This window comes from Curtobacterium sp. MCBA15_001 (genome assembly GCF_001864835.1).
In the GTDB taxonomy this organism is placed as follows: Bacteria; Actinomycetota; Actinomycetes; order Actinomycetales; family Microbacteriaceae; genus Curtobacterium.
The window spans coordinates 290,476-333,564 of record NZ_MJGI01000021.1; the positions used below are offsets into that span (position 1 = coordinate 290,476).

Sequence of the window (43,089 nt, forward strand, 5' to 3'; positions counted from 1 at the left end):
CGCCGCGTTGTTCACGAGCAGGTCGACGTCGGTCGCCGCCCGCGCCGCTGCGGCGATCGACTCACCGTCCGTCAGGTCGAGGACGAGCGGCACGACGCGCTCGTCGTCCCACGCTCGTGGCGATCGGGCAGTCGCGTAGACCTTCCGCGCGCCGCGCTCGAGGGCCTGACGGACGAACTCCGCGCCGAGCCCTCCGTTCGCTCCGGTCACGAGGACGGTGCGGTCGTCGAGTCGCTCGGTCATGGTCACTCCTGTAGGTTGAGGGAAGAAGCGGGGATAGTCCCCGGATCAGTATGTGGGGAGTTACCCCACTTTGTCGAACCGATGCCCGATCCGGAGGGGACCCGTGAACCAGACCACTACGAAGCCCCTGCGCGCCGACGCGCGCCGCAACCGCGACGCGATCGTCGCCGCCGCCCGTCAGGTCTTCGAGCAGGACGGCATCTTCGCTGCCATCGACGGCATCGCCACCGCGGCCGGGGTGGGGAACGCCACGCTGTACCGGAACTTCCCGACGCGGGACGACCTGCTCGCCGCCGTCATGACCGAGAGCTTCGAGGCTGCACTGCGCGACGCCGAGGACCTCGATGCGCTGAGTCCGGACGACGCCCTGTCGGAGTGGATGTTCCGCGTGACATGGCAGCTCCGCATCTGGCAGAACCTGCCGACCTGCATCGCGAGCGCGATCGGTGACGACGAGTCTCCCGTCAGCATGGTCTGCACGGGCCTGACGGAGCGGACGGCGCAGTTCCTCGACCGGGCACGGACCGACGGCTCTGCGGTCGCGACGGTCACCGCCGAAGCGCTCTTCGAGCTGCTGACGACGCTGTCGTGGGGCGTCGACCGGTTCGGCGACGACCAGGACCGGGCACGCGCCCGGGTCCGGCTCGGCACCGCGGGACTCTTCCGGCCCTGACCGACGGCACGGGGACGACCCGGCCGGGTCGACGGACGCGCTGCATCACCCAACGACGCAGAAGGACTCGGCGGTGACGTGCACTCCGGTGCCGTCGCCGCCGATCTGCATCCGTCGGACCGCAGCGTCCGGCCCGACCGGCCACCGGCTGTCCGTGCCCATCGCCCGGTCGGCCGCGGTGTAGCCCGCGCGCTCCCACCCGGCGAGCACCCGGGGCGCGAGGTCCTGCGGCCGGACCGTCGGCAACAGGAGCACACCTGTCCACCGCGTCCCGCCGTCCGGGCACGTGCTCGTCACGAGCTCGACGACCGGTGCCAGAGCGGGCGCCGGGGTCGGTGACGTCAGGTCGTCGAGCGGCCCCGCCCACCGCACGGTGTCCTCCAGCAGCGCCTGCGTCCCGGCCTGCACCGCGGCAGCATCGAGCGTCGTCGTGTCCGCGGGGTGTGGGCCGTCCGCAGCGGGCCAGTCGGCCCAGGGGTCCGGGGTCGACGAGGTGGTGGGGCGAGGCTGCGCGTCGGCCTCGGGCGCGAGCGTCACGTCGGGACCCCCGCTGCCGCCGGACACCACCGCGACCGCGAGCATCGCCGCGACGATCGCCGAGGCGAGCCGCACGACGGGCACGTCGAGGCCCAGACCCCGTCGTTCGCACCGGACGACCACGACCACGACCGCCGCCAGCCCGAGCCCGGCGAGGGCGACGGGGAGCGGCCAGGGCGGCAACCCCGCGCCGGACGTCCACCAGAGCGCGGGGGTGGCGCAGGCCGCTGCCAGGGTGAGGGACGAGGCGGTGAGGAGCCGCGCCTCCAGGACGGTGACGTGCCGGACGGAACGGCGGCGCCGACGGTGGGTGCGGACTCCGTGCAGCGCGCACACCGCGGCGTTCACGACGACGCCGATGCGGCCGAACCCGATGCCGAAGAACTGGCCGGAGTCGTACCGCCCCCACTCGTCGTCCGCCGGCGTCGGGTACTGCCACCAGTCCGTCAGGTGGAGCTGGACCAGGAGTCCGCCGACCGCGCCGAGGAACACCAGCCACGACCACCACGGCCACCGGGCCACCCGGATCGCCGAGGCGGCGAAGAGCACCGCCGTCGGCAGCAGCACGAGCAGGGACAGACCGGCCAGGGTGTCGAACTGATCGGGCTGCATGCTGCGACGCTAGGGCGACGTCACCCGACCGTCGGTCCGGAGGTCGGGCGCTGTGTCCCGGGGCACACGCTCCTCAGCGCCGACGGAACAGGTCCGCGATCGCCCACGGGCCGGGCGCCAGCCGGACGGCTGCCTCGGCGCGGACGCGGTCCTCGAGCGCTCGGTCCCGGGTCAGCTCGGTGATCTCCGTCGTGCCGGTCCACCACATGACGGCCTGCCCCCACGCGGACCGGCGCGGCGCGGACCGCTGGGGGACGGAAGTCGGGACGGTGCCGGTGTCGTCGAGCATGGCCATCACGCTACGAACGCGCGGCCGGACGAGGGAGGCTCTGCCGGTACACGGCTCGGCACGGCTACCGTCGGGGGCATGCAGCGACGCACCCTGGCCAGCACCGGCCGCGAGTCCTCCGTCATCGGCCTCGGCACCTGGCAGTTCGGCGGTGACTGGGGTCCCGTGTCGGACCAGGACGCCTTCGCCGTGATGGACGCCTCGGCCGAGTCCGGTGTCACCCTGTTCGACACCGCCGACGTGTACGGCGACGGGGTCAGCGAGCAGCTGATCGGCCGCTGGCTCCGGGCGAACCCGGACTCCGGCGTGACCGTCACGACGAAGATGGGCCGTCGCGCCGAACAGGTGCCGTCGAACTACGTTGCCGCCGACTTCCGCGAGTGGGTCGACCGCTCGCGGCGCAACCTGCAGCAGGACACCCTCGACCTGGTCCAGCTGCACTGTCCGCCCACGCCCGTGTTCGAGGACGACGCGGTCTACGACGCCCTCGACGCCCTGGTCGCCGACCGGTCGATCGCGGCGTACGGCGTCAGCGTCGAGACGGCCGACCAGGCGCTCGAGGCGATCCGGCACCCCGGTGTCGCCAGCGTGCAGATCATCCTGAACGCGTTCCGGCTCAAGCCCCTCGACGCCGTGCTGCCCGCCGCGAAGCAGGCCGGTGTGGCCGTCCTCGCACGCGTCCCGCTCGCGTCCGGGCTGCTGTCCGGCAAGTACACGACCGACACCGAGTTCGCCGCAGGGGACCACCGCACCTACAACCGGCACGGCGAGGCCTTCCACCAGGGCGAGACGTTCAGCGGCGTGCCTTTCGAGGACGGCGTCCGCGCAGCGCAGGAGTTCGCCGCCGCACTGCCCGAGGGCGTCTCGGTCCCGCAGGCCGCGCTGGCGTGGATCGTCGCGCAGGACGGCGTCACCGCAGCGATCCCCGGCGCGAGGAACGCCGACCAGGCCCGGTCGAACGCGGCCGCCGGCTCGCTCGACCTGACCACGGTGCCCGGCCTGGACAGCACCGTGCACGAGCTCTACGACCGGTGGTTCCGCGCGACGGTGCACGAGCGCTGGTGAGCGCGCCCTGAGGGCGCTGGGACGTTGCTCACAGCAACGGCTCTCAGGGACCTCAGGGAGCGCGGCCCGTTCCCATCGATCGCACGGCCTGGACGCCCACCCGCGGGCCTACGGTGATCCCGCACCTGCAGGATCGTTCGGGAGGACCGCCATGCGTCCGCGTCACATCGTCACCGTCGCAGCACTGGCGGCCGCCCTGGTCGCGGTCCCGACCGTCGTCGTCCTCGCGACGCACCCGGGCGTCGCCAGCGACGCCGCCGCGACCGCCGCGGAGCAGGCCGCGCGGATCACCGCCGCACAGGTCCGCGAACTCCGACACACCCCGGACCAGGTGCTGACCGGCGTCGTCGGCGCGGACGTCAGCGGCGCGGTGCCGTTCGCCTACGCGGGAGACTCGATCACCGCGCGTCCGGGCTCGTGGCTGCGGCAGCTCGCCGCCGACGGCACCGACACCGGCGTGCGAGCGGTCGGCGGGTACGCGCACAGCGGGTACCGCACCGACCAGGTCATCGCCCGGATGCCCGTCGTGTCCGGAGCGGACGTGCTGGTCGTCGAACTCGGCACGAACGACGTGAACCAGGCCGTGGCGACCGACCGCATCGTGCGGAACATCGACACGCTCGTCGCCGCGCAGGACGCTCCGCACGTGCTGCTCGTCGCCGCGCCGCCGTCGAACCACACCAGCAGCCTGTGGGGTGTCGACCGCCGGACGGGCAACCGGGTGCTGGACGTGGCACTGGCGGCCGATGCGCAGGCGCACGGCTGGTCCTACACGGACCCGTTCGCCGCCGACCGCGAAGCCGACGACTCGTGGGTCCCCGGGACCACCAGCGACGGCATCCACCCGACGACCGCGGCGAACGTCGCCATCGCGAGGGAGTTCGCCTCCGCGATCCGGAGCGCCGCGGGCGTCTCCGACGGCTCCGGCGGCGCGGGCACCGGCACCGGGACCAGCACCGGCGACACGTCAGTCACCGAGGCGTCCGCCACGAACGGCTGACGCGCAGCGCCGGCCGAACGGCTGACGCTCAGCGGCTCGTGAGCACCTTCTGCGTGCCCGCGATGACCGCGGCGTCCTCGGCGAGCGCCACGAGCGGGTCGTGCATCCCGGTCGTCGCACCGACGGCCTTGCGCGCCGCGTACCCGACGTAGCTGCCGATCACCGCGCCGACGGCCCCGAGGACGGCGCCCTCGACCCGGCGGTCCCGCTTGCCCGTCGTGCCGATCGCCAGGCCGACGACGGCACCGGACAGCGCCCGACCGATCAGACCCGTGGCCGCGGTGCGGTTCGGCGTCATCGGCAGCTTGTCGCCGATCAGCTCCCCGACTGCCGCGACGACGAGCAGCCCGCGGCCGAGGTCGGACCGGAACACGGCCCAGTCCTGCCACGACCCGGACAGCTGCGGGCGGTCCCGGTTCAGTGCCAGCATCGCGAGCGGGGTCGCGCTGCGGCCGCCGGTCAGGATCCCGAGCAGCAGTGCCTTCGTCCCGGTGTGCTTGGTGTGCTTCGCCATCGTGTGTCGCTCCTCGTGTGTTCTGTCGCCGACGCTACGCGCCCGCCTCGGCACCAGCTGGAGGGTGTACCACTGTGCGCGTGCATGTGGGCGTGATCGACGAAGCAGGACGGCTCCGGCTGCTCGGTGCGGCGGTGGCCGGCGCCGCGTTCTCGGTCGTGCTCGTGATGCTGCTGCTGTCGTCCTGGACCGCCGCGACGACCGGGGTGCTGGTGTCCGTGGGCATCCCGACCGCGGTCGTCGGCGGAGCCGTCGGCGTGTGGACGACCCTGCGCTCGTGGCGGCTCGAGGGCGGCTACGCGCGGGCGACGCTGGCGCAGCGGTGGGTCTCCGACGGCGAGGTCCCGGCCGAGGTACCCGCCACCGAGTGGATCCCGCTCGTGCAGGCCCAGGCGGAACGGCAGCTCGCCGGCTGGGGCAAGATCGTGCTCTGCGTGTTCTGGATCCCCATGACGTGGTCGATGCGGGCCCAGCACGGCATGCTCATCACCCTGCTGCTGATCGGCCTGTGGGTGGGCCTCGGGCTGTGGAGCGCCGTCGTCGTCATCCCACGAGCCCGGGCAGCTGCGGCGATGCTCAGGCGCCCGTTCACCGCCTGAGCCGGATCGCGGGGCCCCGGCCGTGTAGGCAGGGCACATGACACCCCCGAAGCACCCCTTCCGTTCGCGTCGCGCCCTGGTCACCGGAGCGAGCGGCGGGATCGGCGAGGCCCTCGCGCTGGGCCTGGCGCGCGCCGGCAGCGACGTCGTGCTCGTCGCGCGGTCGGCCGACCGCCTGCAGGCGGTCGCGGAACGGATCCGTCGCGACCACCGGGTCCGCGTCGAGGTGGTCGTGGCCGACCTGGCGACGGACACGGGTGTCGACGAGGTCATCGCGTCCATGGCCGGCAGCCGGGTCGACGTCCTGGTCGCCAACGCCGGGGTCGGTGCGACCGGCCCCTTCACCGACACCACCGACGAGCGGATCCGGACCCAGCTCGCGTTGAACTGCACGGCACTGACCCGGCTGGTGCACGCCTTCCTGCCCGGCATGCTCGAGCGTCGGGTCGGCGGGGTGATGACGGTCGGGTCGACCGCCTCGTTCCAGCCGACGCCCGGCATGGCCGTCTACGGCGCGACCAAGGCGTTCGTGCTGTCCTTCACCGAGGCGCTGTGGCAGGAGACCCGCGGGTCGGGCGTCCGCGTGCTGGCCCTGTGCCCGGGCCCGACCGAGACGGGCTTCTTCGCCGCGGCGGGTGGGGGATCCGTCATGGAGAGCGGCCGACAGTCCGCCGAGCAGGTCGCCGCGGTCGGGCTGCGCGCGTTCGCCAGGGCGGGCGGGCCGACGGTCGTGCCGGGTCTCGGCAACACGGTGATCGCCAACGCGCACCGGTTCGTGCCGCGGGGGCTGATGGCGCGCATGTCCGCGATGGTGACCGCCGAGCACTGAGCCCGGCCACGCGCCGGACGGGAGGCCCGGTGCCGGCCCGGCACCGAGCCTCCCGTCCGGTGGTCAGGCCGTGAACTGCTGGTAGAGCGCCGCCGGGTCGGCGGCGAGCGACGCCTTCACCATGGCGCTCCAGTCGTCGACGACGACCTCGAGCGCGTCGCGCTCGACCCCGTCGAGCGACGCCTTCGCAACGTCCAGCGGGTCGACCATCGAACCCTCGTACCCGGCCATGATGTCGGTGTCGGCCGCTCCGAGGTGCAGCCCCTGCACCGTGACACCCCGCCCAGCGAGTTCGAGCCGAACCGCGTTCGTCAGGTTCCACTCGGCTGACTTGGCGGCCGCGTAACCCCCTGAACCCGGGTAGACGAACCACGACAGGGCCGACAGTACGTTCACGATGCCACCGCCGCCGTTGCGCTCGATCACCGGGACGAACGCGCGCAGGACCTCGAGCGTGCCCCAGTAGTGCGTGTCCATCTCGCGACGCGCGTCGGTCAGGTCGTCCGTCAGCAGCGACCCCTGCGTGGCGATGCCCGCGTTGTTGACCAGCAACGTGACGTCGCCCGCGCGCGCGGCAGCAGCGGCGACCGAGGTCGAGTCGGTGATGTCGAGCGGCAGCACCTCGACCCCGGGGACGTCGACGAGCTCGGGGCGGCGGGCCGTCGCGTAGACCTTCGCTGCGCCCCGGTCGAGCAGTTCGGTGACGAAGCGGCGTCCGATGCCGCGGTTCGATCCGGTGACGAGTGCGACCGATCCGGTGATGTCCATGGTGTCCTCCTGCCGCCCGGGACCGTCCCTGAGCGACGGAGGTACGCTAAGACCTCACATGGACGTCAGGGGCAAGTGGTGATCGACGAACGGATGCGGATCGGGGACCTCGCGGCGCGCGCAGGGGTGAGCGTGCGGTCGCTCCGCTACTACGAGGAGCAGGGACTCCTGGTCGCGGAACGCACCACGTCGGGTCAGCGGACGTACGACGAGCCGGCGGTCGACCGCGTCCGGCTCGTGCAGCAGCTCTACGCCGCCGGGCTGTCGAGCCGGACCGTCGCACAGCTGCTGCCGTGCGTGGACGCCGGCCGGGCGACCGAGGAGTCCTTCGCCCTGCTGACCGCGGAGCGCGACCGGATCACCGCGCAGCTGGCGGAGCTCACGGCGGCACGGGACCGGCTCGACGAGGTCATCGCGATCAGCGAGCACCCGACGCCGGAGCACTGCCCGGCCCTCCGCTGACGCACCCCGGTCGACGGCATCAGCCGGGTGTCACGACCCGACGGTCCGCCGCACTCGACCGGACCAGGAACCCGGCGGCCACCGCGCCGGCGGTGTCGGCGGCCAGGTCCCCGATCGTGTCGTCGTACCCGACGAAGATCGACGAGTCCAGGTACGTGTGCCCGACCCACTCGCACATCTCCCACACGCCGCCGATCGCCAGGCCCGCGGTGCCCGCCAGCACCACGACGGTAGCGAGCGGCATCCGGCGGACGTCGGGGAGCGCTCGGACGTCCGATCCGATCACCACGACCAGGATGCTCAGTGCCCCGATGAGCAGGAAGTGCACGAGCTTGTCCCAGAGGAACACCGTCGTGTACCACTCGAGCACGCTGCTCCACCCGGCGACCAGGGCGAGCAGGCACAGCGCGGTGTCGAACGCCGGCCGGAGCCCCAGGATGCGCGGGACCACGACCCCGAGCAGGGTCAGCGCCATCACCGCGAACGCGATCGGACCCCACCCGACGGCCACGACCGGGATGCTCACGAGCGTCAGCACCCGCAGCGCGTCGGCGACGAGTTCGGCACCGCGGGGACGGCGGAGGAACGTCGGCCCGGCCGTGGCGACGAGGCCGCTCATGCGCGCTCCCACCGGAAGACGGCCGACACGGGGAGGTGGTCCGACGGCCAGACGCCCGATGGTCGCTCGGTCGAGATCCCCACGCGGTCGACCACCGGACGCTCCGTGTCGGTGCCGCGGACCAGGATCCGGTCGAGCCGAGGTCCGTCCGGCTTCGGCTGTCGGTAGGCGGCGTAGGTCCCCACGGGCTTCGGTCTGGCGTCGACCGGCGCGAGGTCCCACGTGTCGCGGAGTCCGGCCGCCGTCAGCACCCGCGCCGATGCCGAGCGCTCCCCGGCGTTCCAGTCGGCCATCACCACCGCGGGCAGCCCGACGGCGTCCACGTGGTCGGTGAGCAGCCGCGCGGACCGGACCTGGGCCAGCCTGGAGAACGGGTCGACGTGGGTGGCGACGGCGAGGAACGCGACGTCCGTCACCAGGTCGTGCAGGCCGACGAACACCGCGATCCGCGGGAAGGGCGCTCCCCAGGCACGGGAGCCGATGCGACTCGGGTCGGGCGCCAGCGCGATCGTCCGGGTGCGGTCGACGTGCAACCGCTCGGTGTCGACGAAGAACCCCACGTGCTCACCACCGGAACCCGGACTGCGGTCCGCGACCACCGGCTGCCACCGCGAGCCGAGCGTCGACGCGAGGTGCTGCACCTGGGTCGGGACGGCCTCCTGGACGGCCAGCAGGTGCGGCGCTGCGGACCGGACGAGCGCGGCGACCGCCGGAGCACGCCGGGTCCAGGCGTCCGGGTGACCACGGCGCAGGTGCGGCATCGGGCGCCGCACGTTGAAGGTCGTGCAGTGCAGCCCAGCGGTCCGGTCGGTCATCACGACACCGGCGTCCGAGGCCGTTCCGCGTGCCGGCGGGTCTGGCGCAGCACCGGGACCGGACGGGTGCCGACGAGCGCCCGGCGCATGATCCGAGCCGGGGAGAACGCCCGCAGCCCGGACCGCCAGAGCGTGCGGACCGCCTTGCGCGTCCGGACGACCAGGCCCCACGGGTCCTGCACCGGCGTGCCGGACACCGACACCACGAGCGAAGGGTCGAGCACCGTGCGCCAGGTCGGGTCGAACTGGATCGACAGGTCGACGTCGTCGTGCACCTGCGCGTCCTGCCGCTGGACGCGGTGCCGGACGGCGGTCCACGCGACGCGGCGCATGAGCATGTTCGAGCCGAAGAGCGGCGGGCGGCCCAGTGCACCCGTCATCAGCGTGAAGTACGCGCGCATGTAGGCGACGTCCCAGAAGGCGCTCGCGACGGGGCCGAGACCCCGGAAGTGGCCCGGGCCGGTGACGGCGGTGACGAGCGGGTCCTGGAACCACGCAACGGCGCGGACCAGCCAGTCGGCGGGCAGCACCGTGTCGGAGTCGACCCGGGCGATCAGGTCGGTGTCCGCGGCGTCGTAGCCACGGCTGGCCGCCGGCCAGATCCCACGCTGCAGCTCGTGCAACACGGTCGCCCCCGACGCGGCTGCGACCGCGGCGCTGTCGTCCGTGCTGCCGTTGTCCACCACCACGATCCGGTCGGGCCGCCGGACCTGCGCCGCGAGGGACGCCAGGCACGCCGCGAGCTGCTCCGCGTCGTCGAAGACCGGGATCACGACGGTCACGGTCAGCGGGGAGGGCATGCCTCCAGCCAACCAACCCGGTGCTGAGCGACCGTCGACCCGGCCGCTCCGGGTCCGCGCTCGCACCAGCCCCGGGCCTCCGCGAGAGTGGATGCGTTTTGCGGACATGTCGTCTCGTGGTCCCCGGGCAGCCTCGATCGCCACGTTCCCGCGCCCTGCGGTCATCGAGAGCAGCCCGTCGCAGTGCGCCGCCTGCGTGCACCACCAGGAATTCGTCCACGATCGAGAGGAAACCCATAGAGTCGAGAGGTCGTCGATTTCCCCGGCGGCATCGCATCCGCGGTCGCGGTCCAACCAACCGTGCCCGCCCGGACGAACGGACAACCGTGACGAAGTCGTCATGGCGGAAGCTGCTGGTCGTACCAGCCGTGCTCTCGCTCGCGCTCGGAGGAGCGCTCCTCACCGCAACATCCGCAAGTGCCGCACCGGGCAACCTGGTGGTCACGTCGCCGACCGAAGGCCAGACCACGACGAGCCGCGAGGTCGCCTTCACCGGGTCCGCGATCTCCGGCTCGAAGATCGTGATCCACCAGGACACGCAGACCGGCCCGATCCTCGAGACCATCAACAGTGTCCCGTCGAACGGTCAGTGGGCAGTCACCCACACCTACGCAGCCGATGCTCCGGTCGCGCAGACGATCTTCGTCGACGGTGTCGTCGGTGGCAGCGGGTTCAGCGACGCCAAGACGGTGTCGTTCAACCTCCTCGCCGCACCGGCGCAGCTCACGGTGACCAGCCCGACCGAGGGCCAGTACCTCGCGTCGCGCACCGTCACGGTGACCGGCACCGGCATCCCGACCGCCAACATCGCGCTCGTGCCCTCGGCCGGCGAAACCACGACCGGCATCCTCGTCGGCGCCGACGGCTCGTGGACCGGTCAGGTCACCTTCCCGGCTGACGTCGACCGCGCGCAGTCGATCGTGGTCAACCAGATCCAGGGCGGCGCCGGGCGCGGCAGCGTGACGGTGAACGTCAACCTGCCCGCCACGCAGACGCTCGTCGTGGCCACGCCCACCAACGGGCAGACGACGGCCTCGCGGACGGTCACCTTCTCCGGCACCGGCACCTCGGGGTCGGTCGTCACGCTCACGGGCGACTTCCCCCGCGTGCAGGCGAACGTCGGACCCGACAACGCCTGGACCGTCGACGTCACGTTCGCCGACGACGCTGCCGTCGCGCAGTCCGTCCGCCTGACCCAGGTCACCGGCGGCGTCGGCACCGGCGACGTCACGGTGGCGTTCTCGCTGCCCGCCGTCACCACGCAGCCGACCACCCCGGCGCTCGACACCCCGGTCATCACCTCGCCGAAGGACGGCGCCGCGCTCGTCGGCTCCACCGTCACCTTCGAGGGCACCGGCACCCCGGGCAGCAACATCCTCGTCGTCGCCGCACCGACCGACCAGGTCATGGCCCAGGCACAGTCCCGCGCCGCCGCGGAGCCCGCCGACCCGACCGACCCGATCGTGGTCGGTGCGGACGGCACCTGGTCCGTCACGCTCGCAGCCGAGCCCGGGGACTACACCGCCGTCGCGCAGTCGTTCCTGCTCGACGCGAACGGTGACCCGGTCCTCGACGAGAACGGCGACCCGGTGATCTCGGACCCGTCCGACCCCGTGCAGTTCACCCTGGCGGCAGCCGCCGCCACGAACCCGGTCGTCAGCGCCCCGGGCGCGGGCACCGGCACGGGAGCCGTCACGCCGAACGGCCAGCTCGCGTTCACCGGTGCGGACCTGGCTCCGGCCGGGATCGCAGCGGGTCTGCTCGCGCTGGCCGGCACGGTGCTCATGGTCGTCGCGCGTCGCCGCGCGCGCATGGCCTGAGGCACCGACCGCACACAGGAAGCCCCTCCGACCACCCGGTCGGAGGGGCTTCCCCCGTTGCTGCCGCTCCGTTCCTGCGCCAGGATCGGAGCATGGGTGGGGACGAAGGACACGGACCGCGCGTCGTCGCGGTGAGCCGGGATGACGAACACCGGTTCAGCAAGCCGCTGGTCGACGCGGTGGTGCTCGTCGCCGGGTGGGGCATCGAGGGTGACGCCCACGCCGGCACGACCGTCCAACACCGCTCCCGCGTCGCCCGCGACCCCTCGCAGCCGAACCTACGGCAGGTCCACCTGCTGCACGCCGAGGTGTTCGATGAGGTCCGGTCGGCCGGCTTCACCGTCGAGCCCGGGCAGATGGGCGAGAACATCACCACGCGGGACGTCGACCTGCTGGGGCTGCCGACCGGCACCGTCCTGCACCTCGGCGACACCGCCCGGGTCCAGGTCACCGGGCTCCGGAACCCGTGCCAGCAGATCAACGACTTCGAGCCCGGGCTGTTGCGCGCCGTGCTGGGCCGCGCCGAGGACGGCACCGTCGAGCGCAAGGGCGGCGTCATGAGCATCGTGCTCGCCGGCGGCACCGTCCGTCCCGGCGACCCGATCCGCGTCGAGCTGCCCGTCGGCGAGCAGCAGCCCCTGCAGCCGGTGTGACGATGGCGCTCGCGGAGCTCGACGACGAGCGGCTCGACTGGTCGGGCACGCTCCTGGTGGCCCGCGGCGACGAGCACGTGGGCCGTGGAGCGCAGGCGATGCGGTACCAGGCCGGCTCGATCAGCAAGCACGTGATGAGCGTCGTGGTGCTCGCCCTCGTCGCACGGGGCACGCTCGACCTCGACGCCCCCGTCGGCCGGTGGCTGCCCGACCTGCCGGAACGGCACCGGCCGATCACCCTGCGGCAGCTGCTCAGCCAGACCTCCGGCATCGGTCACTGGGGCCAGGTCCCCGGCCTGCCACCCGTCCTGGAGGCCCCACCCGAGCCCGCCACCCTGCTCACGATGGTGCGCGCCGCACCGCTCACCGCCCCACCCGGCGAGCGCTGGCGGTACAGCTCGCCGGCGTTCCTGGTGGTCGCGCAGGTCATCGAGGCCGCGACCGGGGACCGGTACGCCGACCTGGTCGCCGCGATCGTGACCGGTCCGGCCGGCATGACTGCGACCACCTCCGGCCGGTTCCCCGTCGGTGCGCCGGACGTCGCCGTCGGGCGCCGTGACGGCCGCGTGCTCGAGGTGCACCCCGGGTTCACCGCCCTGCCCGGCACCGGCGACCTGTGGACGACGACGACCGACCTGCTCCGCTACAGCCGTGCGCTCCGGAGCGGCCTGCTGCTCGACGCGGGTGCTGCGGCGCAGCTCTGGCACCGGTCGGCGACGCTGGACCCACCCGACCCCACCGACCGACCGGCCGCTGCGTCGGCCTACGGCTTCGGGACCTTCCTGGGACAGGTGCTCGGGCAGGACGCCTGGTTCGTCCCCGGCGACAACCTTGGGTACCAGTCGCTGCTCGCGTACGTGCCCGCGACGGACACCGACCTCGTGGTCCTCAGCAACCAGGAGTCCGGCGTCGACACACTGCTGCAGCACCTGACCCTGTGACAACCCCAGAAGTGGGTCCTGCGCACGAGCGGCGTTGCCGCTTCCATTGGTGGCGTGCGTGAAGCCCTTCCCCAGCCGACCCCGATCTCGGGGACCCAGCAACGTGTCCGTGTCATCGAGACCGCCATCGCCACCTACCGCGAGCTGGCGTTCCACCAGGTCGGGTACGAGCAGCTGGCCGAGCGGAGCACGCTGAGCACCGAGGAGATCCGAGCCCACTTCCCGAACTGGGACGGCATCGTCGTCGCCACGCTCGACCGGTGGAACACCCAGCGCACCCAGCCGCTGCTGCCCATCGCCGCGACGCACGGCACCGTCCGGCTCCTGCGCGCCATCGTGCAGGCCAACATCGAGGACCCGGCGCTGATGCGGTTCCTGACCGCGATGCTCAACATCTCCGCGACGCCCGGGCACCCGATGGCGGAGCAGCTGCAGGCCCGATGGCACGGCTTCCACTCGATGGTGCAGCAGAGCCTGGCGCGTGACGTCGCCGTGGGTCGCGAGCCGGCGACGATGGACCCGGCTCGCGGTGCGGAGCAGCTCATCGCGCTGTACGAGGGACTGCAGCTGCAGTCGATGGTCCGGCCGCGCATGGACCTGCTCGAGGCGTACGACCGGGCGATCACCCGGCTGCGGGACGGCTGGACCCGGGTCTACGTCCGTCCGGTGTGGGACCTCGACGACTCCATCGCGTAGTCGCCCCGCGCCGCGCCGTCGGTGGTCGCGACGTATCCTGACCCGTGGCCGCCGTGGCCCTCGGAAGGAACCGCAATGAGCATGGAAGGCGCGGCCTGGAGCTCGCTGTACAAGATCTCCACCGCCCAGGACGGCAAGCACGGGATCTCCCGCGCGTCGGTGAAGCGGATCATGACGTTCGCGGTGCCCTACCGGACCAAGCTGCTGGTCTTCATCGTGCTCTCCGTCATCGGGGCGTTCCTCGCCGTCGCGACCCCGGTGCTGGCCGGCCACGTGGTGGACGTCATCGTCGCCCGCGGCGCCCTCAGCACGATCGTGTGGCTCGCCGTCGTCATCGCCCTGGTGGCCGTGGCCGACGCCGGCACCTCGCTCGCCACACGCTGGTACTCGGCGCGGATCGGTGAGGGCGTGATCCTCGACCTGCGCACCGCGGTGTTCAACCACGTGCAGAAGATGCCGATCGCGTTCTTCACCCGGACCCGCACGGGCGCACTCGTCAGCCGGCTCAACAACGACGTGATCGGCGCGCAGCAGGCGTTCAGCGGCACGCTGTCCGGCGTCGTCACGAACGTCGTGGCGCTGGTCCTCACCCTGAGCGTGATGCTCACCACGTCGTGGCTCGTGACCGTGCTCGCGATCGTGATGCTCCCGGTCTTCCTGGTGCCCGCTCGACGCATGGGCAGCCGTCTCGCCGCGCTCCGCCGCGAGGCCGCCGACCACAACGCCGCGATGAGCACGCAGATGACCGAGCGCTTCTCGGCGCCAGGGGCCACCCTCGTCAAGCTCTTCGGCCGCCCCGACGAAGAAGCGGAGGAGTTCCGCGTCCGGGCTGCCCGCGTCCGCGACATCGGTGTCCGGATGGCGCTGCTGCAGTTCGTCTTCGTCACGGCGCTGACGCTCGTGTCGGCCCTCGCCCTGGCGCTCGTCTACGGGCTCGGTGGCGCGCTCGCCCTCGGCGGGCAGCTGAACACCGGCGACGTGGTCACCCTGGCGCTCCTGCTCACCCGCCTGTACGCGCCGCTGACCAGCCTGGCGAACGCGCGGGTCGAGATCATGAGCGCGGTCGTCAGCTTCGAGCGGGTGTTCGAGGTGCTCGACCTCGAGCCGCTCATCCAGGAGAAGCCCGACGCCGCGCGTGTGCCCGAGGGGCCGGTCTCCGTCGAGTTCGACGACGTCCGGTTCGCTTACCCGTCCGCGGACAAGGTGTCCCTCGCCTCACTCGAGGAGGTCTCCACGCTCGACACCCGTGGCGGGGACGAGGTCCTGCACGGGGTGTCCTTCCGGATCGAGCCCGGGCAGACCGTCGCCCTCGTCGGGACCTCGGGCGCCGGCAAGTCCACGGTCGCGCAGCTGCTCTCGCGCCTGTACGACGTCGACAGCGGCGCCGTCCGCCTGGCTGGCACCGACGTCCGCGACGTCACCTTCGCCTCCATGCGGAACACGCTCGGCATGGTGACCCAGGACGGCCACCTGTTCCACGAGACCATCCTGGCGAACCTGCGGTTGGCACGACCGGATGCCTCCGAGGACGAGGTCTGGGACGCCGTCCGTCGTGCGCGGCTCGAACCGCTCGTCCGCTCGTTGCCGGACCAGCTCGACACCATGGTGGGGGAGCGCGGCTACCGGCTGTCCGGCGGTGAACGCCAGCGGATGACCATCGCCCGACTCCTGCTCGCCCAGCCGCGCGTCGTCATCCTCGACGAGGCGACGGCAGCGCTCGACTCCACGTCCGAGGCCGCTGTGCAGGCTGCGCTGAGCGAGGCGCTCGAGGGCCGGACCGCGATGGTGATCGCGCACCGCCTCTCCACGATCCGCAGCGCCGACATGATCCTGGTGGTCGAGGACGGCTCGATCGTGCAGCGCGGGACGCACGAGGAGCTGCTGGCCGCGGGCGGTCGGTACGAGGAGCTGCACCGGACGCAGTTCGCAGTGCAGAAGGACGACGTGGTCGACGAGGGCGCGCTGAGCGAGGCGTAGGCGCGTCGGCAAGATCGGCGGCGGGTACGGTGCGCACATGGACGTCGTGAGTCAACGCGTGCTCGGCACGCTCGCTCTGGTCGGCGGTGTCGTGTTCGTCTCGACCTCCGTGCTCCGTGTCTTCCGACCGGAGGTCGACTGGCTGCTCGTCGTGCTCAACACCTTGTACGGCATCCTCCTCGTCGCTGCCGGTGTCCTCCTCTGGCGGTCCGCGCTCCGGCGCAGCCGGCGGGACGAACAGGCGCCGCACGACCGCTGACCGCGATCCCCGCGCGCGGCCTGGTCCGGGACCGGTCAGCGCTCCGCGTCCTCGCCGGCACGCAGCAGCGTCGGTACGAAGAGGCCGACCGCCAGCGCGAGCAGCGCGACCGCACCGGCGACGGCGAGCGCCACGCCACCCACCCGGCCAGCACCGCCGAGCACCCCGACCACCACGAACGCCACGGCCTGCACCCCGATCTGCACCACGGCGAACCGCACGGCAGCCGGCACCAGGGCACGGAGCTGCACGCGGGCGCGCCACGGGGTCCACGCCCAGACCAGACTCGTGGCCAGGACCAGGTGGGTCGCCAGGACCAGCACGGCGAGGTCCGCCCCCGACAGTCCTGCGACGGCGAGCTGCACGACGAGGAGCGCGGCGAACGGACCGCGGGGCACGAGCGCGGCGGCGACCGCGAGGCCCACCGCGACGACGAGCCACCCGTTCGCCCCGATCACGACGACCGATCCGACGACTCCTGCGACCAGGCCGAGCGCCCCGATCGTCCATGCCGGCACCGCGGGACCGATCGTTGGGGCGCCGGCCCGCTCGGCTCGCGACCAGACGCTCATCCGGCCCGCCGTGGACGACTGAGCAGCCGCAACTGCACCGCGGGCGAGTCACCCTCACCCGTCTGCCAGTGGATCAGCTCGACACCGGTCGCCGTCATATCGGTCAGCCGGTCGTCGCGCTCGAGGGTGAGGAGCCGGAACGCCGTGCGCTCGTACTTGTCCGCCGTGCTGACGTCGGGCATCGGGAGCACGTCCACCGCGACGACCCGGTGCCCGGTGGCCGCCCACGTCATCGCCATCGACGCGGCGCGGTCGTCGAGGAAGGTCGACACCACGACCACGAGCGACGCCGCGGGCACCAGTGGCATCCGCGCCGAGGACTCCGCGTCGCCGGCCGGGGTCACCGAAGCGATCGTCGAGCGCAACCGTTCCAGGTGCCGCGTCCCGCCGCCGGGTTCGACGGAGCGCGCCGAGCCGCCCAGGTCACGGAGACCCACCCGGTCCCCGGCACCGACGTACGCGGTCGCCAGGGAGACGGCGGCCTCGCGCGCGAGGTCGAGCGACGTCGCCCCCGAAGCTCCGTGCCGGGTGCCACCCCACCCGGTGACGTCGGTCCCGAGGTCGTCGCGTCCGTCGATGACCAGGACGACGAGCGCGTCGGCGGTGGCGAAGGACCGCCGCACGTAGAGGTCGCCCGGGCGCTCGGCTCGCCGTGCAGTGCGTCGCCAGTCGATGCGTCGGAGCCGGTCCCCGGGCGCGAACAGGGCGACGTCGCGGAACGCGCCTCCGTCGCCGGGGCGGGCGGAGTCGTGCGCGCCCGTGATGCCGGTCACGCGGTGGGGCATCGGCAGGTGCTGCATGCGCAGGTGCGGCGGCGGGACGACCGCGGCGGCGATCGGTCCGGGTTCCGGCACGGTGACCGCGGTGCCACCCCGCCCGAGCAGGGAGACGTGCGTGCGCAGGACCTCCTGTGGTCCGGAGTGCGTGACCGGGACCGTCCCGGCGAGCCGTTCCGCGCGCCGACGGTCGACCACGACGACGTGACGCCGGTCGCCCGCGACCCGGAACTCGACGGCGACGGCTTCGGCGGACGGCGGCACGGTCACCTCGGTCCGGTAGCCGACACCACGACCCGAGTCAGCGGGCGCCAGGGTCGTCGCGACGTGGACGCGGTCTGCGCCGGGACTCCTGCGGAACCCGAGTCCGGCGGTCACCAGGACGGGCAGCGCCACCACGGCGAGCTCGGGACGCCCCGTGAGCAGACCCAGGCCGGCCAGCAGGACCCCGGCGGCGAGCCCCGCGACCAGCGCGGGACTGCGCACCCAGGTCGGCGCGATGACGGGGCCGGGCACGGGGCGGGCCGGAGCCTCGTCCGGAACGCTCACCGCGCCTCCAGACCGGAGGCGCCGGACGCACGGGACGCACCGGACGCACCGGACGGACCAGACCCACCAGCGCCCGCGCCCACCACCGGCGGCCCCGGCACCTGCGCGACGATCTCGCGGACGATCGCCGCCGGGTCCACACCGTTCGCCCACGCCTGCGGCGTCAACGAGATGCGGTGCGCGAGCACCGCGACCGCGGTGGTCTTGACGTCCTCCGGCGTCACGAAGTCGCGCCCGTCCATGACCGCTCGCGCCCGCCCGACGAGCATGAGCGCCTGCGCGCCGCGCGGCGACGCACCGACCTGCACGTCGCGGTGGGTCCGCGTCGCGCTCGCGAGGTCGACGCAGTACAGCGCGATGTCCTCGTCGACGTGCACGCCCTCGACGCTCGCCTGCATCCGCAGCATCTCGGCCGCGCTGACCACGGCCGGCACCTCAGCGACCTCGTGCCGCCGGCCGACCCGGTTCAGCAGCACCCGCTGCTCGCCCTCGCGCGTCGGGTACCCGACGGACAGCCGCACCATGAAGCGGTCGAGCTGCGCCTCCGGCAGCGCGTACGTGCCCTCGTACTCGATCGGGTTCGACGTCGCGATGACGTGGAACGGCTGGGGGAGCGGGAAGCCCTCGCCCTCGACCGTCACCTGTCCCTCGGCCATCGCCTCGAGCAGCGCCGACTGCGTCTTCGGCGACGTCCGGTTGATCTCGTCTGCCAGGAACATCCCGGTGAAGACCGGCCCCGGCCGGAACACGAACTCGGCCGTCGCCGGGGCGTAGACGAACGACCCCGTGATGTCGGCCGGCAGCAGGTCCGGCGTGCACTGCAGCCGCCGGAAGTCAAGTCCGCACGCCGCGGCCAGGCTCCGGGCCGCCAGCGTCTTGCCCAGTCCGGGCACGTCCTCGAAGAGCACGTGGCCGCCCGCCAGGATGCTCGCGAACGCGAGTGCCAGCGGTTCCCGCATCCCGACGACGACGGCGCCGACCGTGTCCAGGACGTCCCGTGCGCGCGCGGCGACGTCGGTGACGGGCATCGGGGGATCGGAGTGGGTCACGGGTGCCTCTCGGTCGTGGGGGTCATGGCTTCGATGGCGCTGAGGACGGCTTGGAACCCGGCGAGGTCGAGCCCGGGCCGCCCCTCGTGCTGCAGCACCGCGACCACGGCCGGGGGCAGGACGGCCTCGATCGCACCGCGCTGCTCCGGGTCGTCCAGGTCGAGACGGTGCAGCGTCCAGAGACGGCGCCGGGCGACCGCGCGGACGCGGCCGAGCGCGCGCTCCGGCACGCCACCACGGGACCGCAATGCCCAGGCCGCCTCGGACAGCTCACGTCGGGCGCCGGGTGCGGACCGGACGGGAGGCACGGGCCAGGTCACCGGGGCACCCTCACGGATCGCGGTCCACGTCACCCCCACCGCGGTGACGACACCACCGACCGCGAGCGACTGCACGACGCCCACGCCGAAGAACCAACTCACCCCGGCCGCGACCACGGCGAGCACGAGGACACCGATCACGGCACCCCGGTTCACGGTCGACCCGTCGGGCTCGCGGCCCACTGCCGCTCCAGCGTCTGCAGCGCGCCACGGACGGCCTCGACGTCCGCCGTCGTCGCGGGCACGCCGCCGAACCGCACCGCCAGGTAGCAGCGACGGAGCGTCGCGAGCGCGGTCTCGTCCACGTCGAGCTGCCGGAGGATCCGCGTGGTGAACTCCGTCGGCGTCTCCGCTGCGCCTCGGCGGAAGCCGGCGTCCTCGGCCGACTCCTGCAGCCCGAGCCACGCTGCCGTGACCGCATCGGACGGGTCGCGCTCGGTGCCCAGCATGTCGAGCGCCCGGCCGAGCCCGCGGCGGAGGTGCCGCAGACCGACCTCGACCGAGGGGTCCGTCGTCACCTCGACCGCCAGCCCCGGGACGTCGATGTCCCCCCGGCGCGCTGGTCGTCGGTTGCGGAGGAACCACACGATCGCGAGCACCATGACCGCGACGACGACCACGATCGCCACGACGAGCAGCCACGTGGTGTCGACGTGTCGGGCATCGCCTGCCGCGGGCGGCTGTGGTGCGACCGTGGTGGGTGCGGTGGCGCGTTGCTCCTGCGGGGGCCGGGTGGCCTGGGCGATCGGCGCGGACCAGCGGGCACCGGTCAGGACCGGGCGTGCTCCGAGTCCGGCAGCGACGACGACGAGGGTGCCGAGGGCGAAGGTGGCGATCGCGACGACGGGGAGGCCGCTGCGGTGCGGACCGTCGTCGTTCGCCATGTCGTCACGCTACCCCGGTCTGCCAAGTGATCGAGGTGATCCGATTCGACAACGGCGGAGAACCACCAGCCCTGATCGCTCCTTCTCGTCACTCTGGGCGCTTTGACCGAGTTTGATGAGTTTCTACATCTGATCGAGCGTCCCACTACAAGGGTGTAATTCAGTCAAACGCGGAGTACCGCGCGCCTCGTCTCACGCCCGTCCGCAGCAGCTGTCCTGTCGTGACCAACTGATTCAGGAGCTTCGTGGCCTCCAGGCCAGTGAGGCCTGTGATCTGTCGGACGTCCGCGTTGACGATGTCTCGTTCTCGCGCAGCCTCCAGGACCATTTGAGCGAGCTCTTGTTGCGAGAGTCGGTATGCGGCTGGGGTGGTGAGACGAGGGTGCAGGCTGTACCGGGCAGCACTTCGCTGGCCTGTCTGGCTGAGCAGCTGCCGGTCCCGCAAGCCTTGAAGCACCGCGCGCGCTTCAGTTGAGTCGGTGGTCCCCAGTAGGTCACGCGCGAGTGCGTTCGTGAGCGCTTCGCCTCGAGCGGCATGGATCATGATGAGTCGTTCATGCGGCTCGACCGCATAGGTGCGCTCGAGCTCGCTGATCCACCCTCGCTCCCGCTCGGTTATCGGTCCGCGAAGTGGAAGCGTCACGGTGACGAAGGTTCCAGAGTCCTCGAAAGCCGGGGCATCCAGGAGAGCGTCTCGCATCGAGTCCTGCATCACGTCGATTCCGCGCCCGGCATCCTCGGCGAGAGAAAGAGATCGCAACACTTCGATGATGATGGGATTGCGGGCAGACTGGGCAGCACGCATCGTCTCGACAGTCACCGGCTCCGGAAGACCGCCGGGGGACCGAACGACCACGCGGTCTTCCCGGAGCTCGACGATCGTCGCCGAACGGTCGTGCTCGTAGCTCCGGTGGGCGACGGCATTGGCCACCGCTTCGCGGACGACGACCTCTGGCAACCGCGGCAGGTCATACCGATACACACCACTGACTATCAGATCGGTGCCAAGTTCATCGCTGATGAAACGCGAGGCGTCGCGAACCTGATCATGCAGTGGCCCGTCGAAGACTTGCCGTCGGTCGTAGTTCACGCCCTCCCCGCGATAGCGCCTCACCTCGATGACGCACTTCCTCAGTTCGAGACTGTCCCCTGGGCGAGTGAGCAACAGCGCTCCCGCGACCGTGAGACGGTCCTCGCGCGCGAGGCCCCTCTCACGGAGACGATCAGACAAGTGGCCGTCGGTCATCGACCACCCCTTTGCCGAACCAACCTCCTCGAGGAGTTCGCGATCCGCCTGCTCGATGAGGACGCGTGAGGGGACGCTCTCAAATCGCTGCAGGGCACGGCTGCTGATGAACGAGAAAAGCTCCGTTCCGAGCAGCGCGTGATTGCGGGGCCCGCGCCGGACGAGAACTCGTCCATTGCTGGTCTGAGCGAAGCCCTCCGCGCGCTTGGCCACCTGAACTGCGACCAGGTGCTGCGACCCTACTTCGATCTGGGAGATCGAATATCGACCAAGTTCGTGACATGCAAGCAGAGCCTGGTTGAGCTGCTCGTTCGTACCTTGATCAAGTCGCCGCCCGGCTATATTCCCGTTGTCATCCAGCCCCACGAAGATGACTCCCCCGTTGGTGTTGGAGAGTGCCACTGCGGCTTCACCGATCGGGTTGACTCCAGTCCCTGATTTGAACTCCACCTCGGTCGTCTCGACGGGGAACGCGTGACGGAACGATCCAGGCGTGTACGAGTCAAGGAGGTCCATGGTGCCATCATACACTTTGACCGTCTTAACACACAAGACGCGTAAAAAACTAAATAAACAAATTACTGCGGCATGTCCACGAACCGCGAGAACATCCCGTGGAACGCCACCGTGATCGTGTCCGTCGGCCCGTTGCGGTGCTTCGCCACGATCAGGTCCGCCTCACCCTGGCGCGGGTTGTCCTTCTCGTACGCGGACTCACGGTGCAGCAGGATCACCATGTCGGCGTCTTGCTCGATCGACCCGGACTCACGCAGGTCGGAGATCATCGGCTTCTTGTCGGCACGCTGCTCGGGGCCACGGTTCAGCTGCGACAGCGCGATGACCGGCACCTGGAGCTCCTTGGCCATGAGCTTGAGCGCACGCGAGAACTCGGACACCTCTTGCTGGCGGCTCTCGACCTTCTTGCCCGAGGTCATCAGCTGCAGGTAGTCGATGACCACGAGCTTGAGGTTGTGCTGCTGCTTGAGACGACGGCACTTCGCACGGATCTCGACCAGCGTCATGTTGGGGGAGTCGTCGATGAAGAACGGGGCGTCGTTGATGCGTCCGCGTGTCTGGGCGATGGTGGTCCAGTCACGGGAGTCGACGGTGCCCTTGCGCATGTTCTGCAGCGGCACGCTGGTCTCGGCGGACAGCAGACGCATCGCGATCTCGGCGCGACCCATCTCGAGCGAGAAGAACGCGGCGGTCTGGTCGTGCTTGACGGCGGCGGCGCGACACAGGTCGAGTGCCAGGGTCGACTTGCCGAGCGCGGGGCGCGCGGCGATGATGATCAGCTGCCCGGGGTGGAAGCCGTTCGTCAGGCCGTCGAGCTGGGCGAAGCCGGTCGGCACGCCGGTCATCTGCCCGTCGCGGCCCTTCGCGGCCTCGATCTCGTCGATGGCGGCGGAGATCGCCTCGGTGAGGGGGACGTAGTCCTCGGTCTGCACACCACCGGCGACGTTGTAGACCTCCGCCTGGGCGCTGTTGACCAGGTCGGTGACCTCACCCTCGGACGCGTAGCCCATCTGCACGATGCGGGTCCCGGCGTCGACCAGGCGGCGCAGCACGGCCTTCTCGGCGACGATCGCCGCGTAGTACCCGGCGTTGGCCGCCGTCGGCACCATGCTCGTGACGCTGTGCAGGTACTCGGCGCCGCCGGCCCGTGACAGCAGCCCGGTCTTGGTCAGCTCGTCGGTGACGGCGATGACGTCGGTGGGCTCACCGTGCGAGTACAGCGACAGGATCGCGTCGAAGATGACCTCGTGCTTCGGGATGTAGAAGTCGACGCCGCGAGCGGTCTCGATCACGTCGGCGACGGCGTCCTTCGACAGGAGCATGCCGCCGATCGTGGACTGCTCGGCCAGCAGGTCGTGCGGGGGCGTGCGCTCCATGCCGCCGCGATCGCCGTAGTTGCCACCGCGCTCCGCGTAGTCCTGCGGTGCCGGGTCAAGATGTGCGATCGACACACGTGCTCCTTCAGTTCCAGCGGCCACCCGATCGAGCCGGGACCAGCCAGTTCTACCCCGAGCGACCGACATCCCCTGGTCGCTGGGCCAAGCTACGGGTACGAAGTTATCCCCACAAAACGCCCCTGTGGAAAACCCTGTGGAGGACTCGGGGAACACGCCGGAGCGGTGTGTGGAGTTCTGTGGACAGCGCTGTGGAAACAGGCGTCGAAGAACATACGTTCGACCGCTTGACCTGGGGTTTTCCTTTCCACACTGTGTGTGGACAACTGGGCTTCAATGTGCGCTTGAAGGTTCCGGATTTGACGTTACAGATGTGTGAAACGACTTGACAAACGCGCCTCCGGCGGGAGGTTTCCCGGCTGGTTCCCAGGCAGTCCGGACGGCGCCGGAGCGGTAACCGGCCGAGCCAGCGCACCGACGTCCATCAGGTGACCGGTCGAGCCAACGCACGCCCCGGGAACGACGGAAGGCGGGCCTCCCGAGATGGGAGACCCGCCTTCCGACGGAAGTGGCAGCCTTACTTGGCGGCGACGACCTTGAGCGAGATCACGGCAGTGATGTCCTCGCGCAGACGGACGGTGGCCTCGTGGTCACCGACGGTCTTGATGGTCGCGGGGACCTCGACCTTGCGCTTGTCGAGCGAGCCGACACCCTGGGCCTGGACGGCCTCGGCGACGTCCGCCGGACGGACGGAACCGAAGAGGCGCCCGTCCTTGCCGGCCTTGACGGTCAGCTGGATGGTCGCGTTCTCGAGCTTCATCTTGAGGTCCTGGGCCTCTTCGATGGTGGCGAGCTCGCGCGCGGCACGGCCGGCACGGATTGCCTCGACCTGCTTCTCGCCGCCCTTGGACCACGCGACAGCGAAGCCCTGGGGGACGAGGTAGTTGCGGGCGTAGCCGTTCTTGACGTCGACGACGTCACCGGCGGAGCCGAGGCCAGAGACCTCGTGCGTGAGGATGAGCTTGGACATGGTGATCCTCCGGATCAGCGGCCGGAGCCGGCGTAGGGGAGGAGCGCCATCTCACGGGCGTTCTTCACGGCACGGGCGATGAGGCGCTGCTCCTGGACGGAAACGCCGGTGATGCGACGGGCGCGGATCTTCCCACGCTCCGAGATGAACTTGCGCAGGGTCGCGACGTCCTTGTAGTCGATGACGCCGACCTTGATCGACTTCGCGGGAGCGGCGTTCTTGCCGCCCTTGCCGCGAGGCTTCCGGCGGTCGCCGGTGCTCTTTCCAGCCATGATTTTTCCTTAGGAGAAGAAGAAGTGTTGTGTCCGCGGACGGATCAGAACGGGGTCTCGTCGTCGTAGGTGCCACCGGGGGTCGACCACACGTCGTTCGACTGTGCTCCACCGCCCTGCTGGCCACCCTGCGGGGACCACGGCTCGTCCGAGCGGCCACCGCCGGCGTTCCCGCCGCCGTTGCCACCGAAGTTGCCGCCGCCCGAACCGCCGCCGACCTGGCCGCGTCCGCCGCCACCGCCGCTGCCACCCGCTGCGCGGGTGATCTGTGCGGTCGCGTACCGGAGCGACGGGCCGATCTCGTCGACCTCGAGTTCGATGCTCGTACGCTGCTGGCCCTCACGGTCCTGGTACGAGCGCTGACGCAGACGGCCCTGCGCGATGACGCGCGAGCCCTTCGTCAGCGACCCCGCGACGTGCTCGGCGAACTCGCGCCACACGCTCGCACGGAGGAACAGCGCGTCGCCGTCCTTCCACTCGTTCGCCTGACGGTCGAACGTGCGCGGGGTGGACGCGATGGTGAAGTTCGCCACAGCGAGCCCGTTCTGCGTGTAGCGCAGCTCGGGGTCAGCAGTGAGGTTGCCCACCACCGTGATGACGGTTTCGCCGGCCATCGGTTACTCGGCGCTCGCGGTCGCAGCTGCCGGGGTGGCAGCGGCCTTGCGGGCGGCACGGGCCTCGTCGCGCTGCTTCTGGGCGGCGACCTGCGCCATGCCCTCTTCGGCGCGGAGGACCTTCGTGCGGAGCACGGCCTCGGAGAGACCGAGCTGGCGGTCGAGCTCCTTGGCGGCGTCGGCGGACGACGTGAAGTTCACGACGGCGTAGAGGCCCTCGTTCTTCTTCGCGATCTCGTAGGCGAGACGACGACGGCCCCAGACGTCGACGTTGTCGACGGTGCCACCGCTGTTGCGGATCACGGCGAGGAACTTGTCCAGGCTGGGAGCGACGGTGCGCTCGTCGAGCTCGGGGTCGAGGATCGCCATCAGTTCGTACTGGTGCATGCGGAACCCACCTCCTTTGGTCTTGGCGGCTCCGGGCGGTTCCCGGAACAGGAGGGTTGATGCATGTGCGCCGACACACTGGTGCGGTCGGCACAACCCTGCAAGCTTAGCGGACAGCCTGGAGGCCCGCCACCGGTCCGGCGGATCCGGTGCAGACCGGCGGACCGCACCGATGCGGCGGGGCCGCGCCGGGCCTCCTGGCCGTCAGGCGGTCGCGCCGCGCGCGCTCCACCAGGTGCGCAGCCGGTCCTCGGCCTGGTCCGGGCCGAGGGGACCGTCCTCCATGCGCGCTTCGAGCAGGAAGCGGTAGGCCTCGCCGACCGCACGCCCCGGCGGGATGTCGAGGATCCGCATGATGTCGTCGCCGGTCAGGTCGGGACGGATCGCGTCCAGTTCCTCTTGGTCGGCGAGGACCCGGATGCGCTCCTCGAGGTCGTCGTAGGCGAACGCCAGTCGGTCGGCCTTCCGCCGGTTCCGCGTCGTGACGTCCGAGCGGGTGAGCTCGTGCAGGCGCTCGAGCTGGGGACCGGCGTCCCGGACGTAGCGGCGCACGGCGGAGTCCGTCCAGGCACCGTCGGTGTAGCCGAAGAACCGCAGGTGCAGCTCGATCAGCCGGGCGACCGCGGCGATGGTGTCGTTGTCGAACCGCAGCGCACGCAGCCGCTTCTTCGCCAGCTTGGAGCCGACCAGGTCGTGGTGGTGGAAGCTGACGGCGCCGCCGGGCTCGAGCTTCCGGGTCGCGGGCTTGCCGATGTCGTGCAGGAGCGCCGCGAGCCGCAGCACGGTGTCGGGGGCCGCACCGGCATGCCGTTCGTGCTCGTACCCGATCGCCTGGGTCAGCACCGTGAGGGAGTGCTCGTACACGTCCTTGTGGTGGTGGTGCTCGTCGATCTCGAGCTGCATCGCGGGCAGCTCCGGCAGGAACCGCTCCGCCAGGCCGGTGTCGACGAGCAGGCGGAGCCCGGGCACCGGGTCGTCGGTGTTCAGCAGCTTGACGAGTTCGTCGCGCACGCGCTCGGCGGAGACGATGTCGATGGAGTCGACCAGTTCGGTCATCGCGTCGCGGACCTCGTCGGACACCGTGAACCCGAGCTGCGACGTGAAGCGCGCCGCACGCATCATGCGCAGCGGGTCGTCACGGAACGAGACGGTCGCGGTCTGCGGCGTCCGGAGGCGCTCGGCGAGCAGGTCCTCCACGCCGCCGTGCACGTCGACCAGCGCGCGGTCGGGCAGCCGGAGCGCCATCGCGTTCACGGTGAAGTCGCGGCGCAGCAGGTCGTCCTCGATGGTCTCGCCGAACGCGACCTCGGGCTTGCGGGTCGCACCGTCGTAGACGTCACTGCGGTAGGTCGTGATCTCGACCTGCTCGCCCTCGACCCGTGCGGCGATGGTGCCGAACTGCCGCCCGACGTCCCAGGTGGCACTCGCGATCGGCTCGACGATCGCCAGGACCTGGTCGGGCCGGGCGTCCGTCGTGAAGTCCAGGTCGGTCACCGGGCGCCCCAGGAAGGCGTCGCGCACGGGACCGCCGACGAGCGCGAGTTCGTGCCCCGCCTGGGCGAACGCGCGGGCGAGGACGGCGACGGGCGCGGTGGCGGCGAGTGCGTCGAGTCGTTCGACGGCCTGGGCAACGGACTGCATGACGTCCTCGATCATCCCAGATCGTCACCGCCGGTTGTCCACGACCTCCGCGCGGACGCCCAGGACCTCATGGTCCGCCCTCGTACACTCGTCGGTGGTCCGCACCGATCACGGACCCCACACGCATGCACATCCTCCGAACACCGCTCGCCGCCGCCGCGTCCGTCCTGGTCGCCCTCGGCATCGTCGTCACGCCCGCCTCGGTCACCGCGGCCCAGGCGACGACGGCGTCGGCGTCGGCGTCGGCGTCGGCGTCGACCACGCACGTCGCTCGGCCGGCGGCGGCGGACACGGGAAAGGCCTCGATCGAGATCGCGCCGGCCGACCGGGGCGTGCTGCGGCCCGACCAGGAACTCTCGCTCGCCGTCACGGTGACGAACGACACCGACGCCGAACTGCCCGCCGGCTCCGCCGAACTCGACATCTTCCGGCAGTACGCGGGCACGCGCGACGTCATCAGCGACTGGCTCGCCGACACCAGCACGAACGGTTACCTCGGCGCCCCGATGCAGTCGGTGGACATCCCGAGCGTGCCCGCGCACCGATCGGTCACGCTGGACGACGTCCGCATCGTCGCCGGCAACGTCGGGCTCGGCGGGTACTCCTCGTTCGGTGCCCGGCGCATCGCCGCCGAGTACTCCGCGGGTTCGACCACCGCCGTGGCCCGCTCCGCGATCACCTGGTACCCGAACTACGAACAGACGCCGGTCGGGGTTTCCGTCGCGATGCCGATCACGATGCCACCGAACGCCGGTGCGACGATCAGCGCGAAGGACCTCGCCGCAGCGACCGCGGTCGACGGCACGCTGACGGCACAGCTCGACGCGGCACAGGACCACAACGTCGCGCTGGGGATCGACCCGCGGATCATCGCATCGATCAGGATCCTCGGCGAGAACGCCCCCTCGAGCGCGATCACGTGGTTGCAACGGCTCGAGGGCATGCGCAACGAGACGTTCGCGCTCTCCTACGCCGACGCGGACGTCACCGGGCTGCGGCAGGCGGGCGCGACCGGCATCCTCGCGCCGATCTCCCTCGACCAGCTCGTCGACAAGGCCGACTTCCCCGGCGCGACGACCCCGTCCCCGACGGCCTCCGCCAGCAGCACGGCGACCGCCACCGCGACGGCGTCACCGGGCACCGACCCCACGAGCGACGCCGACCAGTCCGACCCGGGCCAGTCGGAGCCCGGCCAGTCCGACTCCCAGGAGCAGCAGCCGGCGACCATCCCCACGACGGCGCAGCTGCTCGACTTCCCCTACACGATGTCGTCCGTCGCCTGGCCGTCCGACGGCACCGTGGCGGACGATGACCTCAGCGCCCTGACCGCGGCGGGCACGAAGGCGACGGTCGTCTCCAGCAGCAACACCTCGGCCGGCCGTGACACGACGATCGCGGCGTCCGAGAAGATCGACGACCAGCAGGTCCTGGTGTCCGACCAGGGCATGTCCGACCTGCTGCGGGACGCCGCGACGGCCACGACGCAGCGTGCGTGGTCGAGTGCGATGAGCGAACTGACCGCGACGCTGGCCACGGCGTCGCGTCAGGGTGGGACGACCGGCCCGGTGCTGCTCACCCTCGGGCGGGACTGGCCGACCGACTCCGGGCGGCTGCAGCAGGCGCTCGACGCGCTCGAGAGCACCCCGTGGGTGTCGCCGGCGGACCTGTCCACAGCCACGGCCGTCACCCCCGGCTCGATCTCGCTCGCCGGCTCGTCGGACTCCGACGCCCGCCTCGACCAGCTCCGTCGCCTGGTGCAGGCGTCGAAGGACCTCACCGACTTCGCCTCCGCGATCCAGACCCCCGCCGACCTGACCGCGCCGGCACGGGTGGCCGACCTGGCCGCCGCGTCCAACGCCTGGCGCAGCGACGACGGCGGCTTCGTGCAGGCCGTCGACGCCCGAGTGAAGGCGTCGGCGAAGGACGTCTCCAGCGTCGGCATCCTCGACGGCAGCAGCATCACCCTGCTCGGGGACCGCTCCTCGCTGCCGATCTCGGTCCGCAACCGCTCGTCGTACCCGGTCACGGTGTTCCTGACCGTGCAGCCGTCGAACTCGTTCCTGCGCATCGAGAAGAACGCGGTCGAGGTCACGGTCCAGCCCGACTCGTCCAGCCGCGTCACGTTCCCGGTGCAGTCGGTCGCGAACGGCAAGGTCCAGCTCACGATGTCGCTCACCAGCGCGACCGGGGTCCGCATCGCCGATCCGGCAACGGTCGAGATCAACGTCCAGGCGCAGTGGGAGACCTTCATCACGGCGGCCGCCGCGATCGCCGTCATCGCGATCTTCGGGATCGGCATCTACCGCAACGTCCGACGCCGCATCCGGCGTCGCCGGGGCGAGGAGCCGGACGACGAGGACGAGGACCCGAACCGGCTGTACCAGGACCCGTCGGCTGCGGCCGTCGACGAGCCCCGGTCAGGAGGCCCCACCCAGCCCGCCGGAGCGGCCACCGCGCTCGCCACGGTCGGCTCCACCACCCCGATCGCCGCTGCCGAGGAGCCCGCCATCACCACGACCCAGCCGGTGCCCGTCGCCGCGGCCGAACCCGCGCAGCGCAGCCTGGGGCGGGCGAGTGCGATGCTCGCCGCGGGGACCCTCGTCTCGCGGATCCTCGGGTTCGCCAAGACCTTCGTGCTGGCCTACGCCATCGGGCAGAACAAGAGCGTCTCGGCGAACGCGTTCGCGGTCGCGAACCAGCTGCCCAACAACATCTACGCGCTCATCGCGGGTGGTCTGCTCTCTGCGGTGCTGATCCCGCAGATCGTCCGCTCGATGCAGCAGCACCGCGACGGTGGCACCGCGTACATCAACAAGATCGTGACTCTCGGTGGATCGGCGTTCCTCGTGATCACCATCGCAGCCACGGCCTTGGCGCCACTGCTCGTCGGCCTGTACACGTCGAACCCCGGTGGTGACGCGAACCTCAACGGTGCGGCCACGGACCTGGCGGTCGCCTTCGCCTTCTGGTGCCTGCCGCAGATCCTCTTCTACGCTATGTACTCGCTCCTCGGCGAGGTCCTCAACGCGAAGCAGGTCTTCGGTCCCTTCACCTGGGCGCCCCTGCTCAACAACGTGATCGCGATCGCCGGGCTCATCGTCTTCATCGCCCTGTTCGGCACCGACAACACGTCGGTCGGGGAGTGGACCCCCGTGAAGATCATGGTGCTCGCCGGCAGCGCGTCGGTCGGGGTCTTCGCCCAGGCCGCGTTCCTGCCCTTCTTCTGGCGACGCGCCGGCCTGACGTTCCGACCGGACTTCCGGTGGCGCGGCGTCGGGCTGAAGGCCACCGGCACCGCCGCCGGCTGGTTGTTCGCGATGATCCTCGTCACGCAGCTGGCCGGGATCGTGCAGTCACGGGTGGCATGGCTCGGGCAGGACGGCCCCGGCAACGCGGTCCTCGCGAACGCCTGGCTGCTGTTCATGCTCCCGCACTCGATCATCACTGTGTCGATCGCGACGGCGTACTTCACCCGGATGAGCCACGATGCCGAGCGCGGGGACCTGGCAGCCGTGCGCCGCAACCTGTCGACGTCGTTGCGGATCGTCGGTCTGTTCACCGTGTTCGCGTCGGTCGCCCTGATGGTGGTCGCCGTGCCGTTCGGTCGGGTGTACGAAGGCACCTTCGAGAACTCACTCGCCGTGGGCGCCGTGCTCCTCGCCTACATGCCCGGGCTCGTGCTCTTCAGCATGTTGTTCATCATCCAGCGCGTGTTCTGGGCGATGCACGACCACCGGACGCCGTTCCTGATGCAGTGCGTCCAGTCCGCCCTCTTCATCATCGGCGCCCTCGCGGTCTCGACCTTCCCGAGCTCGATCATCGGCATCGGCGTCGCCGCGTGCACCACCCTGGCCGGTTCTGCGCAGACGATCGTCGCACTCGTGCTCGTGCGACGTCGTCTGGGCGGCGTCGACGGTTCGGTCGTGACCCGGTCCCACGTCCAGTTCGTCATCGCGGCGCTCATCGCTGGCGTCGCCGGGGTGCTGGTCGTGAACTTCTTCGGCGGCTTCAGCGCTGACGGCTTCGCCATGTCCGACCGGACCGGCGCGCTGATCACGATCGTCCTGACCGGCGCCGTGATGGTGCTCGTCTACTTCGGCGCCCTGGTCGTCGCGAAGAACGGCGAGGTCCGCGGTGCCGTCGACATGCTCAAGGCCAGGCTCGGGCGCTGACCCGCGCTCCCGGGTGCCGTGGAATGTGCCGCCGGTAGGATGCGTTGACCCGGTCAGAAGCAACGGAAGGGCACTGAAGGCATGCGCCAGCTCATCATCATCGGTTCCGGCCCGGCCGGGTTCACCGCCGGCATCTACGCCGCGCGCGCTCAGCTGCAGCCGCTCATCGTCGCCTCCAGCGTCGAGACGGGCGGCGAGCTCACCAAGACGACCGAGGTCGAGAACTTCCCCGGGTTCCCCGAGGGGATCCAGGGCCCGGACCTCATGATCAAGATGCAGGAACAGGCCGAGCGCTTCGGCGCCGAGGTCCTGTACGACGACGCGGTCTCCGTCGAGCTCACCGGCGACGTCAAGAAGGTCACCGTCGGCTCCGGCGAGACGTACGAGGCCCTCGCGGTCATCTACGCCACCGGTTCGGCCTACCGCCAGCTCGGCCTGCCGGACGAGGAACGCCTGTCCGGCCACGGCGTCTCGTGGTGCGCGACCTGCGACGGCTTCTTCTTCCGCCAGAAGAACATCGCCGTCGTCGGTGGTGGCGACTCCGCGATGGAGGAAGCGACCTTCCTGACCCGCTTCGCCGACAAGGTGACGGTCATCCACCGCAAGGACACCCTGCGTGCGTCGAAGATCATGCAGGACCGCGCGATGAACGACCCGAAGATCGAGTTCGCCTGGAACAAGGAAGTCGTCGGGATCTCCGGCGCGACCGCGGTCGAGGGCGTCACGCTCAAGGACACCGTCACCGGTGAGACCTCCGAGCTGGCCCTCGACGGCCTGTTCATCGCGATCGGCAACGACCCGCGCGTGCACCTGGTCCACCAGCAGCTGCAGCTCGCTCCCGAGGGCACCATCGCGGTCGAGGGCCGGACGTCCAAGGCCGTCGGCGTCCCCGGTGTGTTCGTCGCCGGCGACGTGCTCGACCACACCTACCGGCAGGCGATCACGGCCGCCGGTTCCGGTGCCGTCGCAGCGCTCGACGCGGAGAAGTTCCTCGCCGACCTCGACGACACCCTGACGGACCAGGCCGAGGGCGACACCCCGGTCGAGCCCGTCACCATCTCCGCCTAGGGAATGGTCCGGCGTCCCGCGCCGTTCAACCCACCGCACGACTTCTCGAAGGAGCACACATGTCCAACGCCAAGGCAGTCACCGACGCCACCTTCTCGGACGAGGTCCTGAAGTCCGACAAGACGATCCTCGTCGACTTCTGGGCAGAGTGGTGCGGCCCGTGTCGCGCCGTCTCTCCGATCCTCGACCAGATCGCCGAAGAGCACGCCGGCAAGATCGAGATCGTCAAGCTCAACGTCGACGACAACCCGCAGTCGGCCATGAACTACCAGATCACGTCGATCCCGGCGATGAAGGTGTTCAAGGGCGGCGAGGTCGTCAAGACGGTCATCGGTGCCAAGCCGAAGCCGGCCCTCGAGGCTGACCTCGCGGAGTTCCTCGCGTAGGCACCCGCCCATCGACGCGAACGCCCCGTCCTCCATTCCATCGGAGGGCGGGGCGTTCGTCTGTGCGCCTGCCTGGGTACCGAGGGTCCAGACGTTCAGGATCGGCCTGCGACTCGGAAGCCGGCTCGCGGAGACACATGTCGTACTGTGGCCGGAAGCCATGTGAAACGGAGAACGCGATGACCAACGGCAACAGCCTCGACCCCTGGTACGACTCCTACGCCCAGCGCACCGCCGGGCTGAGCGCCTCCGAGGTCCGAGCCCTGTTCGCCGTCGCCTCGCGCCCCGAGGTGGTCTCGCTCGCCGGTGGCATGCCGTTCGTCTCCGCCCTGCCCCGTGAGCTCGTGACGGGCTCGCTGGACCGCGTGATGGCCGAGGACGCGGCCATGGCGCTGCAGTACGGCGGGGGCCAGGGGCTCCGACAGCTCCGCGAGCACATCGTCGACGTCATGTCGCTCGAGGGCATCCGTGCCAGCGCGGAAGACGTCGTCGTCACGACCGGGTCGCAGCATGCGCTCGACCTCGTCACGCGCCTGTTCATCGACCCGGGCGACGTCGTGCTCGCCGAGTCCCCGTCCTACGTCGGCGCGATCGGTGTGTTCCGCTCGTACCAGGCGGAGACGGTCCACGTGGCGACGGACGAGCACGGGTTGGTCCCCGAGGCCCTGCGCGAGACGATCGCCCGTCTGCGGGCCGCAGGCAAGCGCATGAAGTTCCTCTACACGATCCCGAACTTCCACAACCCCGCCGGCGTCACGATGAGCCGCGAGCGCCGCATCGAGGTGCTCGACATCTGCCGCTCGAACAACATCCTGGTGCTCGAGGACAACCCGTACGGGCTGCTGTGGTTCGACGAGCCGGCTCCCCAGGCGATCCGCTCCATCGACGACGAGGGTGTGGTCTACCTCGGGTCGTTCTCCAAGACCCTCGCGCCGGGCTTCCGTGTCGGCTGGGCCCTCGCCCCGCACGCGATCCGCGAGAAGCTCGTGCTCGCGAACGAGTCCGCCGTCCTCGCCCCCAACTCGTTCGGGCAGTACGTCGTCAACGCGTACCTGGACGCCGCGGACTGGAAGGGCCAGATCGACACCTTCCGGGGCATCTACGCCGAACGCCGCGACGCGATGTTCCAGGCGCTGGGGGAGTTCCTCCCCGACCTCTCCTGGACCCGACCGAACGGTGGGTTCTTCGTCTGGCTGACCCTGCCCGAGTCCCTCGACTCCAAGGCGATGCTCCCGCGCGCGGTCAAGGAGCTCGTCGCGTACACCCCCGGCACCGCGTTCTACGCCGACGGCCGGGGTGCCGGCCACATCCGCCTGTCGTTCTGCTACCCGACGGCCGAACAGATCCGCGTCGGGGTCAAGCGCCTCGCGAACGTCGTGAACGGCGAACTCGAACTGCTCGAGACGTTCGGGTCCACCACTCGCCCGAACCCCGTGGTCCAGCAGGCCACCTCGGTCAGCGCTCCGCCGCCGAACGTCTCCTGACCAGCACTTTCCGTCGTAGCACCGCTCCTCCCGGAGGTCCTCTCGCATGGCCGAGCTCAGCCGTCGTCACGTCGTCGTCGTCGCGGGAGGCATCTCCCACGAACGCGACGTCTCCCTCCGATCGGGGCGCCGCGTCGCCGACTCGCTGACCGGCTACGGCTGGCAGGTCGACCTCCGCGACGCGGACGCGTCGCTCCTGCCCGTCCTGCGCGAGTCACGTCCGGACGTCGTGTGGCCGGCGCTGCACGGCGCCTCCGGAGAGGACGGCGCGCTCCGCGGCATCCTGGAGGCCGTGGACATCCCGTTCGTCGGCTCACGATCGACGTCGGCCCGGCTGGCGTGGGACAAGCCCACCGCTTCGGCGCTGGTCGCCAGGACCGGCGTGCGCACTCCCCGCTCCGTCACGCTCTCCCACGACGTCTTCCGCGAACTCGGGGCCGTCGGAGTCCTCGACGCGATCGCCGCCGAGCACCCGGTGCCGCTCGCCGTGAAGCCCGCACGAGGCGGCAGCGCCCAGGGTGTGACCCTGGTCGAGGACGTCGGAGACCTCCCGCGCGCCATGGTGACCGCGTACACCTACTGTGACGACGTCGTCGTGGAGCAACTCATCCGTGGGACCGAGGTCGCTGTCGGCATCATCGACACCGGGGACGGACCGGTCGCGCTCGCCCCGGTCGAGATCGTTCCGCGGAACGGTTTCTACGGCTTCGAGGCCCGCTACAACGCGGGGGAGACGACGTTCTACACGCCCGCGCGCCTGTCAGAGGAGAACACCGGTGCAGCCTCGGCCGCTGCGGTTGCGGCACATCAGGCACTGGGGCTCCGACACATCTCTCGCGTCGACCTCATCATCGACGGTGCCGGTACTCCATGGTTCCTCGAGGCGAACGTCCTGCCAGGCCTGACCGAGACATCGCTGGTCCCGCAGGCCCTGTCCGCGTCCGGCTTCGACCTCGGGTGGACCTACGCGGAGCTTGCCGAGCAGGCCATCCGGGATCACGCGGTCTAGGTTCCACGTGGAACATCGTCGCTCACGCGCTGTACGGCGTTCTGAGCGACGATCAGGGCGACGACGAATGCCACGGCGCGCAGGGCCTTTTCCGGGCGCTTTCGAGGCTGCTGAGGGCCACATCGGGGCGACACCCGCCCTCGGTGCCGGGAGGACCCGGGCGACGGATAGCACGTCGCTGTCCAGCGCCGCGTGGGCTACCTCGCGCTGAAACGATGAGCCGGGTTTCTCGCATGGGAACGCTCTGGTCATGTCCCCATGCTGGACGGGAGCAGCGACCGTTGTCGAGGAGCGCGCGAAATACGACCGAGCGGACATTCGTACGCGCTACCAAGTCGCTGTCGATGTTCCACGTGAAACGACGGCACAGCCGACGCTCCCGTGTCGGCGCGTCCCATCTTCTGGGCAGATAGCGCGAGCCACAGTTACTTGCGCTCACCGATGTTCCACGTGGAACATCGACCCAGCCGACCTACTCCGCAGCGCCCAGCTCGCCCAGGATCCGGTTGAGATCGGCCGCATTCGCGAAATCGATGGTCACGCGGCCCTTCCGCGCGCCCATGGCGATCTGCACGCGAGTGTTGAGCCGATCTCCGAGCCGCTCCGCGACATCCACGAAATGCGCGTCGCGCTTGCTCGGCTGCACAGGAGCCTTCTTCGGCGCTCCCTGCGCCAGCTGCTGCGCGGCGGCTTCTGCCTGTCGCACCGACAGGTCCTCATTCACGATCTTCTCGGCCAGGTACTCCATCGCCTGCGCGTCCGGCGCTGCGAGGATCGCACGAGCGTGGCCGGCAGACAGGACGCCCGCCGCGACGCGACGCTGCACGGGGGAGGGGAGACGCAGCAGTCGAATCGTGTTCGTGATCTGCGGCCGCGACCGCCCGATCCGCTGTCCGAGCTGCTCCTGGGTGATCCCGAAGTCCGCGAGGAGTTGCTGGTACGCCGACGCCTCTTCAAGCGGGTTGAGCTGTGCGCGGTGGAGGTTCTCCAGCAGCGCGTCGCGCAGCATCGCATCATCGGGGGTTTCCTTGACGATTGCAGGAATCGTCGCGAGCCCGAGCTCCTTCGTTGCGCGGAGTCGACGCTCGCCCATGATGAGCTCGTACTGCGGCTGCGTCCCCGTGGCGCCCTCGATCGGTCGCACCACGACGGGCTGCAGCACGCCGATCTCACGGATCGAGTGCACGAGCTCCTGCAGCTCCTCCTCGCGGAACTCCTTGCGGGGCTGCTGCGCGTTCGGCACGATGTCGAGCGGGTTGAGGTTCGCCAGGCGTGCCCCGGGGACGGCGACCAGGTCCTCAGCGGTCCCACCGTCAACCACCGGGGCGGATGCCGGCGTGCCTCCGGTCGGGAAGAACACGTCCACCGGGCGCTCCTGCTGATCCGGGGTCGTGGGGATGAGGGCGCCGATGCCCCGGCCGAGTCCGGTCCGCTTGGGTGCCATCAGTGCTTCGCTCCTCGTGCTGCGATCTCTGCGGCCGCCTCGAGGTACGAGAGTGAGCCGCTGGAATTGATGTCGTACGCCACGACACTCTGCCCGTAGCTGGGCGCCTCACTCACCCGCACTGATCGGGGGATCATCGCAGTGAGGACCTGTTCGCCGAAGTGCTCACGGACGTCCGCCGCCACCTGGTTCGCCAGGTTCGTGCGACCGTCGTACATCGTCAGCAGGATCGTCGAGACACGCAAGTTCGGGTTGAGGTGTCGTTCGATCAGCTCGATGTTGCGCAGCAACTGGCTGAGCCCCTCCAGCGCGTAGTACTCGCACTGGATGGGGATGAGGACCTCTTGTGCAGCCACGAACGCGTTGATCGTCAGCAACCCGAGCGACGGCGGGCAGTCGATGAAGACGTAGTGGTACGGCTCGTCGAGCGACGACAGGTACTGGTCCAGCGCTGTCCGGAGCCGCTGCTCACGAGCGACGAGCGACACCAGCTCGATCTCGGCGCCGGCGAGGTGGATCGTCGCCGGGACGCACCAGAGCGTGTCGGACTCGGGGGACTGCTGCACGGTGTCGGCGATCGGCGCCTCGTCGACGATCACGTCGTAGATGCTCGCGACTTCTGCCTGGTGGTTCACGCCGAGTGCGGTCGAGGCGTTCCCCTGCGGGTCGAGATCGATCACCAGCACCCGAGCGCCTCCGTGCGCCAGGGCCGCGGCGAGGTTGACGGTCGTCGTGGTCTTCCCGACGCCGCCCTTCTGGTTTGACACCGTGACGATGCGCGTCTGGTCTGGCAGCGGGAACTGCTGCGTGGCGATGGCTCGCCGTCGCCGATTGAGGTTCGCGATCTCGCGAGCGAGTGGTGTCGACGCGTCGTAGTCGGTCGATGAACTCAACGAGTGCCTCTTCCCCGGGTTCAGTGTTTCACGTGGAACGCGGGGCGCTGCGTCCGATCGGGATGCGATCTCAGCGCCGCGCGGCGTCAGTCAACTGTAGCCCGGAACACACGGGTGGTCTCCTCGACCACACCGACTCCCAGTTCGAGGACCTCGACGTCTTCCAGACGCTTCCGCAGGATGACCTTGCGCGCCGCCGCGACCTCGTCATCGACGCGGGCACCCTTCATCAGGATGAGCTGCCCGCCGGAGCGAACGAGCGGCACAGTCAGCGGGATGAGCTTCGACAGTGCACTGACAGCGCGAGCCGTGACCTGATCGAGCACCAGGTCATCGGCGACGTCTTCGGCCCGTGCGCGGACCACGGTGACGTTGTCGAGCCCGATCCGATCGGCCTCCGACTGCAACCACTCCACGCGGCGCTCCATCGGCTCGATGAGCGTCATCGACACGTCGGGCCGAGCGATCGCGAGGACCAACCCAGGCAACCCAGCACCGGAGCCGACGTCGCCGACGTTGGCACCAGCCTCCAGGAGTGGTGCCACCAGGGCAGAATTGAGGATATGTCGGGTCCACAGCCGGGGCAACTCGAGCGGGCCGATCAGGCCCAGTTCCTCACCCCGTCGCGCGAGCTCGTTCGTGAACGACCGGGCCTCGGCGATACGGTCACCGAAGAGCGTCGTCGCGACGGCGGGCTCAGCCTCGAGGACGGGAGCGTCCGTCATCGCGAGACGACGGTGTGGCGATCGCGCCCCTCGCCCTCGGACTCCGAACGGAAGCCCTTCTCGGCGACCAGGTCGTGCACGAGCTTGCGCTCGTACGACGACATCGGGGGGAGCGCCGCGGTCGGGGAGCCGGCTTCGATCCGCTCGACCGCGGTGTCGACCAGGCGCTGCAGCTCCGACGCACGGGCGTCTCGGGAGCCGCCGACGTCCAGGATCAGCCGGCTGAACTCGCCCGTCTCCGCCTGCACAGCGATCCGCGTGAGCTCCTGCAGTGCCGACACCGTCTCCGGCTTCGCCAGCACGCGCAGGGCATTGCCCTCGTCGGTGACGGACAGGTACACGCGCCCAGCACGCTCCTCGATCTCGATGTCCCCGTCGAGGTCGCAGATGTCGAGGAGCTCCTCGATGTAGTCGGCAGCGATGTCCGCTTCGTCGCGGGCGTCCTCCGAAGCGTCATCGTCGGGCACGCCGTCGGTCGTGGCGTCGTCGACGATCGTGTCGTGGTCAGTCGGGTCCTGGTCGACCGTCACGGCGGCGTCCTGCTCGGTCACTTGCTCTTCCCGTTCTTCTTCGAGCGCTGCTTGCCCACGGGCTGCTGGCGCTGGGTCGTGATGCGCACGGCTTCCATCTCGGCCGCGCCGGCACCGGCACCGGCCTCGGCGAGGACGCCGGCCGGGACGCCCCGACGCTGTGCCTTCTTGGCCAGTCGGGCTTCTCGGGCGAGCGCCGCCTCGGAACCGGGCGTCGGCATGCTGCGGATGACGAAGTACTGCTGCGCCATCGTCCAGAGGTTCGAGGCCAGCCAGTAGAACATGACGCCCAGGGGGAACGACAGACCCGAGATCACGAAGATCAGGGGGAGCACGTACAGCATCATCTTCTGCTGGCGGTACATCGGAGACTCCTTGGTCTCCGGCGACATGTTCTTCGCGACGAGCTGCAGCTGGGTGATGAACTGCGACGCGGTCATCACGACGATCATGAAGCCCGCGATGACCCGGACCTCCCACCCGGAGGCGTTCGTGAAGGTCTCGTGCAGGGGAGCGCCGAACAGGGCCGCGTTGCCGAAGTCCCGTGCCAGGTCGTTCGTGAGCAGGCCGATGCCGGTCTTGTTGATCTGCGCCTCGTGCAGCACCGAGTACAGCGAGAAGAAGATCGGCATCTGCAGCAGCAGCGGCAGGCAGGAGCTGAGGGGGTTGGTCCCGGTCTCCTTGTACAGCGCCATGGTCTCGCGGCTCATGGCCTCACGCGAGAACTGGTCCTTCTTGCCCTTGTACTTGTCCTGGATCTTCTTCAGCTGCGGCGCGACCTCGAGCATGCGGCGCTGCGACTTGATCTGCCGCACGAAGATCGGGATCAGGGCGGCCCGGACCACGAAGGTCAGGAAGATGATCGAGAGCACCCACGTGATGCCCGCCGACGGGTCCATGCCGAGGTTCTCGAAGACCCAGTGGAAGCCGACGAGGATGGCGGACACCACCCACTTGAGGGGCCAGAGGATCGTTCCGATGAGGTCCATGAGGACGGTCACGCCTTTCGAGTGCGCTGGGGGAGCAGGACCGGGCGGAGGGAGCCGACCGAGGACTGCGATTGCTGCGGCACCGGCGCCAGGACGAACCCGAACCGGTTGACGAGGTAGGGCTGACGACGCTCAGGGACGTCGTCGATGCCGCCGGCAGCCCAGGGGTTGCAGCGGCCGATGCGCCAGGCGCCCATCGCGGTCCCGCGCACGACGCCGTACTGCTGGATCGCTTCGAGCGCGTAGCGCGAGCACGAGGGGTGGTAGCGGCAGACGTTGCCGTACAGGGGGGAGATGACGGCACGGTAGGCCCGGAGCACGACGACGCAGGCGTTGCGCGGGAGCAACGCCACGGTCCACAGGACACGCTTCAGGAGCGTCCGGTTCATGCTGCCTTCTCCACACCGCGCGCGAACGATCGCGAGACGTCTTCGAGCAGGGTAGGCCATGTGGCCTGCGGAGCGGCTGGCAGTGCGCGGACCACCACGTCGTACCCGGAGGGGTGCGACTGCAGCAGTTCGTGCGCGATGCCCTTGAGCCGGCGGCGCACCAGGTTCCGCGTGACCGCGTTCCCCACGGTCTTGGCCACGATGAACCCGAACCGCGTGGGTCCCGCCGTGTCCGCAGTCCGTCGGACGACCGACACGACGACCGTGCCAGCCGCCACGCGACGACCACGGCGCACGGTCATCCGGTAGTCGTCACCGCGGACGATCCGGTTCGCGCGGGCGATCACGACGTGGCCTCAGCTGCTGTGACCCCGCCGACCCAGACGTCGCGGCACACCGAAGCGCCGCGCGGCAGGACACGGGGTCCAGCCGGCGCGGCGCTGGGAGCGACGACCGTCGGGTCGAGCAGGATCAGCTCACGCAGAGCAGATCAAGCAGACAGCTCGGTGCGGCCCTTGGCGCGGCGTGCGGCCAGGATGGCGCGACCGGCACGGGTCCGCATGCGGAGACGGAAGCCGTGCTTCTTGGCGCGACGACGGTTGTTCGGCTGGAAGGTGCGCTTGCTCATGATCTTCTCCATACGGCCGCACGAGGCTGGCCGTCACGAATGGGGGTGGTTGACGCAGGTGGGCGCGACCAAGGGGCCGCAGTCAACTGGACAACGGTACGTGACGGAGTGGCCCCAGGTCAAACCCCGCACGTCACCTCGACGACCGCCACCGGCCGCCAGCTGCGGGGAGCGACCGTTCTCCACACTGGGGACAACTTCTGTTCGGTGGGACCCGCTCCGGTCCTTTACAGTGGTGTGATCGAACCGCCCTGCGGCCCGGTACGACAGGGAAGTACCACTCCTGCACCGACTCGGGCGGTCGATGCAGCGACTGTGGACAACCCTGTGGGCAAGTCAGGCGGTCCGGGGCGTCGACGAGGTCGCCCCAGCCTGCGTACGAATCTGCGCACGAACCACGCGCAGACACAGATGCGCAGACACAATGCGCTCACACAACCGCGACCGCCCCTCGGTGCAGCACGACCGCGGCACCCGACAACACGAGACCTGGAGACGAGCGCGACATGACGATGCCGGCCGACCCCGTCGAGGACCTCTGGTCCTCGGTCCTCGGACTCCTCGCGGACGACGACCGCATCACGCCGCAGCTCAAGGGCTTCCTCAGCCTCGTCGAGCCCAAGGGCGTCCTGGCCGGCACCCTGTACCTCGAGGTACCGAACGACCTGACCCGCGGGATGCTCGAGCAGCGGATCCGGGTCCCCATCACCGAAGCGGTCTCGCGCGTCGGTGACGACTCCGTCGCGAACTTCGCGATCACCGTGAACCCGGACATGGCCTCCGAGCCGCGGGTCGAGCCCTCGGTCCCCGCGTACGCCGAACCGACCCAGACCCCGGTGGAGCAGAGCGCCGCTCCCCGCCAGTACATCGAGGCGCCGTTCGTCCCGAGCCAGATCGACGCCCCGGGCACGAGCGGTCGACCGGAGTCGCGGCTCAACCCCAAGTACAACTTCGACAACTTCGTCATCGGGGCCTCGAACCGGTTCGCGCACGCCGCAGCCGTCGCGGTCGCCGAGGCACCAGCCAAGGCCTACAACCCGCTCTTCATCTACGGGGACTCCGGCCTCGGCAAGACGCACCTGCTGCACGCGATCGGCCACTACGCCGAGAGCCTCTACCCGGGGATCCGCGTCCGGTACGTCTCGAGTGAGGAGTTCACGAACGACTTCATCAACTCGATCGCGAACAACCGCTCGAACCAGTTCCAGCAGCGGTACCGCGACATCGACATCCTGCTGATCGACGACATCCAGTTCCTGCAGGGCAAGGACTCGACGCAAGAGGCCTTCTTCCACACCTTCAACACGCTGCACGACCACAACAAGCAGGTCGTCATCACGTCGGACGTCGCACCGAAGCACCTGACCGGCTTCGAGGACCGGATGCGCAGTCGGTTCGAGTGGGGGCTCATCACCGACGTCCAGGCCCCCGACCTCGAGACCCGCATCGCGATCCTCCGCAAGAAGGCGCAGTCGGACCACCTGCAGGTACCGGACGACATCCTCGAGTTCATGGCGTCGAAGGTGTCGAGCAACATCCGCGAGCTCGAGGGCACGCTCATCCGCGTGACCGCGTTCGCGAGCCTGAACCGGACGGCCGTCGACATGGCGCTGGTGCAGACGGTCCTCAAGGACCTGATCACCCTGGACGAGGACAACGTCATCGCGCCGACGGACATCATCAACCACACCGCGGAGTACTTCAAGCTCTCCGTCGACGACCTCTACGGCTCGTCCCGTTCGCAGGCGATCGCCACAGCCCGGCAGATCGCGATGTACCTGTGCCGTGAGCTGACGAGCCTGTCGCTGCCGAAGATCGGGCAGCTGTTCGGCAACCGTGACCACACGACCGTCATGTACGCGAACAAGAAGATCGCCGAGCTCATGAAGGAGCGACGGTCCATCTACAACCAAGTGACCGAGCTCACGAGCCGCATCAAGCAGGACCGCCG

Annotated in this window: 46 protein-coding genes (1 of these 46 only partly in view); 18 read left to right on the plus strand and 28 right to left on the minus strand. The window is 70.4% G+C overall.

Going from position 1 to position 43,089, the window contains the following annotated elements:
* On the minus strand, positions 1-243 hold the 5' end (the start) of the coding sequence (locus BIU90_RS07860; RefSeq protein WP_071299656.1) for an SDR family oxidoreductase. Its footprint begins 489 nt before the window's first position; only the first 243 of its 732 coding nucleotides appear in the window; its start codon is at positions 241-243; its stop codon lies off the left edge, out of view.
* Between the two features lie 103 nt (positions 244-346).
* Between BIU90_RS07860 and BIU90_RS07865 the strand changes: the two genes are divergently transcribed.
* Complete coding sequence (locus tag BIU90_RS07865; RefSeq protein WP_071299657.1) at positions 347-916, plus strand: TetR/AcrR family transcriptional regulator; 570 nt, start codon at positions 347-349, stop codon at positions 914-916.
* 45 nt (positions 917-961) lie between these two features.
* Here BIU90_RS07865 and BIU90_RS07870 read toward each other — a convergent pair whose 3' ends face one another.
* Together BIU90_RS07870 and BIU90_RS07875 are read right to left on the minus strand one after the other, a co-directional pair.
* Positions 962-2,065, minus strand: coding sequence for a hypothetical protein (locus BIU90_RS07870; RefSeq protein ID WP_071299658.1), 1,104 nt, complete (start codon positions 2,063-2,065; stop codon positions 962-964).
* Between the two features lie 73 nt (positions 2,066-2,138).
* Complete coding sequence (locus BIU90_RS07875; RefSeq protein WP_139195170.1) at positions 2,139-2,354, minus strand: hypothetical protein; 216 nt, start codon at positions 2,352-2,354, stop codon at positions 2,139-2,141.
* 78 nt (positions 2,355-2,432) lie between these two features.
* On the opposite strand from BIU90_RS07875, the gene BIU90_RS07880 reads away from it, so the two are divergent.
* Together BIU90_RS07880 and BIU90_RS07885 are read left to right on the plus strand one after the other, a co-directional pair.
* Complete coding sequence (locus BIU90_RS07880; protein WP_071299660.1) at positions 2,433-3,419, plus strand: aldo/keto reductase; 987 nt, start codon at positions 2,433-2,435, stop codon at positions 3,417-3,419.
* Between the two features lie 151 nt (positions 3,420-3,570).
* Positions 3,571-4,419 (plus strand): SGNH/GDSL hydrolase family protein, encoded by an 849-nt coding sequence (locus tag BIU90_RS07885; protein WP_071299661.1) that lies wholly within the window; start codon positions 3,571-3,573, stop codon positions 4,417-4,419.
* 28 nt (positions 4,420-4,447) lie between these two features.
* Here the strand turns inward: BIU90_RS07885 and BIU90_RS07890 are convergent, their stop codons facing one another.
* Complete coding sequence (locus BIU90_RS07890; protein ID WP_071299662.1) at positions 4,448-4,933, minus strand: DUF4126 family protein; 486 nt, start codon at positions 4,931-4,933, stop codon at positions 4,448-4,450.
* Between the two features lie 92 nt (positions 4,934-5,025).
* Here BIU90_RS07890 and BIU90_RS07895 point away from each other — a divergent pair, with 92 nt between their 5' ends.
* The gene (locus BIU90_RS07895; protein WP_139195171.1) at positions 5,026-5,532 is read left to right on the plus strand and encodes a hypothetical protein; all 507 of its coding nucleotides are present in this window, start codon (positions 5,026-5,028) and stop codon (positions 5,530-5,532) included.
* A gap of 37 nt (positions 5,533-5,569) precedes the next feature.
* Positions 5,570-6,361, plus strand: a complete 792-nt coding sequence (locus BIU90_RS07900) for an SDR family oxidoreductase (RefSeq protein ID WP_071299664.1) — start codon at positions 5,570-5,572, stop codon at positions 6,359-6,361.
* A gap of 63 nt (positions 6,362-6,424) precedes the next feature.
* Here the strand turns inward: BIU90_RS07900 and BIU90_RS07905 are convergent, their stop codons facing one another.
* Positions 6,425-7,129 carry an SDR family oxidoreductase gene (locus tag BIU90_RS07905; RefSeq protein WP_071299665.1) on the minus strand — a complete coding sequence of 235 codons (705 nt, stop codon included), beginning with the start codon at positions 7,127-7,129 and terminating at the stop codon, positions 6,425-6,427.
* A gap of 78 nt (positions 7,130-7,207) precedes the next feature.
* On the opposite strand from BIU90_RS07905, the gene BIU90_RS07910 reads away from it, so the two are divergent.
* Positions 7,208-7,591, plus strand: a complete 384-nt coding sequence (locus tag BIU90_RS07910; RefSeq protein ID WP_254786975.1) for a MerR family transcriptional regulator — start codon at positions 7,208-7,210, stop codon at positions 7,589-7,591.
* Positions 7,592-7,610: 19 nt separating this feature from the next.
* Here BIU90_RS07910 and BIU90_RS07915 read toward each other — a convergent pair whose 3' ends face one another.
* The 3 genes from BIU90_RS07915 to BIU90_RS07925 are packed head-to-tail and all read right to left on the minus strand — an operon-like array spanning position 7,611 to position 9,825.
* Positions 7,611-8,210, minus strand: a complete 600-nt coding sequence (locus BIU90_RS07915; RefSeq protein ID WP_071299793.1) for a hypothetical protein — start codon at positions 8,208-8,210, stop codon at positions 7,611-7,613.
* The gene (locus BIU90_RS07920; protein ID WP_071299666.1) at positions 8,207-9,025 is read right to left on the minus strand and encodes an endonuclease/exonuclease/phosphatase family protein; all 819 of its coding nucleotides are present in this window, start codon (positions 9,023-9,025) and stop codon (positions 8,207-8,209) included. The genes BIU90_RS07915 and BIU90_RS07920 overlap by 4 nt, the downstream gene beginning before the upstream one ends.
* Positions 9,025-9,825, minus strand: coding sequence for a glycosyltransferase family 2 protein (locus tag BIU90_RS07925; protein ID WP_071299667.1), 801 nt, complete (start codon positions 9,823-9,825; stop codon positions 9,025-9,027). Before BIU90_RS07925 ends, BIU90_RS07920 begins: the two co-directional genes overlap by 1 nt.
* A 326-nt stretch (positions 9,826-10,151) precedes the next feature.
* Between BIU90_RS07925 and BIU90_RS07930 the strand changes: the two genes are divergently transcribed.
* From BIU90_RS07930 to BIU90_RS07955, 6 genes are all read left to right on the plus strand, one after another.
* Positions 10,152-11,645, plus strand: coding sequence for a hypothetical protein (locus BIU90_RS07930; protein WP_071299668.1), 1,494 nt, complete (start codon positions 10,152-10,154; stop codon positions 11,643-11,645).
* 92 nt (positions 11,646-11,737) lie between these two features.
* Positions 11,738-12,298 carry an MOSC domain-containing protein gene (locus tag BIU90_RS07935; protein ID WP_071299669.1) on the plus strand — a complete coding sequence of 187 codons (561 nt, stop codon included), beginning with the start codon at positions 11,738-11,740 and terminating at the stop codon, positions 12,296-12,298.
* A gap of 2 nt (positions 12,299-12,300) precedes the next feature.
* Positions 12,301-13,239, plus strand: a complete 939-nt coding sequence (locus tag BIU90_RS07940) for a serine hydrolase (RefSeq protein WP_071299670.1) — start codon at positions 12,301-12,303, stop codon at positions 13,237-13,239.
* A gap of 54 nt (positions 13,240-13,293) precedes the next feature.
* Positions 13,294-13,935 (plus strand): TetR/AcrR family transcriptional regulator, encoded by a 642-nt coding sequence (locus BIU90_RS07945; RefSeq protein ID WP_071299671.1) that lies wholly within the window; start codon positions 13,294-13,296, stop codon positions 13,933-13,935.
* A 75-nt stretch (positions 13,936-14,010) separates the two neighbouring features.
* Complete coding sequence (locus BIU90_RS07950) at positions 14,011-15,912, plus strand: ABC transporter ATP-binding protein (RefSeq protein ID WP_071299672.1); 1,902 nt, start codon at positions 14,011-14,013, stop codon at positions 15,910-15,912.
* Between the two features lie 37 nt (positions 15,913-15,949).
* Complete coding sequence (locus tag BIU90_RS07955; protein ID WP_071299673.1) at positions 15,950-16,171, plus strand: hypothetical protein; 222 nt, start codon at positions 15,950-15,952, stop codon at positions 16,169-16,171.
* 35 nt (positions 16,172-16,206) lie between these two features.
* Here BIU90_RS07955 and BIU90_RS07960 read toward each other — a convergent pair whose 3' ends face one another.
* The 12 genes from BIU90_RS07960 to BIU90_RS08015 all read right to left on the minus strand — a co-directional run bounded on the left by BIU90_RS07960 (position 16,207) and on the right by BIU90_RS08015 (position 27,421).
* A complete protein-coding gene (locus tag BIU90_RS07960) occupies positions 16,207-16,743 on the minus strand; it encodes a hypothetical protein (protein ID WP_139195172.1) in 537 nt (178 codons plus the stop codon).
* The gene (locus tag BIU90_RS07965; protein WP_071299675.1) at positions 16,740-18,068 is read right to left on the minus strand and encodes a DUF58 domain-containing protein; all 1,329 of its coding nucleotides are present in this window, start codon (positions 18,066-18,068) and stop codon (positions 16,740-16,742) included. Before BIU90_RS07965 ends, BIU90_RS07960 begins: the two co-directional genes overlap by 4 nt.
* Entirely contained in the window at positions 18,065-19,096 is a 1,032-nt protein-coding gene (locus BIU90_RS07970; RefSeq protein WP_083403790.1) for a MoxR family ATPase, read from the minus strand. Before BIU90_RS07970 ends, BIU90_RS07965 begins: the two co-directional genes overlap by 4 nt.
* A gap of 17 nt (positions 19,097-19,113) precedes the next feature.
* A complete protein-coding gene (locus tag BIU90_RS07975; RefSeq protein WP_139195173.1) occupies positions 19,114-19,593 on the minus strand; it encodes a hypothetical protein in 480 nt (159 codons plus the stop codon).
* Entirely contained in the window at positions 19,590-20,321 is a 732-nt protein-coding gene (locus BIU90_RS07980; protein ID WP_071299677.1) for a DUF4129 domain-containing protein, read from the minus strand. Before BIU90_RS07980 ends, BIU90_RS07975 begins: the two co-directional genes overlap by 4 nt.
* A gap of 160 nt (positions 20,322-20,481) precedes the next feature.
* The gene (locus tag BIU90_RS07985; protein ID WP_083403791.1) at positions 20,482-22,083 is read right to left on the minus strand and encodes an ATP-binding protein; all 1,602 of its coding nucleotides are present in this window, start codon (positions 22,081-22,083) and stop codon (positions 20,482-20,484) included.
* 62 nt (positions 22,084-22,145) lie between these two features.
* The gene (dnaB, locus tag BIU90_RS07990; protein ID WP_111106181.1) at positions 22,146-23,459 is read right to left on the minus strand and encodes a replicative DNA helicase; all 1,314 of its coding nucleotides are present in this window, start codon (positions 23,457-23,459) and stop codon (positions 22,146-22,148) included.
* 595 nt (positions 23,460-24,054) lie between these two features.
* Positions 24,055-24,507, minus strand: coding sequence for a 50S ribosomal protein L9 (rplI, locus tag BIU90_RS07995; RefSeq protein ID WP_071299680.1), 453 nt, complete (start codon positions 24,505-24,507; stop codon positions 24,055-24,057).
* A gap of 14 nt (positions 24,508-24,521) precedes the next feature.
* Positions 24,522-24,779: a 30S ribosomal protein S18 gene (rpsR, locus tag BIU90_RS08000; RefSeq protein ID WP_017887834.1), complete on the minus strand. Its 258-nt coding sequence runs from the start codon at positions 24,777-24,779 to the stop codon at positions 24,522-24,524.
* 44 nt (positions 24,780-24,823) lie between these two features.
* On the minus strand, positions 24,824-25,393 hold the full coding sequence (locus BIU90_RS08005) for a single-stranded DNA-binding protein (protein WP_071299681.1): 570 nt from the start codon (positions 25,391-25,393) through the stop codon (positions 24,824-24,826).
* Positions 25,394-25,396: 3 nt separating this feature from the next.
* Positions 25,397-25,780: a 30S ribosomal protein S6 gene (rpsF, locus tag BIU90_RS08010; protein WP_071299682.1), complete on the minus strand. Its 384-nt coding sequence runs from the start codon at positions 25,778-25,780 to the stop codon at positions 25,397-25,399.
* Positions 25,781-25,984: 204 nt separating this feature from the next.
* Positions 25,985-27,421, minus strand: coding sequence for a CCA tRNA nucleotidyltransferase (locus tag BIU90_RS08015; RefSeq protein WP_071299794.1), 1,437 nt, complete (start codon positions 27,419-27,421; stop codon positions 25,985-25,987).
* Between the two features lie 125 nt (positions 27,422-27,546).
* Here BIU90_RS08015 and BIU90_RS18995 point away from each other — a divergent pair, with 125 nt between their 5' ends.
* The 5 genes from BIU90_RS18995 to BIU90_RS08040 all read left to right on the plus strand — a co-directional run bounded on the left by BIU90_RS18995 (position 27,547) and on the right by BIU90_RS08040 (position 35,540).
* Entirely contained in the window at positions 27,547-31,593 is a 4,047-nt protein-coding gene (locus BIU90_RS18995; RefSeq protein WP_254786976.1) for a DUF6049 family protein, read from the plus strand.
* 81 nt (positions 31,594-31,674) lie between these two features.
* Entirely contained in the window at positions 31,675-32,661 is a 987-nt protein-coding gene (trxB, locus tag BIU90_RS08025; protein ID WP_071299683.1) for a thioredoxin-disulfide reductase, read from the plus strand.
* Between the two features lie 59 nt (positions 32,662-32,720).
* On the plus strand, positions 32,721-33,047 hold the full coding sequence (trxA, locus tag BIU90_RS08030) for a thioredoxin (RefSeq protein WP_017887828.1): 327 nt from the start codon (positions 32,721-32,723) through the stop codon (positions 33,045-33,047).
* Between the two features lie 179 nt (positions 33,048-33,226).
* Positions 33,227-34,531, plus strand: a complete 1,305-nt coding sequence (locus BIU90_RS08035) for a PLP-dependent aminotransferase family protein (protein WP_139195174.1) — start codon at positions 33,227-33,229, stop codon at positions 34,529-34,531.
* Positions 34,532-34,577: 46 nt separating this feature from the next.
* Positions 34,578-35,540: a D-alanine--D-alanine ligase gene (locus tag BIU90_RS08040; RefSeq protein WP_071299685.1), complete on the plus strand. Its 963-nt coding sequence runs from the start codon at positions 34,578-34,580 to the stop codon at positions 35,538-35,540.
* Positions 35,541-36,012: 472 nt separating this feature from the next.
* Here BIU90_RS08040 and BIU90_RS08045 read toward each other — a convergent pair whose 3' ends face one another.
* The 8 genes from BIU90_RS08045 to rpmH all read right to left on the minus strand — a co-directional run bounded on the left by BIU90_RS08045 (position 36,013) and on the right by rpmH (position 41,138).
* Positions 36,013-36,984 (minus strand): ParB/RepB/Spo0J family partition protein, encoded by a 972-nt coding sequence (locus BIU90_RS08045; protein WP_071299686.1) that lies wholly within the window; start codon positions 36,982-36,984, stop codon positions 36,013-36,015.
* Complete coding sequence (locus BIU90_RS08050) at positions 36,984-37,901, minus strand: ParA family protein (protein ID WP_071299687.1); 918 nt, start codon at positions 37,899-37,901, stop codon at positions 36,984-36,986. The genes BIU90_RS08045 and BIU90_RS08050 overlap by 1 nt, the downstream gene beginning before the upstream one ends.
* Positions 37,902-37,963: 62 nt before the next feature.
* On the minus strand, positions 37,964-38,602 hold the full coding sequence (gene rsmG, locus BIU90_RS08055; RefSeq protein WP_071299688.1) for a 16S rRNA (guanine(527)-N(7))-methyltransferase RsmG: 639 nt from the start codon (positions 38,600-38,602) through the stop codon (positions 37,964-37,966).
* Complete coding sequence (locus BIU90_RS08060) at positions 38,599-39,069, minus strand: R3H domain-containing nucleic acid-binding protein (protein ID WP_254786984.1); 471 nt, start codon at positions 39,067-39,069, stop codon at positions 38,599-38,601. Before BIU90_RS08060 ends, rsmG begins: the two co-directional genes overlap by 4 nt.
* An 80-nt stretch (positions 39,070-39,149) precedes the next feature.
* A complete protein-coding gene (yidC, locus tag BIU90_RS08065) occupies positions 39,150-40,121 on the minus strand; it encodes a membrane protein insertase YidC (protein ID WP_071299797.1) in 972 nt (323 codons plus the stop codon).
* Positions 40,122-40,129: 8 nt separating this feature from the next.
* Positions 40,130-40,510 carry a membrane protein insertion efficiency factor YidD gene (yidD, locus tag BIU90_RS08070; protein WP_071299689.1) on the minus strand — a complete coding sequence of 127 codons (381 nt, stop codon included), beginning with the start codon at positions 40,508-40,510 and terminating at the stop codon, positions 40,130-40,132.
* Positions 40,507-40,857, minus strand: coding sequence for a ribonuclease P protein component (gene rnpA, locus BIU90_RS08075; RefSeq protein ID WP_071299690.1), 351 nt, complete (start codon positions 40,855-40,857; stop codon positions 40,507-40,509). The genes yidD and rnpA overlap by 4 nt, the downstream gene beginning before the upstream one ends.
* Positions 40,858-41,000: 143 nt before the next feature.
* Positions 41,001-41,138 (minus strand): 50S ribosomal protein L34, encoded by a 138-nt coding sequence (gene rpmH / locus BIU90_RS08080; protein WP_071299798.1) that lies wholly within the window; start codon positions 41,136-41,138, stop codon positions 41,001-41,003.
* A 506-nt stretch (positions 41,139-41,644) separates the two neighbouring features.
* Between rpmH and dnaA the strand changes: the two genes are divergently transcribed.
* The coding region (gene dnaA, locus BIU90_RS08085) for a chromosomal replication initiator protein DnaA (RefSeq protein WP_071299691.1) at positions 41,645-43,089 on the plus strand (1,445 nt) is incomplete at its 3' end.

Coding starts and splice junctions, on each gene's coding strand:
- BIU90_RS07870 (WP_071299658.1), bottom strand. CDS start 2,065: ATGCAGCCCGATCAGTTCGACACCCTGGCCGGTCTGTCCCTGCTCGTG.
- BIU90_RS07875 (WP_139195170.1), bottom strand. CDS start 2,354: ATGCTCGACGACACCGGCACCGTCCCGACTTCCGTCCCCCAGCGGTCC.
- BIU90_RS07880 (WP_071299660.1), top strand. CDS start 2,433: ATGCAGCGACGCACCCTGGCCAGCACCGGCCGCGAGTCCTCCGTCATC.
- BIU90_RS07885 (WP_071299661.1), top strand. CDS start 3,571: ATGCGTCCGCGTCACATCGTCACCGTCGCAGCACTGGCGGCCGCCCTG.
- BIU90_RS07890 (WP_071299662.1), bottom strand. CDS start 4,933: ATGGCGAAGCACACCAAGCACACCGGGACGAAGGCACTGCTGCTCGGG.
- BIU90_RS07900 (WP_071299664.1), top strand. CDS start 5,570: ATGACACCCCCGAAGCACCCCTTCCGTTCGCGTCGCGCCCTGGTCACC.
- BIU90_RS07905 (WP_071299665.1), bottom strand. CDS start 7,129: ATGGACATCACCGGATCGGTCGCACTCGTCACCGGATCGAACCGCGGC.
- BIU90_RS07915 (WP_071299793.1), bottom strand. CDS start 8,210: ATGAGCGGCCTCGTCGCCACGGCCGGGCCGACGTTCCTCCGCCGTCCC.
- BIU90_RS07920 (WP_071299666.1), bottom strand. CDS start 9,025: ATGACCGACCGGACCGCTGGGCTGCACTGCACGACCTTCAACGTGCGG.
- BIU90_RS07925 (WP_071299667.1), bottom strand. CDS start 9,825: ATGCCCTCCCCGCTGACCGTGACCGTCGTGATCCCGGTCTTCGACGAC.
- BIU90_RS07935 (WP_071299669.1), top strand. CDS start 11,738: ATGGGTGGGGACGAAGGACACGGACCGCGCGTCGTCGCGGTGAGCCGG.
- BIU90_RS07940 (WP_071299670.1), top strand. CDS start 12,301: ATGGCGCTCGCGGAGCTCGACGACGAGCGGCTCGACTGGTCGGGCACG.
- BIU90_RS07950 (WP_071299672.1), top strand. CDS start 14,011: ATGAGCATGGAAGGCGCGGCCTGGAGCTCGCTGTACAAGATCTCCACC.
- BIU90_RS07955 (WP_071299673.1), top strand. CDS start 15,950: ATGGACGTCGTGAGTCAACGCGTGCTCGGCACGCTCGCTCTGGTCGGC.
- BIU90_RS07960 (WP_139195172.1), bottom strand. CDS start 16,743: ATGAGCGTCTGGTCGCGAGCCGAGCGGGCCGGCGCCCCAACGATCGGT.
- BIU90_RS07970 (WP_083403790.1), bottom strand. CDS start 19,096: ATGCCCGTCACCGACGTCGCCGCGCGCGCACGGGACGTCCTGGACACG.
- BIU90_RS07980 (WP_071299677.1), bottom strand. CDS start 20,321: ATGGCGAACGACGACGGTCCGCACCGCAGCGGCCTCCCCGTCGTCGCG.
- BIU90_RS07985 (WP_083403791.1), bottom strand. CDS start 22,083: ATGGACCTCCTTGACTCGTACACGCCTGGATCGTTCCGTCACGCGTTC.
- dnaB (WP_111106181.1), bottom strand. CDS start 23,459: ATGGAGCGCACGCCCCCGCACGACCTGCTGGCCGAGCAGTCCACGATC.
- rplI (WP_071299680.1), bottom strand. CDS start 24,507: ATGTCCAAGCTCATCCTCACGCACGAGGTCTCTGGCCTCGGCTCCGCC.
- rpsR (WP_017887834.1), bottom strand. CDS start 24,779: ATGGCTGGAAAGAGCACCGGCGACCGCCGGAAGCCTCGCGGCAAGGGC.
- BIU90_RS08005 (WP_071299681.1), bottom strand. CDS start 25,393: ATGGCCGGCGAAACCGTCATCACGGTGGTGGGCAACCTCACTGCTGAC.
- rpsF (WP_071299682.1), bottom strand. CDS start 25,780: ATGCACCAGTACGAACTGATGGCGATCCTCGACCCCGAGCTCGACGAG.
- BIU90_RS08015 (WP_071299794.1), bottom strand. CDS start 27,421: ATGCAGTCCGTTGCCCAGGCCGTCGAACGACTCGACGCACTCGCCGCC.
- BIU90_RS18995 (WP_254786976.1), top strand. CDS start 27,547: ATGCACATCCTCCGAACACCGCTCGCCGCCGCCGCGTCCGTCCTGGTC.
- trxB (WP_071299683.1), top strand. CDS start 31,675: ATGCGCCAGCTCATCATCATCGGTTCCGGCCCGGCCGGGTTCACCGCC.
- trxA (WP_017887828.1), top strand. CDS start 32,721: ATGTCCAACGCCAAGGCAGTCACCGACGCCACCTTCTCGGACGAGGTC.
- BIU90_RS08035 (WP_139195174.1), top strand. CDS start 33,227: ATGACCAACGGCAACAGCCTCGACCCCTGGTACGACTCCTACGCCCAG.
- BIU90_RS08040 (WP_071299685.1), top strand. CDS start 34,578: ATGGCCGAGCTCAGCCGTCGTCACGTCGTCGTCGTCGCGGGAGGCATC.
- BIU90_RS08045 (WP_071299686.1), bottom strand. CDS start 36,984: ATGGCACCCAAGCGGACCGGACTCGGCCGGGGCATCGGCGCCCTCATC.
- rsmG (WP_071299688.1), bottom strand. CDS start 38,602: ATGACGGACGCTCCCGTCCTCGAGGCTGAGCCCGCCGTCGCGACGACG.
- yidC (WP_071299797.1), bottom strand. CDS start 40,121: ATGGACCTCATCGGAACGATCCTCTGGCCCCTCAAGTGGGTGGTGTCC.
- yidD (WP_071299689.1), bottom strand. CDS start 40,510: ATGAACCGGACGCTCCTGAAGCGTGTCCTGTGGACCGTGGCGTTGCTC.
- rpmH (WP_071299798.1), bottom strand. CDS start 41,138: ATGAGCAAGCGCACCTTCCAGCCGAACAACCGTCGTCGCGCCAAGAAG.